Source organism: Pseudomonas sp. GM24, from assembly GCF_000282235.1.
Classification (GTDB): domain Bacteria; phylum Pseudomonadota; class Gammaproteobacteria; order Pseudomonadales; family Pseudomonadaceae; genus Aquipseudomonas.
In genome coordinates, this window is sequence record NZ_AKJR01000028.1 from 1 (window position 1) to 43,448 (window position 43,448).

A 43,448-nucleotide genomic window follows, 5' to 3' on the forward strand; every position below is an offset into this window, starting at 1 on the left:
GCCTGCTCGCGAAGCGGTATCTCAGTCACTATTGATGGCGACTGATTCACCGCATTCGCCAGCAGGCTGGCTCCCACATTTTTTGTCCCGGTTTTAAGGGTTTAGCCCGCCGAGCGACTGATCCGAATACGCTTGCGTGCACTGCGTGTCAGGCGGATCGACAGCATCAACGCCGCGCAGCTCAGGCCAACGATCAGACCCTGCCACAAGCCGCTCGGGCCGCGTGGCTCACCGAGCCAGTCGGTCAGGCCGAGGGCATAGCCCACCGGCAAACCAATCCCCCAATAGGCGAACAGGGTCAGGATCATCGTCACCCGCGTGTCCTGATAACCGCGCAGTGCGCCGGCAGCGGTCACCTGGATGGCGTCGGAAAACTGGAACAGCGCCGAGTACACAATCAGCATCGCCGCGATGTGAATCACGGTCGGGTCAGCGGTATAGATCGCCGCAATCGGCTCGCGCAACAAAAGCATCATGCTCGCCGACAGGCAGGCGTAGGCCAGCGCGGTGCCCATACCGACGCCAGCAGCAAAGCGCGCCTCACGCGGTTCTTCGCGACCCAATGCCTGACCGACGCGCACGGTCACCGCCATGCCCAACGAGTAGGGAATCATGAACACCAGCGAACTGACGTTCAGCGCAATCTGGTGCCCGGCCACTACCGTGGCGCCGAGGCTGCCGATCAACAACGCGATCACGGCAAAGATACTCGACTCGGCAAACACGGCGATGCCGATCGGCAGACCAATTGCCAGTAACCGCTTGATCACTGCCCATTGCGGCCAGTCGAAACGGCTGAAGATTTCGCTCGAACGATAGGCCGGCGCCCAGCGCTCATAACCAGCCAGCCCCAGCGCCATCACCCACATCACAATCGCCGTGGCCCATCCGCAACCAACGCCGCCCATCGCCGGCACGCCGAAGTGGCCATAGATGAAGATGTAGTTCAGCGGAATGTTCAGCGCCAGACCGCACAGGCCCAGTACCATCGCCGGACGCGTACGACCAATGCCGTCACTGGTGCAGCGCAACACGTGATAGAACGCCACTGCTGGCAGACCGCTGGCGATGCCGTGCAGGTATTGCATGCACGGGCCGATCAGCTCGGGATCGACCTTCATCAGGTGCAGCACCGGTTCGGCGGCCACCAGCATCGCCGTCGCAATCAGTCCGACCACCAGTGCCAGCCACAACGCCTGACGTACAAGCGGGCCGATTTCGCTGTGGGTACCGGCACCGAAGCGCTGGGCAACTTTCGGCGTGGTTGCCAGCAGGGTGCCGGTCATCAGCAGAAACACCGGCACCCAGATCGAGTTGCCCAGCGCAACGGCCGCCAGATCCTTTGGCCCGACGCGGCCAGCCATCACCGCATCGACGAAGCCCATGGCCGTGGTCGCCAGTTGCGCGATGATGATCGGCAACGCCAGGGCGAGCAGGTTCTTGAACTCCAGGCGAATCCGCGCCGGGCGGGTCAGGGAAACAGCGACAGGTTGATCAGTTACAGAATTCACGGGCAAAACGTCCACAGGTGTTGATGCGCAAGGCGCCGCATTCTACGCCGCTGACGCCTTGGTCAGGAAAAATCCTCTGTTGCGGATTTGTAAGCGCAAAGCTCGCTGGCTCAGCGACCGATCTGCACCTAAACTGCCGATCCGCCAAAGGAGCCCGCCATGCTGATTGTTGCCGACGAAAATATCCCGCTGCTCGATGCCTTTTTTGCCGGTTTCGGCGAGATCCGCCGGGTGCCGGGCCGTTCCATCGACCGAGCGACGGTCGAGCAGGCTGACGTATTGCTTGTGCGCTCGGTGACCAACGTCAACCGTGCTTTGCTGGAAGGTAGCAAGGTGCGCTTTGTCGGCACCTGCACCATCGGCACTGATCATCTGGATCTCGACTACTTCAATGAGGCCGGCATCACATGGTCGAGTGCGCCTGGCTGCAATGCCCGCGGCGTGGTTGATTACGTGCTGGGCAGTCTGATGACACTCGCCGAAATCGAAGGCGTCGATCTGACTCAGCGCACCTACGGGGTCGTCGGCGCGGGTGAGGTCGGTGGACGGCTGATCAAGGTCCTGAAGGGCCTGGGCTGGAACGTCAAAGTCTGCGACCCGCCACGGCAGGCTGCCGAAGGCGGCGATTACGTCAACCTCGAGCAGATCATCGAGCAGTGCGATGTGATCAGTTTGCACACGCCGCTGACGCGCAGCGGCGACGGCGCGACCTGGCATCTGTTTGATCAGCAACGTTTGCAGCAACTCAAGCCCGGCGCATGGCTGATCAACGCGGCCCGTGGTCCTGTGGTGGATAACCTTGCTCTGCGCGAAGTGTTGCTGGAGCGTGAAGACCTGCAAGCCGTTCTCGATGTCTGGGAAGCAGAACCTGAAGTGGATGTTGCGCTGGCCGAACTCTGCGTCTTGGCCACCCCGCACATTGCCGGTTATAGCCTTGATGGCAAACAGCGCGGAACGGCGCAGATCTATCAGGCTTACTGCACATTCCTCGGTCAAGCGGCGAGCATTCAACTCAGTGATCTGTTGCCGGCACCGTGGTTGTCGGAAGTTTCCCTGCACGGTGACAGCGATCCGGCCTGGGCACTGGCGATGTTGTGCCGTGGGGTGTACGACCCGCGCCGCGATGACGCGGATTTTCGCCGCAGCCTCGTAGGCAATGTCGGCGAGCAGCGTGCGGCGTTCGACGTGTTGCGCAAGCAATATCCGGTGCGGCGCGAGATTGAAGGACTGAAGGTGCGCATTGAAGGGGATTCACCGGCGTTGGCGAAGATCGTGTCGGCGCTGGGTGCGGTACCTGTCTAGAAAGCGAGATGGGCGATTCGCGAGCTTGCTCGCGAATGCCGCGCCACAAATACCTGATCTGCAGACAGAAAAAACCCGGCCAAAGGGGCCGGGTCAGGAAGACGGTGGCTATATCACTCTTGTTCGGCAGGCTTGATCAATCGCTTCTCCAGCTCGCTGCACGCTTGCTGGATCATTTCTTCAGTGATCGGTACTTCACGCCCATCCTTATCCAGTATCGAGCAACCCAGAGATTGGCCGGGCTTGGTGCGGATCACTTGAATCTTGTCATCGCTGCTGTGTTGCAAGGACATGGCCTGTCTCCTCATCAGGTTGTGTACCCAGATTAAAACCGCCACGTGACCAGGCTGTGACAGCGCCTTCGATCCGTCATGAGCGGCCATTCCAGTCCAACAGAAATGACCGTTCGTCTCAACCGCGACGTTAGACCGATAGCAACTATGGCCTAGTCTTTGGGGGCATATTTAACCTGACTCATTGTGATTTACAGAGTTCCACCCCAAAGAAGGTTTACGCTAGCCCTTTCATCAACACGGATGCGTACCTGAATGACCCCGAAGCTTTCGTCAAGGCACCGGCGCGCCCTGCGTCTGACCACTCGATTTCTGGCTCCTTACCGCTGGCAAGTCATCGGCGCGCTGCTGGCGTTGATCGTCACCGCCGCCGTTACGTTATCGATGGGGCAGGGGATCAAACTGTTGGTCGACCGCGGCTTCATGACTCAGTCGCCGCATCAGCTCAATCAGAGCATCGGCATCTTCATGTTAATGGTGCTGGGCCTGGCGGTCGGCACGTTCGCACGGTTTTACTGGGTATCGTGGATCGGCGAGCGCTGCGTCGCCGACATTCGCCGTGAGGTGTTCAACCATCTGGTCTATCTGCATCCGGGCTTCTATGAGAACAATCGCAGTTCGGAGATTCAGTCGCGGCTGACTGCCGACACGACACTCCTGCAATCGGTGATCGGCTCGTCGCTGTCGATGTTCCTGCGCAACCTGCTGATGGTCATTGGTGGTGTCATCCTGCTGTTCGTGACCAATGCGAAACTCACCAGCATTGTGGTGATTGCGCTGCCGTTCGTGGTCGCGCCGATCCTGATTTTCGGCCGACGCGTACGCAATCTGTCGCGATTGAGCCAGGACCGCGTCGCCGATATCGGCAGCTATGTGTCGGAAACCCTCGGCCAGATCAAAACCGTGCAGGCCTACAACCATCAGGTGCAGGATGAGCGGCGTTTTGCGACAACGGTCGAGGACGCCTTCGACACGGCACGCAAACGTATCTTCCAGCGCTCATGGATGATCACCATGGTGATCGTGCTGGTTTTGGGCGCGGTGGCAGTGATGTTATGGGTCGGCGGCATGGACGTGATCGCCGGACGTATCACTGGAGGCGAACTGGCGGCGTTTGTTTTCTACAGCCTGATCGTCGGCAGTGCGATCGGCACCTTGAGTGAGGTGATCGGCGAGCTGCAACGTGCGGCAGGTGCCGCCGAGCGGATCGCTGAATTGCTGGGTTCGGAAAATATCATCCAGCCGCCAACCGCCGGGCTTGTGACCCTGCCGGAGCGCGTGCGGGGTGAACTGCAATTACAGGAAGTACGTTTTTCCTATCCATCGCGTCCTGAAAGCTATGCCGTCAACGGCTTGAACCTGACCATTCGGGCCGGCGAGACGCTGGCGCTGGTGGGGCCATCGGGCGCCGGCAAGTCCACGGTGTACGATTTGCTATTGCGCTTTTATGACCCCGTGGAAGGGCGGATTCTTATCGATGGTGTGCCGCTGACCAGCCTCGACCCGCTGGACCTGCGCCGTCACTTCGCTTTGGTATCACAATCGCCGGCGCTGTTTTTCGGCAGCGTTGAAGAAAATATTCGTTACGGCAATCCGCGGGCGACGCTGGAGCAAGTCAAGGAAGCGGCAAAAATTGCCCACGCTCATGACTTCATCGAAAAAATGCCCAACGGTTATCAGACCCATCTCGGCGATGGCGGTCTCGGTCTTTCCGGTGGGCAGCGTCAGCGTCTGGCGATCGCCCGGGCGTTGCTGGTCGACGCACCGATCCTGCTGCTGGACGAAGCCACCAGCGCCCTCGACGCGCAGAGTGAGCATCTGATTCAGGAAGCTTTGCCGAGCCTGATGCAGAACCGCACCACGCTGGTGATCGCGCATCGACTGGCCACGGTGAAAAACGCTGACCGGATTGCGGTGATGGATCAGGGCAAGCTGGTGGCCATTGGTACTCATCAGGAGCTGATTGCCAGCAATCCGCTGTATGCACGGTTGGCGGCGTTGCAGTTCAATGATGGCAAGAGCGCTTCAACGAATCCTGTCACCGATCCTGCCATTCACTAAGGCCGTGCCCATAAAAAATGCCCGTATCGCGAGATACGGGCATTTTTCGTTATCCGGCAGTAAGCGCTGGATTACTGATCATCAAAATACCGCTCATGCCAATCCACCAGCGGCTGTGGCGAGTTGAGCTTTTGGCCGTAGATCACCGAATAAGACAGCACGTTCTGCACGTACTGACGGGTCTCGTCGAACGGAATGCTTTCTACCCAGACATCGAAGCTCAGGTGATCGGCGCCGCGCAGCCATTGGCGTACGCGACCCGGTCCGGCGTTGTAGGCGGCGGAGGCGAGGACGCGGTTGCCGTTGAACTGGCTGTGCACCTGGCTCAGGTAAGCGGCGCCGAGCTGGATGTTCTTGTCCGGGTCCAGCACTTGCTGCGGCGAGGCCAGCGGAATGCTGAATTTGCGTGCGGTTTCCTTGGCGGTGCCGGGCATCAGTTGCATCAGGCCACTGGCACCGACGCCGGAACGGGCGTCGTCCATGAAGGCACTCTCCTGGCGGGTAATGGCAAACACCCAGCTCGAATGCAGGCCACGTACCTTGGCTTCACGCACAAGCGTTTCGCGGTGAGCCATCGGGAAGCGAATATCCAGATCGTCCCAGTACTGCGCCTGACTGATGGTGCGGATCGCCGGGAAATACCATTTCAAGTCGTAAGCGAGTTTCGCCTGAGCAACCATTTCATCGCGATTGAAGTGGCGGCTGACGTGATACCACTCGCGGCGACCGTCGACGATCTGTCCGCGGGCGTGGAATTCCAGCGCGCGGCGTACGCCTGGAGTGTTGCGCACCTTGTTGATCAGCGCCTGACTGAGGACCAATGGCTTGTTGTTCAGCGAGTAGGGCGATTGCGAACGGTCGGCGGCGAGGAAACCGTAGAAATCCCGTTCGCGCGCAAGGTTTTTGTACAGGGTCTGCGCTTCCGGGTTCTGCGGCTGGGCCAGTTCCAGGCTGCGCGCCTGCCAGTAGCGCCAGCGGTTGGTGGTGGCCAGGTCCTGCGGCAGACGGCGAGTCAGCTGATACGCATCGTCCCAGCGCGCCAGACGCAACAGCAGGCGCAAACGCCATTCCGAGACGGTGTTGTCGCGCAGTTCCGGATCGTATTTGGTCATCACGTCCAGCGCGCGGCTGTCGAAACGCCTCGCCAGAGTCAGGCCGATTTCCCGGGCGATCGCGACTTTTTCATCGCGGGAGAAATGCATGCTGCTGGCGTAGCCGTCGAGCAGCGCCATGGCCTTGTCCGGATCCTGACGCGCGAGGCGGCGCAGGCCGAGGCTGACCACATCGGACATCGGCTCGTCGGCCGGGGTGAAGCGTGAAGGCTGATTGAGCAGTTCCGGCTTTTGCGCCACATCCACCAGTAAACGGCCGCGCGGGGCGAGGGTGGTCAGGCCGTTGACCAGGCTGTTGGCCAGGGGATAGTTACGCGTCTGAGCGGCGAGTTTGGTGCGCTCCCAGCGTTTCTGCTCAGTGAGCTGACCATCGGCGGCCCAAATCCCGAACAGCGCGTCACACGCGGCGGGTTGCGATTTGCCCGTCAGCCACAGCTTGTCGGCGTTGGCATAGCCTTCGGCTTTCTTGTCGTGAGTGATCTGGTACTGCGCGTTGAGGCAGTCCAGTTCAGTGAAGTTGAGTTTCGGGTCGTAGTATTTGACGAAGGTTGCCCAGTCGCCACGGTCGGCGAGCCAGCGCAACCAGCGCAGTTTCATCCAGTTGGCCTGGGGCAGGTCACCGTGTTCGGCGAGGAATTTCTCGATTTCCGCATTGCTCGCGGACTTCAGGCGCGCGGTCAGTTCGTCGTAAGCCAGATACGGTTCCAGCGGATAATCGGCGAGCGCCTGGCTGTAGCGGAAATACGGGCCGGTATCACCCTTGGCCAAGGCGCGCTTGGCTTCATCGTAATACTGGCGTTGGGTGGACAGGTCCACCGCCTGGGCGGATTGAGCGGCAGCGGCGGTAAGTAGCAAACAGGACAAAACACTGAAAAGGCGACTGCGCATGAGACATCCGGGCAGAGAAATCATGACAAGTGCCGACACGAATCAGCACTGAATTGTCTGTAGCTTAGCCTTTTGCCAGCAAGCGGCGAAAGCTTTGCCGGCCTCGCAGCACAAGTTCGCAACAAATGTTGTGCAGAGTGCTTCGACAGACAAATTGCCGGCCTGTTGAAGCCCTAACTCAGGTAGAATGCGCGCCCGGTTTTTGGAGAAGCTCATGACCCTGCTCAAATTCAGCGATGTGTCCCTTGCGTTCGGCGCTATGCCGTTGTTGGACAAGGTGTCCTGGCAGATCGCCCGTGGTGAGCGGGTGTGCATCATCGGCCGCAACGGCACTGGCAAGTCCAGCATGATGAAACTGGTCAAGGGCGACCAGAAGCCCGATGAAGGCTCAGTGTGGCGTGCCCCCGGTCTGAAAATCGGCGAATTGCCGCAAGAATTGCCGGTGGCCGACGATCGGACGGTGTTCGACGTGGTCGCTGAAGGCCTTGATGGCGTGGGCGCGTTGCTCGCCGAATACCATCACCTCGCGCAGAACTGCGTTACTGAAGATGACCTGAACAAGCTGATGCACGTTCAGCAAGACCTCGAAGCCCGTGATGGTTGGCGCTTGCAGACTCTGGTCGAGAGTACTTTGAGCCGCCTGCAACTGCCGGCGGACAAGACCCTCGCCCAGTTGTCCGGCGGCTGGCGTCGTCGCGTGCTGCTGGCACAGGCGCTGGTGTCCGAGCCGGATCTGCTGCTGCTCGACGAACCGACCAACCACCTGGACATCGGTGCAATTGCCTGGCTCGAAGAAGCGCTGAAAGATTTCCAGGGCGCCGTGCTGTTCATCACGCACGACCGTTCCTTCCTGCAAAACCTTGCTACACGCATCCTCGAACTGGATCGCGGTGGCCTGATCGACTGGAACGGCGACTACGCCAGCTTCCTCGTGCACAAAGAAGCCGCACTGGCCGCTGAAGAAACCGCCAACGCGCTGTTCGACAAGAAACTGGCCCAGGAAGAAGTCTGGATCCGCCAGGGTATCAAGGCGCGCCGCACCCGTAACGAAGGCCGCGTCCGCGCCCTGAAAGCGTTGCGCGTCGAGCGTAGCGAGCGTCGTGAGCGCACCGGCAAGGCCAACATTCAGTTGGACACGGCCGACAAGTCCGGCAAGCAGGTGATGGTTCTCGAGAACGTGAGTTTCGCTCACCCGGGCGGCCCGTTCCTGATCAAGGATTTCTCGATGGTGCTGACGCGCGGCGACCGTATCGGTCTGCTCGGCGCCAACGGTACCGGCAAGACCACCCTGCTGAAACTGATGCTCAGCGGTCTGCAACCGACCAGTGGCAAAGTGGAAGAGGGCACGCGGATCGACGTAGCGTACTTCGACCAGCTGCGCCATCAGCTGGATCTGGAAAAAACCGTGATCGACAACGTCGCCGAAGGTCGCGACTTTATCGATATCGATGGCCAGAGCCGTCACGTGCTGAGCTACCTCGGCGACTTCCTGTTCAGCCCGCAGCGTGCCCGCACGCCGGTCAAGGCGCTGTCAGGTGGTGAGCGTGCGCGTCTGTTGCTGGCCAAACTGTTCAGCAAGCCGGCGAACCTGCTGGTCCTCGACGAACCGACCAACGACCTCGACGTGGAAACCCTCGAGCTGCTCGAAGAAGTGCTGCTGACTTTCAACGGCACCGTGCTGATGGTCAGCCACGACCGGGCATTCCTCGACAACGTGGTCACCAGCACGCTGGTCTTCGAAGGTGAAGGCAAGGTGCGTGAGTACGTCGGCGGCTATCAGGACTGGATCCGTCAGGGTGGTTCGCCGCGCCTGTTGGGCGTGACTGAAAGCAAGTCGGGCAAGGCTGACTTGAATTCGGCGGTGGTCACTGCCGAGCCTGCTGTAGTTGCAGCACCTGTCGCTGCTGCCCCGGCTGCCAAGAAAAAGCTGAGCTACAAGCTGCAACGCGAGCTGGAAGCGTTGCCCGCTGATATCGACGCCAAGGAACAGCAGATTGCTGCCGTGGAAGCCGAAATGGCTGAAGCTGGCTTCTATCAGCGCCCTGCGGCTGAAACAGCCAAGGTGATTGCTTCGCTGGAGCAGTTGCAGGCTGAGCTGGATGCGTTGATGGAACGTTGGGCCGAGCTGGATGCCTGATTGTTCCTGATGTGAAAAAGCCCGGCGCTCAGTGATGAACGCCGGGCTTTTCATATGTAAACGCAGTTCCCTTGTAGGAGTGAGCCTGCTCGCGATAGCGGATTAGCATTCAACGAATTCGTCGACTGTCAGAACGCTATCGCGAGCAGGCTTGCTCCTGCATGGAATGGTATTTCAGCGTTTGACCAAGTGTACCGCCAATACATCGCATGGCGCGCCGTGCAGCACGTCATTCGCGGTCGAGCCGAGCAACAGCGCCAGACCGTGACGGCCATGGCTGCCGACCACGATCAGGTCGCATGCTTGTTCCTTGGCGAAATGATGGATTTCCTGGCGTGGCTGGCCATAAGTCAGGTGACAATTGGCGCCTTCGAGTTCGGAGTACTTGAGTTTCAGGCGCTCGAGGCGTTCCTTGGCCTGATCGAACTGCTGTTGTTGCAGTTGTGACAGATCCATCGGCACGTCGCCGCCGAACGCCATGGCCATCGGCTCGACAATATGCACCAGCGACAGCTTGGCGCCATTGCTCACCGATAGCTCTCGGGCGCGGTGAATCACAGGGTCGCACTCTTCGGTCAGATCTACGGCGACCAGGATGTGGTGGTAGGGCATGAGGTGCTCCTCGTGAGGTTTCAATATTGTTAAGTATGGCTGGTTTCAAGCGCATTGGTTCCAAAGTGACACAATGCGCTCACCAAGAATTGGGAATAGAGATATGACGGTCTGGTTGGTGGTGTCAATCCTGCTGGTGGTTTTAAGTCCGCTGGCGTGGCTGCGCCCATCGCGCGCGCAAAGCGGTCGCATCGCCCTGCGCATGGAGGCGCGACGCATCGGTCTGGCCATGCAGCTGGCCCCTCAGGAATGGCCGCACTGGCTGGCGCAAGAGCCGCCGAACCCGTGTGCGCAATATCATCGACCGCGCCGTAGCAAGCAGCCCGTCTGCTGGACTTACTGGCAGAAATCGCCGGGTGTATGGGTCAATCAATGGCAGGAAGTCTGCGAGGATCGTGCGCTGCTCAATCATTTCGAAAAGTTGCCGGGCAACGTTTTCAAAGTCGAGGCAGACAAGCAGATGATCGCTCTGTATTGGGGCGAGAAGGGTGAAGCGACGGTTTTGCAGGATATCGACGCCACTCTGAAAGCGCTGGCGTGACGCGCGGACTTTTCGCACTGCAATGGTGTGAAACGTCCGGCAGACGCGCAATAAAAAGCCCGACATGATTCATCGGGCGGGGTTGGCCAGGCAGGCCGGAAACGTTTTTTGATGCTGATGGGGCTTGGAGCGCTCAGCGCATTTCTCTGTAGTCCTCCCAGCGTAGCCCTTTAAACAAGGGCCGCCGCGAATTAGGGCGACTTTTCTAACTATTGATTCTATGAATGGCTTCACATGCAGACGCGTGTTGCGGGTCTTCGTCTGACGGAAATGACCGCAAAGTCGCATTTCAACCCGTATTTTGGGCGATTGACAATTGTTGGAAATTCCGTGAAGGTGACGTACCCAAATCAAACGGGCGTATGAATTGAGCGTTTGTCTTACAGACTGCTCCTACAGAATCCCGACTATCGCGTTGGCGGGTGTGCCGGGTGGATTGGCGTTAGCATCGACGAAAAAGCGTCCTGCCGAGCCATTCGCCTGCGTCCGACGTGTACTGTTCAGCTTCCATATCGTGGAGATCAGTTGATGATTTACGAAGGTAAAGCCATCACGGTTAAAGCTCTTGAAAGTGGCATCGTCGAATTGAAATTCGACCTCAAGGGTGAGTCCGTCAACAAGTTCAACCGTCTAACCCTGAACGAACTGCGTCAGGCCGTAGACACCATCAAGGCAGATGCTTCGATCAAGGGCGTGATCGTCAGCAGTGGCAAGGACGTGTTCATCGTCGGCGCCGACATCACCGAATTTGTCGACAACTTCAAGCTGCCGGATGCCGAGCTGGTTGCTGGCAATCTCGAAGCCAACAAGATCTTCAGCGATTTCGAAGACCTCAATGTCCCAACCGTAGTGGCCATTAATGGCATCGCACTGGGCGGCGGTCTGGAAATGTGCCTGGCGGCTGACTATCGCGTCATGTCGACCAAGGCCAAGATCGGTCTGCCGGAAGTCAAACTGGGCATCTACCCAGGCTTCGGCGGCACCGTGCGTCTGCCGCGCCTGATCGGTGTCGACAACGCCATCGAATGGATTGCCTCCGGTAAGGAAAACCGCCCTGAAGACGCCCTGAAAGTCAGCGCCGTCGACGCCGTGGTTGCTCCGGAGAAGCTGCAGGAAGCCGCTCTTGAACTGATCAAACGCGCCATCTCCGGCGAGTTCGACTTCAAGGCCAAGCGTCAGCCGAAACTTGAAAAACTCAAGCTGAACGCCATTGAACAAATGATGGCTTTCGAAACCGCCAAAGGTTTCGTTGCCGGTCAAGCTGGTCCGAACTACCCGGCACCGGTTGAAGCGATCAAGACCATCCAGAAAGCCGCGAACTTCGGTCGTGACAAGGCGCTGGAAGTCGAAGCCGCCGGTTTCGTCAAACTGGCCAAGACCTCTGCCGCGCAGAGCTTGATCGGTCTGTTCCTGAACGATCAGGAGCTGAAGAAAAAGGCCAAGGCCTATGACGAAATCGCCAAAGACGTGAAGCAGGCCGCTGTACTCGGCGCCGGCATCATGGGTGGCGGTATCGCCTATCAGTCGGCTTCCAAAGGGACGCCGATCCTGATGAAGGACATCAACGAGCACGGTATCGAGCAGGGGCTGGCCGAAGCCGCCAAACTGCTGGTTGGCCGCGTTGATAAAGGTCGCATGACCGCTGCGAAAATGGCTGAAGTGCTCAACGCCATTCGTCCGACCCTGTCCTACGGCGACTTCGGTCACGTCGATCTGGTTGTCGAAGCTGTGGTCGAGAACCCGAAGGTCAAGCAAGCCGTGTTGGCTGAAGTGGAAGGTCAGGTCAAAGAGGACACCATCCTCGCGTCCAACACCTCGACAATTTCTATCAGTTTGCTGGCCAAGGCCCTCAAGCGTCCGGAAAACTTCGTCGGCATGCACTTCTTCAACCCGGTGCACATGATGCCGCTGGTGGAAGTGATCCGTGGCGAGAAGTCCAGCGAGCTGGCTGTTGCCACCACCGTTGCCTACGCCAAGAAAATGGGCAAGAACCCGATCGTCGTCAACGACTGCCCGGGCTTCCTGGTCAACCGCGTACTGTTCCCGTACTTCGGCGGTTTCGCCAAGCTGGTCAGCGCCGGTGTGGACTTCGTCCGTATCGACAAGGTCATGGAAAAATTCGGCTGGCCGATGGGCCCGGCGTACCTGATGGACGTGGTCGGCATCGACACCGGTCACCACGGTCGTGACGTGATGGCTGAAGGCTTCCCGGATCGCATGAAGGATGACCGTCGTTCGGCCATCGACGTGCTGTACGAAGCCAAGCGCCTGGGCCAGAAGAACGGCAAGGGCTTCTACGCCTACGAGGCCGACAAGAAAGGCAAGCAGAAGAAAGTCGCCGATCCGTCGGTGCTGGAAGTGCTCAAGCCGATCGTTTACGAGCAGCGCGAAGTCACTGACGAAGACATCATCAACTGGATGATGATCCCGCTGTGTCTGGAAACCGTGCGTTGCCTGGAAGACGGCATCGTTGAAACCGCCGCCGAAGCCGACATGGGTCTGGTTTACGGTATCGGTTTCCCTCCATTCCGTGGCGGTGCGCTGCGCTACATCGATTCGATCGGTGTTGCCGAGTTCGTTGCCCTGGCTGACCAGTACGCTGATTTGGGCGCGCTGTACCACCCGACCGCGAAGCTGCGTGAAATGGCCAAAACCGGCCAGAGCTTCTTCGGTTAAGCGCCCCCAACTAGAGTGAGAGTGAACTTATGAGCTTGAATCCTAGAGACGTCGTGATTGTCGACTTCGGTCGTACTCCGATGGGCCGCTCCAAGGGCGGCATGCACCGCAACACCCGTGCTGAAGACATGTCGGCGCACCTGATCAGCAAACTGCTGGAACGCAACGCCAAGGTTGATCCTGCTGAAGTCGAGGACGTGATCTGGGGCTGCGTCAACCAGACCCTGGAGCAGGGCTGGAACATCGCGCGCATGGCGTCGCTGATGACCCAGATCCCGCACACCTCGGCCGGCCAGACCGTCAGCCGTCTGTGTGGCTCGTCGATGAGCGCACTGCACACCGCTGCGCAAGCGATCATGACCGGTAACGGTGACGTGTTCGTGGTTGGCGGCGTCGAGCATATGGGCCACGTGAGCATGATGCACGGTGTCGATCCGAACCCGCACATGTCGCTGTACGCGGCGAAAGCCTCGGGCATGATGGGCCTGACCGCGGAAATGCTCGGCAAAATGCACGGCATCACTCGCGAACAGCAAGACGCTTTCGGCGTGCGTTCCCACCAGTTGGCCCACAAGGCAACCGTGGAAGGCAAGTTCAAAGACGAAATCATTCCGATGCAAGGCTACGACGAGAACGGTTTCCTGAAACTGTTCGACTATGACGAAACCATTCGTCCGGAAACCACCCTGGAAAGTCTGGCGGCTCTCAAGCCAGCCTTCAATCCAAAGGGCGGCACCGTGACTGCCGGTACTTCGTCGCAGATCACTGATGGTGCTTCGTGCATGATCGTGATGTCGGCGCAGCGTGCACAGGACCTGGGTATCCAGCCAATGGCGGTTATCCGTTCGATGGCAGTGGCGGGTGTGGATCCGGCGATCATGGGCTATGGTCCAGTTCCGGCGACACAAAAAGCCCTGAAGCGTGCGGGCCTTGGGATCAACGATATCGACTTCTTCGAGCTCAACGAAGCGTTCGCCGCACAGGCCCTGCCAGTGCTGAAAGATCTGAAAGTGCTCGACAAGATGAACGAGAAGGTTAACCTGCACGGCGGCGCGATCGCCCTGGGTCACCCGTTCGGTTGCTCCGGTGCCCGTATTTCCGGCACCTTGCTGAACGTGATGAAGCAGAATAGCGGCACCTTCGGGGTGGCCACTATGTGCATTGGTCTCGGCCAAGGCATCTCCACCGTCTTCGAACGCGTTTAAGCGTCTCGTCGATGGAAGCCGGGGCCAAGTGCCCCGGTTTTTGTTTTTGTGGATTTATTTTGTTTTTATTTTTGAAAAAATTTGAGTGAGGGCCAAACCATGCCGATACAACCTGGGCTCTACCAACATTACAAAGGTCCGCAGTACCGCGTATTCAGTGTTGCGCGGCACTCCGAGACCGAAGAAGAAGTGGTCTTTTACCAAGCCCTGTATGGCGATTACGGCTTTTGGGTGCGCCCTCTGAGCATGTTTCTCGAGTCGGTCGAGGTTGACGGCGAGCAGGTGCCACGCTTTGCTTTGGTGCAAGCCGAACCGAGCCTTTTTTCCAAGGCATGAGGCGAGTGTGCACAGAACCCTGTGCTTGACCTCACCTTGTATCAACTATATATAGCGGTGCCGCGTCAGGCGCCAACCGCCTTTCACTTCTAGAATTCAGGAATTTTCTGATCCATGGGCAAATCGCTGGTCATTGTGGAATCCCCGGCTAAGGCCAAGACCATCAACAAGTATCTGGGTAACCAATACGTGGTGAAGTCGAGTATCGGCCATATCCGAGACCTGCCCACCAGCGGTTCGGCTAGCGCCAGCAAAGAGCCAGCCGCCAAGCGCGGCAAGGCTGCTGCGGGCGAAGGTCCGGTGCTCTCGCCGAAAGAGAAAGCGCGCAAGCAGCTGGTCTCGCGTATGGGTGTCGATCCCGATCATGGCTGGAAAGCCAAGTACGAGATCCTCCCGGGTAAAGAGAAGGTCATCGAAGAGCTGCGCCGGCTCGCCAAAGATGCTGACACCATCTATCTCGCAACCGACTTGGATCGCGAGGGGGAAGCCATTGCCTGGCACCTGCGCGAAGCCATCGGTGGTGACGACAGCCGCTACAAGCGTGTGGTGTTCAACGAAATCACCAAGAAGGCGATTCAGGAAGCCTTCTCGGAACCGGGCGAGCTGGACATCGATCGTGTCAACGCTCAGCAGGCCCGTCGTTTCCTCGACCGCGTTGTGGGTTACATGGTCTCGCCGCTGCTGTGGGCGAAGATCGCCCGTGGCCTGTCTGCCGGTCGCGTGCAATCGGTTGCCGTGAAGCTGGTGGTCGAGCGTGAGCGTGAAATCCGTGCATTCAACCCGGAAGAGTACTGGGAAGTGCATGCCGATCTCGGCACCACCAAAGGCTCGACCGTGCGTTTCGAAGTGGCTCGCGAGAAAGGCGAGGCCTTCAAGCCGCTCAACGAAGCCCAGGCCATGGCCGCGCTGGAGAAGCTCAAGTCTTCCAGCTACAGCATCGTCAAGCGCGAAGACAAGCCGACCAGCAGCAAGCCTTCGGCGCCATTCATCACCTCGACACTGCAACAGGCTGCGAGTAACCGCCTGGGCTTCGGCGTGAAGAAAACCATGATGATGGCCCAACGTCTCTACGAAGCCGGCTACATCACTTACATGCGTACCGACTCGACCAACCTCTCGGCTGATGCCGTGACGATGGCGCGTACTTACATCGAAGACGAGTTCGGCAAGAAGTACCTGCCGGAAACGCCAAACGTCTACAGCAGCAAGGAAGGCGCACAAGAGGCTCACGAAGCGATTCGTCCGTCCGACGCCAACACCATTCCGAGCAAGCTTGCAGGCATGGAGCGTGACGCTGAGCGTCTCTACGAGTTGATCTGGCGCCAGTTCCTCGCTTGCCAGATGCTGCCGGCGCAATATCTGTCGACCACCGTCAGCGTGGGTGCTGGCGATTTCGAGCTGCGTGCCAAGGGTCGTATCCTCAAGTTCGACGGTTACACCCGCGTTATGCCGCAAATTGCCAAGCCGGGTGATGACGACGTTCTGCCCGATATGGCGCAGGGCGACGTGATGAAGCTGATCAAGCTCGATCCGTCCCAGCACTTCACCAAGCCGCCGGCGCGTTACTCGGAAGCGAGCCTGGTTAAAGAAATGGAAAAACGTGGCATCGGTCGTCCTTCGACTTACGCTGCGATCATTTCGACCATTCAGGATCGCGGCTATGTGACCCTGCACAACCGTCGTTTCTATTCGGAAAAGATGGGCGACATCGTCACCGAGCGTCTGTCGGAAAGCTTCTCCAACCTCATGGACTACGGCTTCACTGCCGGCATGGAAGAGAACCTCGATGACGTGGCACAGGGTGAGCGCGACTGGAAAAGTGTGCTGGACGAGTTCTACGGCGACTTCAAAAAGAAGCTCGAAGTAGCCGAAAACCCGGACAGCGGCATGCGTGCCAACCAGCCGGTCATGACCGACATTCCGTGCACCACTTGCGGCCGTCCGATGCAGATTCGTACTGCGTCGACCGGCGTGTTCCTTGGTTGCTCAGGCTACAGCCTGCCGCCGAAAGAACGCTGCAAGGCCACCGTCAACCTGGTGCCGGGCGACGAAATCGCTGCGGACGACGAAGGTGAGTCGGAATCGCTGGTGCTGCGTGGCAAGCATCGTTGCCCGATCTGCAGCACGGCGATGGACGCTTACCTGCTGGACGAGAAGCGCAAGCTGCACATCTGCGGTAACAACCCGGATTGTGCTGGCTACGAAATCGAAGAGGGCAGCTATCGCATCAAGGGCTACGAAGGTCCGAGCCTGGAATGCGACAAGTGCGGCAGCGAGATGCAGCTCAAGACTGGCCGTTTCGGCAAGTTCTTCGGTTGCACCAACCCTGAGTGCAAGAACACCCGCAAACTGCTGAAAAGCGGTGATGCAGCGCCGCCGAAGATGGATCCGGTGAAGATGCCTGAGCTGAAATGCGAAAAGGTCAACGACACCTACATTCTCCGTGACGGTGCCTCTGGTCTGTTCCTGGCCGCCAGCCAGTTCCCGAAAAACCGTGAAACCCGCGCTCCGCTGGTGATCGAGATTGTGCCGCACAAGGACGAAATCGATCCGAAGTACCACTTCCTCTGCGACGCGCCGAAGAAGGATCCTGATGGTCTGCCTGCGGTCATCCGCTACAGCCGCAAGACCAAGGAGCAATACGTGCAGACTGAAGTCGACGGCAAGCCTACTGGTTGGAAAGCTTACTACGACGGTGGCAAGTGGACGGTTGAAGACAAGCGTACGAAGGCCAAAGCTGAATAAGCATTAGCCTGATACTGAAAGGCCGCATGAGAACCCTTGGGTTTTCATGCGGCCTTTTTGTTTTGTGCTTGCGGTGGGATCAACTGATCCATGACACTGTCCGGCCTGTGTGAAGCAATTATTTCGTTGTGGGGAGCGCCGTCATGGCTCACGAACTCTATACCCGTACCAATCAGAAGATCTATTTCGCTGGCCTGTCGCTCGAAGCCTTGGCTCGCGCTGAGGAGGGGCGGGCGATGAATTCACTGGCGTTGATTCAGGCCGGACGTGAATCGGCGCTGTTTCACCTGTACGGCGCCTTGCTGGGTCTTTGCCACGAGATCGCGGGTTTCTATCGTCTGCCGCAGGCCAATGCGCCGCGGGCTGAGATGCTGCTGACGCGTGAAGTGCTGGAGTCGATTGCGATTCCTGAACTCGCAGAAATGGTTGAGTTGGCGGGCAACTCTGAAACCTGGCTGGCAAAACTGCTGGCTGCGCATTCGGCGCTGTTCCAGCCGCCACGGGTGCCACACAAACCGAAAGGGGATGTGACTCAACCGTTGATTCAGGCGATTAATCTGGATGAAGAGGAAGCGCCGGAAGAGTTGAGTCGAGAGGAGCTGGAGAGCTGGCGGCAGAACTTGAAAGGTCTGGCGATACGTTTTCGCGAAGGCTTGAACGAGTGCTGAGGGCGATTGACACGGTGGCAATCTGAAACATGCTGCTGGTCAAGATCCCGAGCGAAGCCTGAATGATGTCTATATAATGCCTGCCTTTCGTGGAGAACAGACCTTTATGCCAACGTCCTTTCTAGAAATTGTCGAGTTACCAGACGGCCGAATCGAACTGCGCAGGGCTGAGGACGAGGGTTCTTTGGTGACGCTGGATTTCTCCGACGATGCCAAGGCGTTCCTGCAAGGTCAGCATGTGGAAATCGCTAAAGCGATGTTGAGCGTCGGCGTGCAAATGGCCGGTCGTATGGTCGAAGGCGAGTTTGATAAGGAAGAGGGGCCGCGGGTTCTTCATTGATCCCCGCCTTTCTACTGTTTGATGTTACCGCTTCAGATCGGCTTCTCTGTCCCTGGAGAAGCCCTGCGCTTCACACAGCGCGTGCTGCCAGCAATCAACCCAAGCGGATGTTTAGACTCTGAGCGTCGCCCGTGCGTGCAGCGCTGATCAGTTGTTGCCGCGAGTGGGTGTTTAGCGGGTTGAGCCAAGTGACCACGGTATGACTGCGACCCAGCTTCAGAGCTTCGCACGCCAGTTGTTGAGCGCTCTGAGCGCCCCTTGGTTGCAGTAGCAGAATGCGTTCGCGATTCAGCCCGGCATCTCGCAGCCATGTCTGGGTCAGGCTGGCAGGTGGTGCGATCAGCGTCAGCCAGCGCGCGTCCTGATCTTCACTGAGTTCGCGCAGGATCGGGGCGAGCAGGTTCAGGCAGTTCCCGGCAGCACCGCGCAGTGACAGCTCACTGAATACTTCGGGTTCGGCATTCCAAGGGCGTTCGACCACGTCTTTCAGGATCGGCGCCATCGGTTGCGCCAGAAACGCTTCGAATAAAGGCAGTTGTGTTTGCTGAGGGGTGTGTGGGAACTGCATAAAGCCTCCTTTAGCGGCGAATGACGCCGACACTCAAGCCTTCGATCACCAGTTCCTGATCTTTCAGGTCGACTTCGATCGGGGCGAACTCAGGGTTTTCGGCAATCAGCCAGACCTTGCTGCCTTCACGCTTGAAGCGTTTGACCGTCACTTCATCGCCGATGCGGGCGACGACGACCTGGCCATTGCGCGCTTCGCGGGTGGTGTGCACGGCGAGCAGGTCACCGTCGAAAATGCCGATGTCCTTCATGCTCATGCCGTGTACACGCAACAGATAATCAGCGCGTGGATGAAAGAAGGCCGGATTGATGTTGCAGGATTCTTCGATGTGCTGCTGGGCGAGGATTGGCGCGCCGGCAGCGACCCGGCCAATGATCGGCAGAGTGGAGTCGTCGGCCTTGGCTTCGAAGCCGGGAATGCGAATACCGCGAGAAGCGCCAGGGGTCATCTCGATGGCACCTTTGCGGGCCAGTGCCTTGAGATGTTCTTCAGCCGCGTTCGGCGATTTGAAACCCAGTTCCTGAGCGATTTCCGCGCGGGTTGGCGGGTAGCCGTTGTCTTCGAGGCAGCGTTTGATAAAGGCCAGAATCTCGGCTTGGCGTGGCGTCAGCTTTAGCATATTGATCGCTCTGTCTTTTTATACAGTGACTGGGATTATATACAGTGAATCGCCCTTGGCAATGCCCGTTTTTTCCTGCGCCGCCGGACGGTCGGCTTTCGTGCTTATTAATGCACTGGGCTTGTGTGGTTAAATAGCTGACCGACCATTCCCAAAACGAACAGGCGGGCTTGACAAGGCACAGGCTGAAACGTATGTTTCAAACAAGTGTTTGTCAGGCGGAGTAGCCATGGCCCAGTCGGAAACCGTTGAACGCATTCTTGATGCTGCCGAGCAGTTGTTCGCGGAGAAAGGTTTCGCTGAAACCTCATTGCGTTTAATCACCAGCAAGGCTGGCGTCAACCTGGCAGCAGTGAACTATCACTTCGGCTCGAAAAAAGCGCTGATTCAGGCGGTTTTCTCGCGCTTCCTCGGGCCGTTCTGCATCAGCCTGGACAAGGAACTGGAGCGCCGTCAGGCCAAGCCTGAAAACAAACCGACGCTCGAAGAACTGCTGGAAATCCTCGTCGAGCAGGCGCTCGTGGTTCAACCACGCAGCGGCAATGATCTGTCGATCTTCATGCGCCTGCTCGGTCTCGCGTTCAGCCAGAGTCAGGGCCACTTGCGCCGTTACCTGGAAGACATGTACGGCAAGGTGTTCCGTCGCTACATGCTGCTGGTCAACGAAGCCGCACCACGCATTCCGCCGATCGAACTGTTCTGGCGCGTGCATTTCATGCTCGGCGCCGCCGCGTTCAGCATGTCCGGCATCAAGGCCTTGCGCGCGATCGCTGAGACCGATTTCGGCGTCAACACCTCCATCGAGCAAGTGATGCGCCTGATGGTGCCGTTCCTCGCTGCGGGCATGCGCGCCGAAACCGGTGTCACTGACGCCGCGATGGCCACCGCGCAACTGCGTCCGCGCAGCAAATCTACGCCGGTCGCCGCCAAGGTTTAACCGCGCACGGGTGGGCGCGGCAGCTTGTATCCGCTAAGCTAGCCGCCCATGCCGACTCTCGTTCTGAACCCGAAATCCATAGAAATTGCCGACCTGCCGAGCATGGCTCACGGTAGCGATTTGTTGCGGATCGGGTTTTTCGTTTTCAAGGAATCTCTATGACTGCTGGCCTGCAAGGCTCGTTGATGGTGGACGTCGCCGGTACCTGGCTGACGGCCGAAGATCGCCAATTGTTGCGTCAGCCCGAAGTGGGCGGCCTGATCATTTTCGCGCGCAACATCGAGCATCCGCGCCAAGTGCGTGAGCTGAGTGCGTCGATTCGCGCAATTCGCCCGGATCTTTTGCTGGCAGTGGATCAGGAGGGCGGTCGCGTGCAGCGTCTGCGTCAGGGCTTCGTGCGGCTGCCGGCCATGCGCGCGATCGCCGACAACCCGAATGCTGAATACCTCGCCGAGCAATGTGGCTGGATCATGGCTACCGAAGTGCTGGCGGTCGGTCTCGACCTGAGTTTCGCCCCGGTGCTCGATCTGGATTACCAGCGCAGCGCCGTGGTCGGCACCCGTTCGTTCGAAGGCGATCCTGAGCGCGCCGCGTTACTCGCCGGCGCATTCATTCGCGGCATGAACAGCGCTGGCATGGCCGCTACTGGCAAGCACTTCCCCGGTCATGGCTGGGCTGAAGCCGATTCCCACGTGGCGATCCCGAATGACGAGCGCAGCCTCGACGAAATCCGCGCCAACGACCTCGTGCCGTTCGCCAAGCTGAGCAAACAACTGGCCGCGATCATGCCGGCGCACGTCATCTATCCGCAGGTGGATTCGCAGCCAGCCGGTTTCTCCCGGCGCTGGTTGCAGGACATTCTGCGCGGCGAATTGCAGTTCGATGGCGTGATTTTCAGCGACGATCTGTCGATGGCCGGTGCCCACGTGGTCGGCGACGCCGCCAGTCGCATCGAGGCTGCGCTGACTGCCGGCTGTGACATGGGCCTGGTGTGCAACGACCGCGCCGCTGCCGAACTGGCCCTGAGCGCCGCACAACGTATGAAGGTCAAGCCATCGGCCCGAATCGCCCGCATGCGCGGTCAGGCCTTCGCCAGCACCGACTACCGTCAGGATCCGCGCTGGCTCACCGCCATCGGCGCGCTCAAAGACGCTCAACTGATTGATTAAGGATTTTTCGCTATGACGGTTTACGCAATCATCGGTGGCACCGGCCTGACCCAACTCGAAGGCCTGACCATTCGCCAATCGCTGGCAGTGGACACGCCCTACGGCGCGCCGTCGGCCGACGTGCAGATTGGCGAATACGCCGGCAAGGAAGTGCTGTTTCTCGCCCGTCACGGTCACCCGCATCGCTTCCCGCCGCATAAGGTCAACTACCGCGCCAACCTGTGGGCGCTGAAGCAGGCCGGGGCCGAAGCGATCATCGCGGTGAACGCCGTGGGCGGGATTCATTCGGCCATGGGCACAGGACATTTCTGCGTACCACACCAGATCGTCGACTACACCAGCGGGCGCGAGCACACCTTTTTCGCCGATGATCTGGAGCATGTCACCCACATCGACTTCAGCTTTCCTTACAGCGAGCCGCTGCGTCAGCAATTGATTGCCGCGGTAGCTGCCGAGGGCTGCGAGTACAGCGATCAAGGCGTATACGCCTGCACCCAAGGCCCGCGTCTGGAAACGGTCGCCGAGATCGTGCGTCTGGAACGTGATGGCTGCGACATCGTCGGCATGACCGGCATGCCGGAAGCCGCACTGGCCCGCGAGCTGGATCTGGATTACGCCTGTCTGGCGCTGGTGGTGAATCCGGCGGCGGGCAAGACCACGGAGGTGATTACCATGGCCGAGATCGAGCAGGCGTTGCATGACGGCATGGGTAAGGTGAAATCGGCGTTGGCGCGGGTGCTGGCCGGCTAAGGACTGCCCATGAGCATTCTCATCGAACGGCTTAAGTCGTTGGCCTGGCCCCGGGCATTCACTAGCGGCGCGCTGGCCAAGGCCCGGGCTTATGCCGCTGATGATCGGGTAGAGATCATCGAGATCGATGACAGAAAGATTGAGGCGTTCTGCGTCGGTTCGGAAAATCAGGCGTATGAACAAACCATTTACCTGTCCGAAGATCGGCTGGGTTCTGTCAACTTGCGTTGCCTGTGCACCTGTCCTGTCTCAATCGACTGCAAACACTGCGCTGCGGTGCTCTATCACCTGCAGGGCAGTGATCATGAAGCGTCTGAAAGTGATGCACAGATCCCGTTGGGGCGGGCGCTGGAACATTGGCTTTCGACCATCCCCGTTCCGGCCAAGCCTGCCGAAGAAGGCGCGCAAACCGCAGGCACGCGCCTGTTTTACAAACTCAAGCCAACGCCTGTGAGCGGCAAGTGGCTGCTCGATATTTTCAAGGTTTCCCAGCTCAAGAGCGGCGAGTTACGCGAAGTCAAACCGATGTATTCGCTGGCGGAAATGCTCATGCGTCAGCCCGGCTACCTGTCCGAGCTGGATCTGCGTGTCGCCAGGCTGCTGGTTGCCATGCACTCTCACCACGCCTATTACAGCGGCTATCCGCTGGAAGGCAGCAGCGGCGCCGAACTGCTGGAAATGCTCCTGCGTACCTCGCGGCTGTTCCTCGATTTCGAGGATCTGCGACCGTTGGTGCCGGGCGCGAAGCGCATCGGCCAGTTCGCCTGGGCCGAGCAGGCCGACGGCGGTTTCCGCGCGCAGTGGAGCAGTGCCGAGGCGGCGCAGGAAACTGTGCTGGCGCTGGAGCCGCTTTATTACCTGGATCGTGAACAGCGGCAGATTGGCCCTCTGTTCAATGAGCTGGAAGAAAAACTGGCCAGCCATTTGACTCTGGCGCCGGACATTCCGGCACGTCAGGCCATGCAGTTCAGCCATCGCATGAGCGCCGCGACGAGAATCCCGCCGCCACACCAACTGACCGAACGAATCATCGACGACGTATTACCGCAGCCACAACTGACTCTCGTCAGCGGTCGGGAGCGCTCGCGCTGGGAATACGTTCTGGAGCACCGCGCTGCCCTGGTGTTTACCTACAACGGCCAGCCGACGGTGGATCGCAACCCGGAAGTGATGATCCTCAACGGTACCGAAACCCAGCGCATTCAACGCCAGCCGGCGGTGGAAAAGAAACTGCGCCAGATCCTGCAAAAGCTCGGCTTCAAGAAAGCCACGCGCAAGAGCTCGCTGGATCGTCCCGGTGAGATGTTCACGTTGCCGGATGATTCCGCCTGGCTCGGGTTTATGCACGAAGGGCTTGCCACGTTGCGCGCCTCGAACTGGGAAGTGGAGATGAGTCCCGGCTTTCATTTCAATGTGCAACCGGTTGAGCATTGGTACGCCGAGGTCGAAGAAGAGGCTGGGCATCAGTGGTTTGATTTGCAGTTGGGTATCGTCGTCAATGGCCAGCGCTATAGTCTGCTACCAATCCTTCTGCACTTGTTGCGCACCCAGCCGCGCTTGCTTGACCCGGTCAATCTGGCGCAACGCAGCGATGACGAAAAACTCCTGATCGAACTGAACCCCAGCGGTTTTGGTGACTCTTCGGGCGCCAAGGTCGCGCTGCCGCTGAGTCGGGTCAAGCCGCTGATGGCCACGCTGGGCGAGTTGTACCTGGGCGGCCATCAGGGCGATGCACTGCGTTTGAGTGTCCCGGATGCCGCGCGCTTGAGTATGCTCGATGGCGTGCCGCTGGATTGGCTGGGGGGCGAGCGGCTGCGCACCTTCGCCAAGCGCTTGCAGAATTCCAGTCACACCCAGGTCGCTGCGCCGGCCGGCCTTAACGCGCAACTGCGCCCGTATCAGCTCGAAGGCCTGAACTGGATGCAAACCCTGCGCGAGCTTGAGGTCGGCGGCATTCTGGGCGATGACATGGGGCTGGGCAAAACGCTGCAAACCCTGGCGCATCTGCTCACGGAAAAACACGCCGGTCGCCTTGATTGTCCGGCTCTGGCGGTGATGCCGACCAGCCTGATTCCCAACTGGCTCGACGAGGCCGAGCGTTTCACCCCCCAGTTGAAAGTATTGGCGCTGCACGGCTCGGGGCGGCAAAAGGATTTCGCTGATCTGGCTGAGTACGATCTGATACTGACCACTTACGCGTTGCTGCCAAGGGATTTGGAGACCTTGCAGCCGCAGCTGTGGAGCGTACTGATTCTCGACGAAGCGCAGAACATCAAAAACCCGATCAGCAAAGCCGCGCAGGCCGCACGCGACTTGCAGGCCCGCCAGCGCTTGTGCCTGAGCGGCACGCCATTGGAAAACCACTTGGGCGAGCTTTGGTCGCAGTTTCATTTCCTCATGCCCGGTTGGCTTGGCGACAGCAAGTCCTTCAATCGCGATTACCGCACGCCAATCGAGAAGCACGGCAATGTTCAGCGCATGCAGCACCTGACAGCGCGCATCAAGCCGTTTTTGCTGCGCCGCAAAAAGGATCAGGTGGCCACCGAGTTGCCGCCGAAAACCGAGATTGTCCATTGGGTTGATCTCAGCGACGGCCAACGCGACGTCTATGAAACGGTGCGCGTGGCGATGGACAAAAAAGTCCGCGACGAAATTGCCCGCAGTGGCGTGGCGCGTAGTCAGATCATCATTCTTGATGCCTTGCTCAAGCTGCGGCAGGTCTGTTGCGACTTGCGTCTGATCAAGATGCCGCTGACGGCGAAGGCACTGCGCTCCGGCAGTGGCAAGCTGGTCAGCTTGATGGAGATGCTCGAAGAACTGCTCGGCGAAGGTCGCAGGATCCTGCTGTTCTCGCAGTTCACCTCAATGCTTGCCTTGATCGAGGAAGAATTGCAGCAACGTGACATTGCCTATTCGTTGTTGACCGGCGACACCACGGATCGGCGCACGCCAGTGAAGGACTTTCAGGGCGGTAAGGTGCCGCTGTTTCTGATCAGTCTGAAGGCCGGGGGTACCGGTTTGAACCTGACCGCTGCGGACACGGTGATCCATTTCGACCCTTGGTGGAATCCGGCAGTGGAGAATCAGGCCACCGATCGTGCCTATCGAATCGGGCAAAACAATCCGGTATTCGTTTACAAGCTGATCGCTCGCGGCACAGTAGAGGAAAAAATACAGGCGCTGCAGCAGGAGAAAGCAGCGTTGGCCGGGGCGGTGCTTGAAGGCGGGACGACGGGTGGCTGGAAGCTGGAGCAGAGTGACATTGAGGCGCTGTTTGCGCCGTTGCCTGTTGCCAAGGGCTGAGCCCTAAGTAATAGAGCAATATCTGATGGCCCCATCGCTGGCAAGCCAGCTCCCACAGGGTTTTGAGCCGTACACAAAACTGTGTTCCAACTCGATACCTGTGAGAGCTGGCTTGCCAGCGATAGCTATCTAACCGGCTACGCAAATCTCAACGCTTGTCGAGCTTGTCCGGCAGCGGCGCAAACAACGCTTCGATATCATCACTCTGCAACTTCCAGTCCCCGGCCTTGCGCCCATCCAGCACGCCCGCCGCCAAGTCGGACTTTTCCTTCTGCAGGTGCTGAATCTTCTCCTCCACCGTACCCCGGGCAATCATCTTGTAAACGAACACCGGCTTTTCCTGACCAATCCGGTACGCACGATCCGTCGCCTGATTTTCGGTCGCCGGGTTCCACCACGGGTCGTAGTGAATCACCGTGTCCGCTTCCGTCAGGTTCAAGCCGACACCGCCAGCCTTCAGGCTGATCAGAAAGATCTGACGCTTGCCACTCTGGAATTCCTTCACCGGCGTCCGTCGATCGCGGGTCTGGCCGGTCAACAGCGCGTAGGAAACGTTACGTTTTTTCAGCTCGTCTTCGATCAATGACAGCATCGAGGTGAATTGCGAAAACAGCAGGATCCGCCGGCCTTCCTCGAACAGTTCTTCGAGCATTTCCATCAAACTGTCGAGCTTGCCGGAGGTGCTGCCGCGAGCGGGCAGGGTGGCGTCGTTGACCAGGCGCAGATCGCAGCAAACCTGACGCAGCTTGAGCAGCGCCTCCAGAATGATGATCTGGCTGCGCGCCACGCCTTTGCGGGTGATCTCGTCGCGGACTTTCTTGTCCATTGCCAGGCGCATGGTTTCATACACATCGCGCTGCGCTTCGTTGAGATCGACCCAATGGATGATCTCGGTTTTCGGCGGCAACTCGGTGGCCACTTGTTCCTTGGTGCGGCGCAGCAGAAACGGTTTTATCCGACCGTTGAGGTGCTGAAGTCTGACTTCACTGCCGCGCTTTTCAATCGGCACGCGGTAATCGGCGTTGAAGCTTTTCACGTCGCCAAGCCAGCCCGGCAACAGGAAGTGAAACAGTGACCACAACTCGCCCAGGTGGTTTTCCAGCGGCGTACCACTCAAGCACAAGCGCTGACGTGCATTAAGCTCGCGCGCGGCTTGAGCGGCTTTGCTGTTCGGATTTTTGATGTACTGCGCTTCATCCAGCACCAATACGTGCAGCGGCTGCTTGGCCAGCCGTTCGACGTCCTTGGGCAGCAGCGCGTAGGTGGTGAGGATCAGGTCGAAGTCACCCAGGTTGTCAAAATGCTTCTTGCGAGTGGCGCCGTACAGCGCGACTACTTTCAGTTGCGGGGTGAAGTGCGCCGCCTCATCCAGCCAGTTTGGAATCAGGCTGGTCGGCATCACCACCATGCACGGTCGATCGAGACGCCCGGCGTTTTTCTCGCTGAGAATATGCGCCAGGGTCTGTAGGGTTTTACCCAAACCCATGTCGTCCGCGAGAATCCCGCCGACTTCCAGTTGTCGCAGCGATTGCATCCAGCTCAAGCCTTCAAGCTGATACGGGCGCAGCGTCGCATTCAAGCCTTTCGGCGCTTCAACGCTGAAATCACGAATGTCGCGCAGACGTTGAGCGAACGTGCGGATCTGCTCGCCGCCTTCCCACAGTAGCGGAATGCCTTCCAGCGAGTTGAGTCGCGTAGCGTCCGCCTTGCTCAGGCGCAGGGTGGTTTCGCCCGGCTCCTGCAAATAGAACTCGCCGAGCGTCATCAGCACAGGTTTCAGCCGGCCTAGCGGCAACGCCACCTGCAGTGGCCCGTGCTCAATGTTGCGTTGTGGGACGTTGACCAGAATCAGCTCGTCATCGCGACGGCGCGCAAGGCGTTCGGGATTGAGAATCTCCGCATGCGAGCGCATCAGATTGAGCAGGATCGGCAGCAGGCTCAGGCGCTCACCGTTAACGATGATCCCCAACTCCAGATCAAACCAGTCACGCTCCGGCGCCTGCTCGACTGTGGCGTACCAGTCATCCACAGCGGTCAGGTCAAAGCCGAACTCTTCATCGATCTGCAATTCCCAGCCCTGCGTTCGCAGTTTCGGCAGATCGTTAAGGGTGAACGTCAGCCAGGCGCTGTCGTTGACCATTTCGTACAGCTCGCCCGCGCTCTCCGGTAGCGCTTTGCTCTGGCGAGTGGCGATACGAAAGCCGAGGATTCTTAACTGTTCGCGGTAGGACTGTTCGACTTCCGGGTGACGTTTTATCCGCAGCGTCTGGGTTTCCTGACGGATCAGAATGTCGCTGTTCTTCTGCCCGCTGACGTATTCGTCGAGATAGCTGAACGACAGCGCCGCGCGATGCTGAATATAACGCTGCATCTTGCCGTTGCGTGGTTCGAAAGCGCTGAATTCGACGCTGGCCAGCCACAGCCGCGGCATCGGCTGAACATTATCGACCAGCACTTGCGGCGGTGCTTTCGGGCCACGATTCTCCAGCACGGCTTGAAGTTTCTCCAACAGCTCGGCGTCTTTCGCAGCGGCGGGGTAATCAAGGGTTTCCTGCACTTTCAGCAGTACCGCTGCGCAGTGTTTGCAGTTGCTGCGAACGGGGCAGGTGCAGCCGGCATCGACCAGCAGCAAGGTGCCTTTGGCTGACTCGCGCAGGTGAATGGTCTGACGGTAAACGTTACCCCCAGAGCCTTCACAACTGGCGGTGATCGTTGCATCGCCGACCTGGGCGATGCGTACCCGGTTTTCCAGGGCGTAGCGACGGCCACGCTCCAGGCTCTGTTCCTTGAATCGGCTGACCCAGGAGGGCGCCAACGGTTTACTCAGCGGCGGGTTCATAAGGACTTCGATCAGTCCGGAATCGCTTCAGGCGATTCCCGTGGCGCAGGTGCGGTCAGGGAAGTGATCTTGATCAGCAGGGCCAGATGGCCGTTGTCGAGATAGTTGAGTTGGCCGTTCTTGGTGTGGCTGTCCTGTTTCAGGCGTTCGCTGGCAGTGACCAGGCCATTGGCGTCGATCTGATTGACCCAGAAGTCGGCCGCCACGTCGGTGAAGCGCCCGAGCTTCATCTCCAGCGTGCCCTCGATCGGGAATTGGCCGAACTGCTCCTGACCGTCGCTGACCGCAACTTTTGCCGGTGCTTCGCCAAGGGTTTGCTGCCAGGCTTTGTGCATCAGCACGCTGTAGTCGCCGCTGGCCGTGAGTTTGCTGACCACGTCGTTCAACGCCGGCGTGCGCTTGCTGTCGTCGGCCAGGCGCTGGGCACCAGCGGCCCAGTCTTCCGGCGCGGCGCGGCTGACGATGGCCGGTACGGCGTTCTGGCGCACCAGAATCATTTCGACCTGATACAGGTCATCGGCGAAAACCGAGGGTGCTACCAAGGTGAGTAGCAAAGTCAGCGAACGAAACAGGCGCATTGGGCGTCCTTCAAACAGATTTCGGGAGGAGGCGCTCAAACAGCGCCTCTACAGTATTAAAGCGCTCTTCCGGGCGTTCCATCGGCACCTGGAACTTGAACATCGTGGCGCCTTCGAATTTGTAGCGTTTTGGCTGGCTCTGGATCAGCTTGATCAGCGTCATCGGATCGACCGGCGTCTGCGCTTCGAACTCGATACGTCCACCTTGCGGGCCGCCATCGACTTTCTTGATGCCCAATTGCTCGGCCTGCAACTTCAACGCGGTGATGCGCACCAGATTCTTCGTCGGTTCCGGCAGCAGGCCGAAACGGTCGATCATCTCGACTTGCAAATCCTTCAAGCCTTCCTCGTCGGTCGCCGAAGCAATGCGCTTGTACAGAATCAGACGAGCGTGAACGTCCGGTAGATAGTCTTCCGGAATCAGCGCCGGCACCCGCAGATTGACTTCCGGGCCACCGCCGAGGGGTTGATCGAGGTTCGGTTGTTCGCCCTTGCGGATCGATTTCACCGCACGTTCAAGCATCTCCATATACAGCGTGAAACCGACGGCTTGAATCTGTCCGCTCTGGCCATCGCCAAGCAATTCGCCGGCGCCACGGATTTCCAGGTCGTTGGTGGCCAGGACGAAACCGGCACCGAGATCCTGAGTATTGGCAATCGCTTCCAGACGTTTTTCCGCGTCCGAAGTGATTTGCTGGCGCGGCGGCGTCAGCAGGTAGGCGTAAGCCTGGTGGTGACTGCGGCCGACACGACCACGCAACTGATGCAGTTGCGCCAGACCGAATTTGTCGGCGCGCTCGATGATGATGGTGTTGGCGCTCGGCACGTCGATACCGGTTTCGATGATGGTCGAGGCGATCAGCACATTGAAACGCTTGTGATAAAAGTCGCTCATCACCTGTTCGAGTTCGCGCTCGCGCATCTGTCCGTGACCGATGCCGATGCGTGCTTCCGGCACCAGTTCGGCGAGGTCGGCGGCGCACTTCTCGATGGTTTTCACATCGTTGTGCAAGTAGTAAACCTGGCCGCCACGCAACAGTTCGCGGAGCAGGGCTTCTTTGACCGTACTCTTGTTCTGCTCCATGACGAAGGTGCGCACGGACAAGCGACGTGCTGGCGGTGTGGCGATGATCGACAGGTCGCGCATGCCCGACACCGCCATGTTCAGCGTGCGCGGAATCGGTGTGGCGGTCAGCGTAAGAATGTCGACTTCGCTGCGCAGGGCCTTGAGCTGTTCTTTCTGACGCACACCGAAGCGGTGCTCTTCGTCGATGATCACCAGCCCGAGGTTTTTGATCTTGACGTCGTCGGACAGCAGTTTGTGCGTGCCGATGACGATGTCGATCTTGCCTTCGGCCAGATCGGCGATCGCCGCGTTGACTTCCTTGGCCGACTTGAAGCGACTCATCACTTCCACGGTCACCGGCCAGTCGGCGAAGCGGTCGCGGAAGCTGTTGTAGTGCTGCTGAGCGAGCAGGGTGGTCGGCACCAGAATTGCCACTTGGCGACCGCCGTGCACGGCGATGAATGCCGCACGCATTGCCACTTCGGTCTTACCGAAGCCAACGTCGCCGCAGACCAGGCGATCCATCGGTTTCGGCGCGAGCATGTCTTCACGCACGGCTTCGATGGTCGATTGTTGATCCGGGGTTTCTTCGAACGGGAAACCGGCGCTGAACGTCGCGTAATCAGCTTTCGGGTCGGCAAATGCGTAACCCTCGCGAGCGGCGCGACGGGCGTAAATATCGAGCAATTCAGCGGCGACATCACGCACCTGTTCGGCGGCTTTGCGTTTGGCCTTCTGCCATGTCTCGGAGCCGAGGCGGTGCAGCGGGGCCAACGCATCGTCGCTGCCGGTGTAGCGTGCAATCAAATGCAGGTTGGCTACCGGCACGTAAAGCTTGGCGTTCTCGGCATATTCGAGGGTGAGGAATTCTGCCGCCTGATTGTCGATTTCCAGAATCGTCAGGCCCAGATAACGGCCGACACCGTGATCGATGTGCACCACCGGCGCGCCTTCGCGCAGCTCGGTGAGGTTTTTGATCACCGCATCGTTATTGCCGTCGGCACGCTTCTCGCGGCGGCGACGCTGCATCACGCGTTGGCCGAACAGCGGACTTTCCGCGACCAATGCCAGCGCCGGATCGTCGAGCATCAGGCCTTCGTCGAGCGGGGCAATGGTGATCGCCAGACGATCCTTGCTCGCGACGAAGTCTGGCCAGCTGTCGACGGTTTTCGGTCGCAGCTTCAGGCGCTCAAGCAACTCCAGCAGCACTTCGCGACGGCCGGCGGACTCGGCGGTGAACAGCACGCGACCGGGGAATTCATCGAGAAATGCCGACAGCGCCGCCAGCGGTTGTGTGGCTTTGGCTTCGATCGCCAGATTCGGCAGTGCTTGTGCCGGGAAGCGCTCGCGACCTGCACCGCCTTCTACATCCTGTTGGCTGGCGACCACACGCGGCCAACTCTTCAGGCGGGCGAAACAATCTTCCACCGGCAGGAACAATTCCGCCGGTGGCAATAAAGGACGCGATGGATCGACGCGGCGCTCTTCATAACGATTGCGCACGTCGTTCCAGAAGTTTTCCGCCGCTTGCTCGATGCCCGGCAGGGAGAACACTTGCGTGTCCTGCGGCAGGTAGTCGAACAGCGTCGAGGTTTCGTCGAAGAACAGCGGCAGGTAATACTCGATACCGGCCGGGGTAATCCCGCTGCTCAGATCCTGAAAGATCGGGCAGCGCCGGAAGTCGACGTCGAAGCGCTCGCGAAAGCGCGCCTTGAAACGGGTGACCGCGTCTTTTTGCAGCGGAAACTCACGGGCCGGCAGCAGCTTGACCGACTCGACCTTGTCGATGGAGCGCTGGTTTTCCGGATCGAAGGTGCGCAGGGTTTCGATTTCATCGTCGAACAAGTCGATGCGATACGGCAGTTTGCTGCCCATCGGGAACAGGTCGATCAACGCACCGCGCACGGTGAACTCGCCGTGCTCATACACCGTGTCGACGTAACGATAGCCGCTGGCTTCGAGCCGCGAACGCATTTGTTCGACATCGAGTTTCTGCCCGACATCCAGCACCAGGCTGCTGCCAAGCAGGAATTTGGTCGGCGCCAAGCGGTGCAACGCTGTGGTGATCGGCACCACCAGCACGCCATGCGCCAGTTCCGGCAGCCTATAGAGGCTGGCGATGCGCTGGGAAATGATGTCCTGGTGCGGCGAGAACAGGTCGTAGGGCAGGGTTTCCCAGTCGGGGAAATGCAGCACGGGCAAATCCGGGGCGAAGAAACTCAGCTCCTGTTCCAGTCGTTCAGCACTTTGGCTGTCGGCGGTCAGTAGCAGGGTGAAGCGCTTGGCAGCGCTGGCAGCCTCGGCAATCGCCAGGCTGAGGGCAGCGCCGGGCAAATTGCCCCAATGCTGTTTACCTGCCTCGGCAGGGAGTTGCGGTAGACGCAGAACGGGCACGGAAGGTTGAGCTCCAGGCTTTGCGACAAAGTCGGTAATTGTAGCGGCGTCCGGTGTCGCCTGTCAGTTGCAGACTACGTCTATCTTCGATGTTTGCGAGAAATGTAGTGGTAACCATAAAAACCAGCGCTTTTTTAGCGATTATGTAGTGCCAAAAGTGGTTGGTGTTACGGAGGGTTACAGACATCGTCTAACAGTCGTCGAAAAATTGACAGCGCTGGAAGCCGCGTATTTACTGGGCTGGCGCGAGGTGTGATTTTTTTGAAAGGAATTTTGTTACCGATTTCGCGACAAGCGCGCATTGCTGAATGAGGTTGTGGGCGGCATAATGTAGCCCCTTTTTTCTGCCCCTACATGTGGAAGGTTACCGTGACTCAGAAGCCCGACCAGTGTCTTGGTGAATGGATCGACCGTGAAGCACTCGCAGAAGCGATGATTCCGCTAATCGGTCAGCTCTACCGCAATAACAACGTGGTGAGCTCGATCTATGGCCGCAGCCTGATCAACCAGTCTGTCATCGCGATTCTCAAAGCTCACCGCTTTGCGCGCCACCGTTCTTCCGACGACAGCGAACTCTCCGTCCACGAAACATTCCCACTGCTCAAAGCCATGAGCGAGCTCAAGCTCGGCGCGGCTTCGGTAGATCTGGGCAAGTTGGCGTTCAAATTCCGCAACGAAGGCAACGGCCGTAGCGCCGAGCAATTCGTTCGTGAAGAAATGGCTGACGTGGTTGGCCAGCAAAACGCTTCCGCACGTAAAGGCACTGACGTTGTGCTGTACGGCTTCGGTCGTATCGGCCGTCTGCTGGCGCGCATCCTGATCGAGAAAACCGGTGGTGGCGACGGTCTGCGTCTGCGTGCCATCGTCGTGCGCAAAGGCGCCGACAACGACCTGACCAAGCGCGCCAGCCTGCTGCGTCGCGATTCGGTACACGGTTCGTTCAACGGCACCATTACCATCGACGAAGAAAACAACACCATCACCGCCAACGGTAACCTGATCCAGGTGATCTACGCGAAGAACCCGACCGAGGTGGATTACACCCAGTACGGCATCAAAGACGCGCTGCTGGTGGACAACACCGGTGTATGGCGTGACGCTGATGGCCTGGGCCAGCACTTGCAGTGCCCGGGTATCGATCGCGTGGTTCTGACCGCGCCTGGCAAAGGCAAGCTGAAGAACATCGTTCACGGTATCAACCACGGTGAAATCACCGCTGATGACAAGATCGTCTCCGCCGCTTCCTGCACCACCAACGCCATCGTGCCGGTGCTGAAAGCGGTGAATGACAAGTTCGGCATCATCAACGGTCACGTTGAAACCGTTCACTCGTACACCAACGACCAGAACCTGATCGACAACTTCCACAAGGGCGATCGCCGTGGTCGTAGCGCCGCGCTGAACATGGTCATCACCGAGACCGGTGCTGCCACCGCTGCTGCCAAGGCCCTGCCTGAGCTGGCCGGCAAGCTGACCGGTAACGCGATCCGTGTTCCGACGCCGAACGTATCGATGGCCATTCTCAACCTCAACCTTGAGAAAGCCGCCACCCGTGAAGAAATGAACGAGTATCTGCGCTACATGGCGCTGCACTCCGATCTGCACAAGCAAATCGACTTCGTTAACTCGCAGGAAGTGGTTTCGACCGACTTCGTGGGCTCGCGCCACGCCGGTGTGGTCGACGCTGAAGCGACCATCGTTCAGGACAATCGCGTTGTTCTGTACGTCTGGTACGACAACGAGTTCGGTTACAGCTGCCAGGTTATCCGCGTGATGGAAGACATGGCTGGTGTAAACCCGCCAGCGTTCCCGCGCTAAGCGATAGCTGCACATGAAAACGCCCCGACCTAGGTCGGGGCGTTTTTTTATGCCTGCTAAATCTCGATTGACTGTTGCGGCCTCATCGCTGGCAAGCCAGCTCCCACAGGGTCTTGGGGTGTGAATGCAATCGTGTAACCGCCAAATAAACTTGTGGGAGCTGGCTTGCCAGCGATGGCGTCCTATCGGGCGCCGCCGGGTATGGCTGCCTGCGCCGTGCGCAGTTCATGCTTATTGCCCCGGAACAACACCAGCGTCGCAATCAACCCCAGCACCGCCGCACCACTGAGCCAGATCCCCGGCGCAGCCTTGTTATCCAGCACATGAATCAGATACGTACACGCCGCCGGGGTAAACCCGCCGAACGTCGCTGTCGCCAGGCTGTAGGCCAGCGAGAAGCCGGTCGTACGTACTTCCACCGGCATGATCTCGGTCAGCGCCACCACCATCGCGCCGTTGTACGAGCCATACAGGAACGACAGCCACAACTCGACGATCAGCAAATGGCTGAAACTCGGGTTCGCCACCAGCCACGACAGGGCAGGGTAGGCTGTCAGAATCGCCAGAATCGTCGCCGCGAGCAGTAGGGGTTTACGTCCGATCTTGTCGGACACTGAACCCATCACCGGCAACCAGAAAAAATTAGACAGGCCAATGCACACGGTAACCAGCAACGCGTCGAAGTCCGACAGGTGCAGTTCAGCCTTGCCGAATGTCGGGGTGTACGCGGTGATCAGGTAGAAAGAAACAGTGGTCATCACCACCAGTGCCATGCCTGCGATGACGATGCCAAAGTTCTTACCGATCGAGCGGACGATTTCCCGCAGGGTAGGGCGATGTTTTCTGGCCTGGAACTCTGGGGTTTCCTCCAGTGAGCGACGGATCACGAAAATGACCGGCACAATCATGCAGCCGATCAGGAATGGCACGCGCCAGCCCCAGTCACCCATCTGTTCCGGGCTCAGCCAATGGTTGAGACCCACACCGAGCAATCCGGCGAAGACCACTGCCGCTTGCTGACTCGCCGACTGCCAACTGACGAAGAAGCCCTTGCGGCCCGGTGTGGCGATCTCTGCCAGATACACCGACACACCACCTAGCTCCACGCCGGCCGAGAAGCCTTGCAGCAAACGACCGAACAGTACGATTAATGGCGCAGCGACGCCAAGGGTCGCATAGCCCGGAACGCAGGCAATCAGCACGGTGCCGGCAGCCATCAACGCCAACGTGATGATCAAGCCTTGGCGACGGCCATGACGGTCGATGTAAGCGCCGAGGAAAATCGCCCCCAGCGGACGCATCAGAAAACCGGCACCAAACGTGGCCAGTGAAAGCATCAGCGAAGCGAAGGCACTGTCGGTGGGGAAGAAGGTTTTGGCGATGGCCGTGGCGTAAAAGCCGTAGACCATGAAGTCGAACATTTCGAGAAAGTTGCCGCTGACAACGCGAAAGATCGCTTTGCCTTTGCCCGTGGTGGAGGACATGTTCAGGTACTCGCTATTGGATTTTGTATAAAGATGTTGCAGATCCTTTAATTCATAATGGCCGCCGCGGTTTTACGGAGAGATGAATAATTGTTCACTGGACGCTTGTTTTGGCTTGTGATGCTGGCTGGCGTATTGGCTGGCTGCGGTAATGGCGAGTCCATGGAAAGCTTCGGCGGGCCTACCATGGGCAGTACGTATTCAATCAAGTACGTACGCCACGCCGGCATGCCTGAATCAACTCAGGTTCGCAGTGAAGTGGAGGGCATCCTCGGCGAAGTCGATCGACAGTTGTCCACCTATCGCAATGATTCGGATATCGAGCGCTTCAACGCTTTGCCCGCCAACAGCTGTCAGAAAATGCCTGGGTCGGTACTCGAATTGGTCCGAACTGGCGAACAACTGTCAGCGCAAAGCGAGGGCTCCTACGACCTGACCGTCGAACCGCTGATGAACCTCTGGGGGTTCGGCCCACAAGGCCGCGAGGAGAAAGTCCCTGACGCCGCTGCGCTGGCCGAAGTGATGCAGCGGGTCGGCCATCAGCACCTGCACGTCAATGGCGATCAATTGTGCAAAGACGCCGCCGTCGAGGTCGACTTCAATAGCATCGCCGCCGGTTATGCCGTCGACACCATCGCGGCCAGACTCGACGCCCTGGGTATCCACGATTACCTCGCTGAAGCCACGGGTGAGTTGAAAGCCAAAGGCAGAAAGCTTGATGGCTCACCGTGGCGCATTGCTCTCGAAGAGCCCCGTGACGATCAACAGGTCGCCGAGCGCATCATCAATGTCGACGGCTACAGCGTTTCCACCTCCGGCGACTACCGCAACTATTTCCTGCAGGACGGTCGGCGCTATTCCCACACTTTTGATGCGCACACCGGTGCACCTGTCCTACACGATCTGGCGTCAGTCACGGTGATTCATCCTTCAGCGTTGATGGCCGATGGACTATCGACGCTGTTGTTGATTCTCGGCCCTGAAAGGGCCTGGGACTATGCCGAAAAGCATGACATTGGTGCATTCTTTGTGATTCGTGCCGATACAGGTTTTGTCGTCCGCACCAACAAGGCTTTCGAACGCCTCAGTGGCGAAAAAACTGACTGAGAACAATACGAAAGCTGGCGTTGTAGTGCAGGCAAAAGTAGCCTACGACGCGACCAAGGGTTAATGTGCGCGGCGTTGACGCTTCTATAGACTGTGTCCGGGTTCTTGATTGACCCCCAATTGTTCCTTCGCGCCGCCGTTCGGCGTGATTTAGCCGCCGGTGCTGCTGGCACCGCGGCCTGTTCTGAGGAGTACGCATGGCTGTCTACAACTACGACGTGGTGGTGCTGGGTTCCGGCCCGGCGGGAGAAGGCGCGGCAATGAACGCCGCCAAAGCAGGGCGCAAGGTCGCGATGGTCGACAGCCGTCGCCAGGTCGGCGGCAACTGCACCCACCTCGGCACCATCCCGTCCAAGGCACTGCGTCACTCGGTGCGGCAGATCATGCAGTTCAACACTAATCCTATGTTCCGGGCGATCGGCGAGCCACGCTGGTTCTCCTTCCCGGACGTGTTGAAAAGCGCCGAAAAGGTTATTTCCAAACAAGTCGCTTCGCGTACCGGCTACTACGCCCGTAACCGCGTCGACGTGTTCTTCGGCACCGGCAGTTTCGCCGACGAGCAAACCATCGAAGTGGTCTGCGCCAACGGTGTGGTCGAAAAACTGGTGGCCAAGCACATCATCATCGCCACTGGCTCGCGTCCTTATCGTCCGGCGGACATCGATTTCCACCACCCGCGTATCTACGATAGCGACACCATCCTCAGCCTCAATCACACCCCGCGCAAACTGATCGTTTACGGCGCCGGCGTGATCGGTTGCGAATACGCATCGATCTTCAGCGGTCTGGGTGTACTGGTCGAGCTGGTCGACAACCGTGGTCAGTTGCTGAGCTTCCTCGACTCGGAAATCTCCCAGGCGTTGAGCTACCACTTCAGCAACAACAACATCACCGTGCGCCACAACGAAGATTACGATCGCGTTGAAGGCGTCGACAACGGGGTGATCCTGCACCTGAAGTCCGGCAAGAAGATCAAGGCCGACGCCTTGCTCTGGTGCAACGGCCGTACCGGCAACACCGACACGCTGGGTCTGGAAAACATCGGCGTCAAGGTCAACAGCCGTGGCCAGATCGAAGTCGACGAGGCATACCGCACCTGCGTGCCGAACATCTACGGTGCCGGTGACGTGATCGGCTGGCCGAGCCTGGCCAGTGCCGCCCACGACCAGGGTCGTTCGGCTGCTGGCAGCATTGTTGATAACGGTAGCTGGCGCTTTGTGAATGACGTGCCGACCGGCATCTACACCATTCCGGAGATCAGCTCGATCGGCAAGAACGAGCAGGAACTGACCCAGGCCAAAGTGCCGTACGAAGTCGGCAAGGCGTTCTTCAAGAGCATGGCGCGTGCGCAGATCGCCGGCGAGCCGCAAGGCATGCTGAAAATCCTGTTCCACCGTGAAACCCTGGAAGTGCTGGGCGTTCACTGCTTCGGTTATCAGGCGTCGGAGATCGTCCACATCGGTCAGGCGATCATGAACCAGCCGGGCGAACTGAACACCCTGAAGTACTTCGTCAACACGACGTTCAACTACCCGACCATGGCTGAAGCCTATCGGGTAGCAGCGTACGACGGCCTCAACCGGCTTTTTTGACGGGCTCCGGCCGGTGGCCTGAGCCGGCCGGGGAGACCGATTTCAGCAATTCTCGAGGGTGGCAGTGGCCAAACCGGGAAAGTCTGTAATCAGGCTGTCAACGCCGAAGTCGGCGAGTCTGCGCATCAGCGCAGGCTCGTTGACGGTCCACACCGACACATGCAGCCCCTGACGCTGCGCCTTCTGCAGGCGTTCCGGCGTACACAGCGTCCAGTTCAGCGCAAGAATCTCACAGCCATAGCTGGCCGCGACCTTCAGCGGGTCGAGCCAGGCGTATTCGGCCACCAGTCCGCGCGACACGTCCGGCACCAGATCCAGCGCCGCTTTCAGCACTTCCCGCGAACTCGAGGTGATCGTCACCTTGTCGAGCAGGCCATGCCGTTGGGCCATTTCACGAATCGCCAGCACGGTGGTTGCTGCGCGAGTACGCGAAGCGCTTTTGACTTCCAGTTGCCAGTGCTCGAAATCGCATTTTTCGAACAGCTCTTCCAATGTCGGAATCGGGCAGGGTTTGATCCAGCCCGGGCCGCCCTTGCGCGCGTCGTAAGTCACCAGCTCGGCCGCGGTGTGCTCGACGACCTTGCCACGCCGTTCCGTGGTGCGCTTGAGGGTCGGGTCATGAATGACCATCAACTCGCCGTCCTTGGACAGGTGCAGATCCAGTTCGCAGCGGCGCACGCCGTGCTTGAGACATTCCTGAAAGCTGCTCAGGGTGTTTTCCGGTGCTTCGCCCTTGGCGCCGCGGTGGCCGTAGATGAGGGTCACGGTTCTTCCTTAAATTTAAATGCCTGATTCGTTCTGTTCGCGGGCCAGACGTCGTTCCTGGGCCTGCTTCTGCAAGATGTAGCGGGCGAGCAACTGGCGCTGGGCGTCGGTCAAGTGTTCGAACTCGGTGCCTATGTCATAACCTTCGCCCTTGCGATCGCAATGGGTGACGCGGGCGCGCAGCAGCAGGCCCAGCGCTTGCGGCATCAGCACCAGTTTCACCGACAGGTGTGCGCCGGTGGCAATTGGCGTCGGGTGCTGGAAGTCGATCCCGCCCTCGGAAATGATCACCGGTTGCGGCTCGCCGATATGGCCGAGCACGGTCAGGGCGACCACTTGGCTGAGCAGGTCTATGCGTTTGTTCTGCGATTTCAGGAACGCGGCGATGGCCCGGTCGCGCTCGCTGATCTGGCGCAACAGGTGCTGCGACTCGAATTCGCTCAGGTGCAGTTCACTGAGCAGGTTGAACAGCGGGGAAGCATCCTGCAACACTTCCTGGCCTGCGGCTTCGGGAGCGGACAGGGGCCGAATTTCCAGTGCGATCGTGTCCTCGATACGGTAGTATTCGCGGCGATCTTCTTCATCTAATGTCGACATGGCGAACCCATGGTAGCGGCGGTGGTCTGAGTGTAAAGCTGGTTATCGACCCCCGCCACAAGGACGTTCCTTTTCCCTCCGAACAAGCCCCGACATGTTCAGACCTCTCTTCGTATTTATCGGCACGCGTTATACCCGTGCAAAGCGTCGCAATCATTTTGTGTCATTCATTTCCCTGACTTCGATGATCGGGCTCGCCCTTGGCGTGGTCGTGATGATCGTCGTGCTCTCGGTGATGAATGGCTTCGATCATGAGATGCGCACCCGCGTGCTGGGCATGGTGCCCCACGCGACCATTGAATCCACTGAGCCGATCAACGATTGGCAAAGTCTGGCCAACAAGGTCAAGCAGAACCCGCAGGTGACGGCGGTTGCGCCGTTCACCCAGATGCAGGGCCTGCTGACCAATAACGGTCAGGTGTCCAAGGTGTTGCTCAACGCCATCGACCCTGCGCTCGAGCGCAACGTGTCGATCATCGACAACTTCATGAAGCAGGGCAAACTCGACGATTTGACGCCGGGCAGCTTCGGCATCGTCATCGGCGACAAGGCCGCGACCAAGCTCGGCGTGGGCATCGGTGACAAGGTCACCTTCGTCGCGCCGGAGGTCAGCGTGACTCCGGCCGGGATGTTCCCGCGGATGAAGCGCTTCACCGTGGTCGGCATTTTTCATGTCGGCGCCGGCGAACTCGATGGCTATCTGGGCGTCACCAACCTGCAGGATCTGGCGAAGATGCACCGCTGGAAGCCTGATCAGGTGCAGGGCATCCGCCTGAAGTTCGACGACCTGTTCCAGGCACCACGCGTGGCATGGAACATCGCCCAGCAACTCGGCGAAGATCATTACTACGCCCGCGACTGGACGCGCACCCACGGCAATCTGTATCAGGCGATCCGCATGGAAAAAGCCATGATCGGTCTGCTGTTGCTGCTGATTGTCGCCGTAGCGGCGTTCAACATCATTTCCACGCTGGTGATGGTGGTCAACGACAAGAAGGGCGACATCGCCATTCTGCGCACCTTGGGCGCGACGCCGGGCACGATCATGCGCACGTTCATGGTGCAAGGCACGGTGATCGGTGTGGTCGGCACGGCGATTGGTGCGGTGGTCGGGATTTTCGCGGCGCTTAATGTCAGCGCCGCGATCTCGGCACTGGAAGGCCTGATCGGCCACAAATTCCTTAATGCTGACGTGTATTTCATTGATTATCTTCCGTCGCAGGTGCAGAGCCAGGATGTGGTCATGGTCTGCGCGGCGGCGTTGGTTCTGAGTTTCCTCGCCACCCTGTATCCCGCCTGGCGTGCCGCGCGCACCCAGCCGGCGGAGGCGCTACGTTATGAGTGAGTCGGGCATGAGTGAACAAGCAATCTTGAGCTGCCGTAACCTGGGCAAATCCTACGAGGAAGGCCCGGAATCGGTAGAGGTATTGGCCGGCCTGCAACTGGAGTTGCACCCGGGCGAGCGTGTGGCGATCGTCGGCACCTCGGGTTCGGGCAAAAGTACCTTGCTCAACCTGCTCGGTGGTCTGGACACGCCGACCAAGGGCAGCGTCTGGCTCGACGGCGAAGAGTTGTCGGCACTGAGCGAGAAGAAGCGTGGCCTGTTGCGTAACCGTGCGCTCGGTTTCGTTTACCAGTTCCACCACTTGCTGCCAGAATTCACCGCACTGGAAAACGTCTGCATGCCGCTGCTGATCGGCAAGACGCCGATCCCGGAAGCCCGTCAGCGTGCCACAGCATTGCTGGAGCGCGTTGGCCTCGGTCATCGTCTGGAGCACAAGCCGGCGGAACTGTCCGGTGGCGAGCGTCAACGTGTGGCCATCGCTCGCGCCCTGGTGAACAAGCCAGGCCTGGTGATGCTCGATGAGCCAACCGGCAACCTCGACTCCCACACCGCCCAGGGCATTCAGGATTTGATGCTGGAACTCAGCACCTCGATGCGCACGGCGTTCCTGGTGGTGACTCACGACATGAACCTGGCTCGCCAGATGGACCGCGTCTTGCACCTGCAAGAAGGCTGCCTCACGCCTATCTGATTGGCTGAAACCCGACGTCTGTAAAGGCGTCGGGTCTTTTATTTTTATACGGTGCCCCAGCGAATGTTCAGACCGTTATCGATCTTTATCGGCACGCGCTATACCCGCGCCAAGCGCCGCAATCGCTTTGTTTCGTTCATTTCGATGACTTCGATGATCGGCCTCGCCCTCGGCGTGCTGGCGATGATCGTGGTGTTGTCGGTGATGAACGGCTTCCAGCGCGAAATGAGCTCGCGCATCCTCGGCATGGTGCCGCACGCGACCATCGTCGGCGTCAAGCCGATAGATGATTGGCAGCCGGTCGCCGCCGCCGCGATGAAGAATCCTGAGGTGACTGCCGCCGTGCCGTTCACTGAGATGGAAGGCATGCTGTCTTACAAGGGGGTGATGCAGCCGATCCAGATCAGCGGCGTTGATCCGGCGCAGGAAGGCAAGGTCTCGATCGTTGCCCAGCACATCGTGCAGGGCCGTCTCGATGCGTTGAAGCCGGGAGAGTTCGGCGTGGTGATTGGCGAAATCACTGCGCGGCGTTTCCGCCTCAATGTCGGCGACAAGATCACCCTGATCGTCCCGGAAGTCAGTACTGCGCCGGGCGGCATCACCCCGCGCATGCAGCGTCTGAACGTGGTCGGTGTGTTCAAGGTCGGCGCTGAGCTGGATGGCTCCATGGGCCTGATCCACGTCGCCGATGCCGCGACCATGCAGCATTGGGAGCCGAATCAGGTTCAGAGTGTGCGTCTGGCGGTCAAAGACCTGTACGCCGCACCGAAAGTCTCCTCGGATATCGCTGCCGGTTTGGGCGCGGACTTCAAGGCTGACGACTGGACCCACACCCAGGGCAGCCTGTTCAGCGCGATGAAAATGGAAAAAACCATGATCGGCCTGCTGTTGCTGATGATCGTCGCGGTGGCGGCGTTCAACATCATCGCGACCCTGATCATGGTGGTGAACGACAAGGGCGCGGACATCGCGATTTTGCGCACCATCGGCGCCACGCCACGGCAGATCATGGCGATTTTCATGGTGCAGGGCACGGTGATCGGCATTGTCGGTACGATCATTGGCGGCGTGTTGGGCGTGATCGCCGCGCTGAATGTCAGTCAGATCGTGGGCTGGATCGAGCGAGTCAGCGGGCAGCACATCTTCAGTTCGGATGTGTATTTCGTCAGCAATTTGCCGTCGGAATTGCAGGGTGGGGATGTGCTGTTGATTTGCTCGGCGGGCTTTATTCTGAGCTTCCTGGCGACGGTGTATCCGGCGTGGCGGGCGGCGAAGATCGAGCCGGCTCACGCCCTGAGATATTCGTAAGCGACTCCATGCTCGTTCCCACGCTCTGCGTGGGAACGCCTCAACGGACGCTCCGCGTTCGGCTCTGGAAGGGACGCGGAGCGTCCCGGGC

The 43,448-nt window shown here is 59.2% G+C and carries 32 protein-coding genes; 20 read left to right on the top strand and 12 right to left on the bottom strand.

Features of this window, described 5'->3' with window-relative positions; genetic code table 11:
- Positions 1-101: 101 nt before the first annotated feature.
- Positions 102-1,511 (bottom strand): MATE family efflux transporter, encoded by a 1,410-nt coding sequence (locus PMI23_RS04910; protein ID WP_007910428.1) that lies wholly within the window; start codon positions 1,509-1,511, stop codon positions 102-104.
- Positions 1,512-1,670: 159 nt separating this feature from the next.
- On the opposite strand from PMI23_RS04910, the gene pdxB reads away from it, so the two are divergent.
- Positions 1,671-2,813 carry a 4-phosphoerythronate dehydrogenase PdxB gene (pdxB, locus tag PMI23_RS04915; RefSeq protein ID WP_007910431.1) on the top strand — a complete coding sequence of 381 codons (1,143 nt, stop codon included), beginning with the start codon at positions 1,671-1,673 and terminating at the stop codon, positions 2,811-2,813.
- Positions 2,814-2,926: 113 nt separating this feature from the next.
- Here the strand turns inward: pdxB and PMI23_RS04920 are convergent, their stop codons facing one another.
- Positions 2,927-3,106 carry a PA1571 family protein gene (locus tag PMI23_RS04920; protein ID WP_007910433.1) on the bottom strand — a complete coding sequence of 60 codons (180 nt, stop codon included), beginning with the start codon at positions 3,104-3,106 and terminating at the stop codon, positions 2,927-2,929.
- A gap of 255 nt (positions 3,107-3,361) precedes the next feature.
- Between PMI23_RS04920 and PMI23_RS04925 the strand changes: the two genes are divergently transcribed.
- Positions 3,362-5,167 carry an ABC transporter transmembrane domain-containing protein gene (locus PMI23_RS04925; protein ID WP_007910435.1) on the top strand — a complete coding sequence of 602 codons (1,806 nt, stop codon included), beginning with the start codon at positions 3,362-3,364 and terminating at the stop codon, positions 5,165-5,167.
- A gap of 71 nt (positions 5,168-5,238) precedes the next feature.
- Here the strand turns inward: PMI23_RS04925 and PMI23_RS04930 are convergent, their stop codons facing one another.
- Positions 5,239-7,167 (bottom strand): transglycosylase SLT domain-containing protein, encoded by a 1,929-nt coding sequence (locus PMI23_RS04930; protein ID WP_007910437.1) that lies wholly within the window; start codon positions 7,165-7,167, stop codon positions 5,239-5,241.
- Positions 7,168-7,381: 214 nt separating this feature from the next.
- Here PMI23_RS04930 and PMI23_RS04935 point away from each other — a divergent pair, with 214 nt between their 5' ends.
- The gene (locus PMI23_RS04935) at positions 7,382-9,304 is read left to right on the top strand and encodes an ATP-binding cassette domain-containing protein (protein ID WP_007910438.1); all 1,923 of its coding nucleotides are present in this window, start codon (positions 7,382-7,384) and stop codon (positions 9,302-9,304) included.
- Positions 9,305-9,478: 174 nt separating this feature from the next.
- Here PMI23_RS04935 and PMI23_RS04940 read toward each other — a convergent pair whose 3' ends face one another.
- Positions 9,479-9,916 carry a universal stress protein gene (locus PMI23_RS04940; protein ID WP_007910454.1) on the bottom strand — a complete coding sequence of 146 codons (438 nt, stop codon included), beginning with the start codon at positions 9,914-9,916 and terminating at the stop codon, positions 9,479-9,481.
- Positions 9,917-10,019: 103 nt separating this feature from the next.
- On the opposite strand from PMI23_RS04940, the gene PMI23_RS04945 reads away from it, so the two are divergent.
- The 7 genes from PMI23_RS04945 (at position 10,020) to PMI23_RS04975 (ending at position 18,427) form a co-directional block, all read left to right on the top strand.
- On the top strand, positions 10,020-10,457 hold the full coding sequence (locus PMI23_RS04945; protein WP_007910461.1) for a hypothetical protein: 438 nt from the start codon (positions 10,020-10,022) through the stop codon (positions 10,455-10,457).
- A gap of 528 nt (positions 10,458-10,985) precedes the next feature.
- Entirely contained in the window at positions 10,986-13,133 is a 2,148-nt protein-coding gene (fadB, locus tag PMI23_RS04950; protein ID WP_007910463.1) for a fatty acid oxidation complex subunit alpha FadB, read from the top strand.
- Positions 13,134-13,162: 29 nt separating this feature from the next.
- Entirely contained in the window at positions 13,163-14,338 is a 1,176-nt protein-coding gene (gene fadA, locus PMI23_RS04955) for an acetyl-CoA C-acyltransferase FadA (protein WP_007910465.1), read from the top strand.
- Between the two features lie 99 nt (positions 14,339-14,437).
- Entirely contained in the window at positions 14,438-14,674 is a 237-nt protein-coding gene (locus PMI23_RS04960) for a DUF1653 domain-containing protein (RefSeq protein ID WP_007910467.1), read from the top strand.
- Between the two features lie 114 nt (positions 14,675-14,788).
- A complete protein-coding gene (gene topA, locus PMI23_RS04965; RefSeq protein ID WP_007949671.1) occupies positions 14,789-17,419 on the top strand; it encodes a type I DNA topoisomerase in 2,631 nt (876 codons plus the stop codon).
- A 143-nt stretch (positions 17,420-17,562) separates the two neighbouring features.
- Complete coding sequence (locus PMI23_RS04970; protein ID WP_007910470.1) at positions 17,563-18,087, top strand: DUF6586 family protein; 525 nt, start codon at positions 17,563-17,565, stop codon at positions 18,085-18,087.
- 106 nt (positions 18,088-18,193) lie between these two features.
- Positions 18,194-18,427 carry a hypothetical protein gene (locus PMI23_RS04975; RefSeq protein WP_007910471.1) on the top strand — a complete coding sequence of 78 codons (234 nt, stop codon included), beginning with the start codon at positions 18,194-18,196 and terminating at the stop codon, positions 18,425-18,427.
- Between the two features lie 94 nt (positions 18,428-18,521).
- On the opposite strand, the gene sulA is transcribed toward PMI23_RS04975, so the two are convergent.
- Both sulA and lexA read right to left on the bottom strand, forming a co-directional pair.
- A complete protein-coding gene (gene sulA, locus PMI23_RS04980) occupies positions 18,522-18,995 on the bottom strand; it encodes an SOS-induced cell division inhibitor SulA (RefSeq protein WP_007910472.1) in 474 nt (157 codons plus the stop codon).
- Positions 18,996-19,005: 10 nt separating this feature from the next.
- A complete protein-coding gene (gene lexA / locus PMI23_RS04985) occupies positions 19,006-19,614 on the bottom strand; it encodes a transcriptional repressor LexA (protein WP_003226590.1) in 609 nt (202 codons plus the stop codon).
- Positions 19,615-19,843: 229 nt separating this feature from the next.
- Between lexA and PMI23_RS04990 the strand changes: the two genes are divergently transcribed.
- From PMI23_RS04990 to PMI23_RS05005, 4 genes are all read left to right on the top strand, one after another.
- Positions 19,844-20,551: a TetR/AcrR family transcriptional regulator gene (locus tag PMI23_RS04990; protein ID WP_007910473.1), complete on the top strand. Its 708-nt coding sequence runs from the start codon at positions 19,844-19,846 to the stop codon at positions 20,549-20,551.
- A gap of 158 nt (positions 20,552-20,709) precedes the next feature.
- Positions 20,710-21,720, top strand: a complete 1,011-nt coding sequence (gene nagZ / locus PMI23_RS04995) for a beta-N-acetylhexosaminidase (RefSeq protein WP_007910482.1) — start codon at positions 20,710-20,712, stop codon at positions 21,718-21,720.
- 12 nt (positions 21,721-21,732) lie between these two features.
- A complete protein-coding gene (locus PMI23_RS05000; RefSeq protein ID WP_007910483.1) occupies positions 21,733-22,470 on the top strand; it encodes an S-methyl-5'-thioinosine phosphorylase in 738 nt (245 codons plus the stop codon).
- A 9-nt stretch (positions 22,471-22,479) separates the two neighbouring features.
- Positions 22,480-25,773, top strand: coding sequence for a DEAD/DEAH box helicase (locus PMI23_RS05005; RefSeq protein WP_007910484.1), 3,294 nt, complete (start codon positions 22,480-22,482; stop codon positions 25,771-25,773).
- Positions 25,774-25,921: 148 nt separating this feature from the next.
- Here PMI23_RS05005 and PMI23_RS05010 read toward each other — a convergent pair whose 3' ends face one another.
- From PMI23_RS05010 to mfd, 3 genes are read right to left on the bottom strand one after another with little or no spacing between them, the layout of a single operon-like run.
- Positions 25,922-28,612, bottom strand: a complete 2,691-nt coding sequence (locus tag PMI23_RS05010; RefSeq protein WP_007910485.1) for a DEAD/DEAH box helicase — start codon at positions 28,610-28,612, stop codon at positions 25,922-25,924.
- Between the two features lie 11 nt (positions 28,613-28,623).
- Positions 28,624-29,190: a CsiV family protein gene (locus tag PMI23_RS05015; RefSeq protein ID WP_007910486.1), complete on the bottom strand. Its 567-nt coding sequence runs from the start codon at positions 29,188-29,190 to the stop codon at positions 28,624-28,626.
- A gap of 10 nt (positions 29,191-29,200) precedes the next feature.
- On the bottom strand, positions 29,201-32,650 hold the full coding sequence (mfd, locus tag PMI23_RS05020) for a transcription-repair coupling factor (RefSeq protein ID WP_007910487.1): 3,450 nt from the start codon (positions 32,648-32,650) through the stop codon (positions 29,201-29,203).
- 354 nt (positions 32,651-33,004) lie between these two features.
- Between mfd and PMI23_RS05025 the strand changes: the two genes are divergently transcribed.
- A complete protein-coding gene (locus PMI23_RS05025) occupies positions 33,005-34,468 on the top strand; it encodes a glyceraldehyde-3-phosphate dehydrogenase (protein ID WP_007910488.1) in 1,464 nt (487 codons plus the stop codon).
- A gap of 182 nt (positions 34,469-34,650) precedes the next feature.
- Here the strand turns inward: PMI23_RS05025 and PMI23_RS05030 are convergent, their stop codons facing one another.
- The gene (locus PMI23_RS05030) at positions 34,651-35,952 is read right to left on the bottom strand and encodes an MFS transporter (RefSeq protein ID WP_007910494.1); all 1,302 of its coding nucleotides are present in this window, start codon (positions 35,950-35,952) and stop codon (positions 34,651-34,653) included.
- Between the two features lie 120 nt (positions 35,953-36,072).
- On the opposite strand from PMI23_RS05030, the gene PMI23_RS05035 reads away from it, so the two are divergent.
- Both PMI23_RS05035 and sthA read left to right on the top strand, forming a co-directional pair.
- Positions 36,073-37,059, top strand: a complete 987-nt coding sequence (locus PMI23_RS05035; protein ID WP_176472377.1) for an FAD:protein FMN transferase — start codon at positions 36,073-36,075, stop codon at positions 37,057-37,059.
- 197 nt (positions 37,060-37,256) lie between these two features.
- Positions 37,257-38,651, top strand: coding sequence for a Si-specific NAD(P)(+) transhydrogenase (sthA, locus tag PMI23_RS05040; protein WP_007910498.1), 1,395 nt, complete (start codon positions 37,257-37,259; stop codon positions 38,649-38,651).
- 42 nt (positions 38,652-38,693) lie between these two features.
- On the opposite strand, the gene PMI23_RS05045 is transcribed toward sthA, so the two are convergent.
- The gene (locus PMI23_RS05045) at positions 38,694-39,416 is read right to left on the bottom strand and encodes a glycerophosphodiester phosphodiesterase (protein WP_007910500.1); all 723 of its coding nucleotides are present in this window, start codon (positions 39,414-39,416) and stop codon (positions 38,694-38,696) included.
- Between the two features lie 15 nt (positions 39,417-39,431).
- The gene (locus tag PMI23_RS05050) at positions 39,432-40,013 is read right to left on the bottom strand and encodes a PilZ domain-containing protein (protein WP_007910502.1); all 582 of its coding nucleotides are present in this window, start codon (positions 40,011-40,013) and stop codon (positions 39,432-39,434) included.
- A 94-nt stretch (positions 40,014-40,107) separates the two neighbouring features.
- On the opposite strand from PMI23_RS05050, the gene PMI23_RS05055 reads away from it, so the two are divergent.
- The 3 genes from PMI23_RS05055 to PMI23_RS05065 all read left to right on the top strand — a co-directional run bounded on the left by PMI23_RS05055 (position 40,108) and on the right by PMI23_RS05065 (position 43,357).
- The gene (locus tag PMI23_RS05055; protein ID WP_007910504.1) at positions 40,108-41,358 is read left to right on the top strand and encodes a lipoprotein-releasing ABC transporter permease subunit; all 1,251 of its coding nucleotides are present in this window, start codon (positions 40,108-40,110) and stop codon (positions 41,356-41,358) included.
- Positions 41,351-42,049, top strand: coding sequence for a lipoprotein-releasing ABC transporter ATP-binding protein LolD (lolD, locus tag PMI23_RS05060; protein ID WP_007910506.1), 699 nt, complete (start codon positions 41,351-41,353; stop codon positions 42,047-42,049). The genes PMI23_RS05055 and lolD overlap by 8 nt, the downstream gene beginning before the upstream one ends.
- 63 nt (positions 42,050-42,112) lie before the next feature.
- Positions 42,113-43,357 (top strand): lipoprotein-releasing ABC transporter permease subunit, encoded by a 1,245-nt coding sequence (locus PMI23_RS05065; protein WP_007910510.1) that lies wholly within the window; start codon positions 42,113-42,115, stop codon positions 43,355-43,357.
- Positions 43,358-43,448: the final 91 nt, after the last annotated feature.

What these genes read in the sequence shown, in the direction of transcription:
- PMI23_RS04920 (WP_007910433.1), bottom strand. Translation starts at nt 3,106, where the DNA reads ATGTCCTTGCAACACAGCAGCGATGACAAGATTCAAGTGATCCGCACC.
- fadB (WP_007910463.1), top strand. Translation starts at nt 10,986, where the DNA reads ATGATTTACGAAGGTAAAGCCATCACGGTTAAAGCTCTTGAAAGTGGC.
- PMI23_RS05035 (WP_176472377.1), top strand. Translation starts at nt 36,073, where the DNA reads ATGCTGGCTGGCGTATTGGCTGGCTGCGGTAATGGCGAGTCCATGGAA.
- lolD (WP_007910506.1), top strand. Translation starts at nt 41,351, where the DNA reads ATGAGTGAGTCGGGCATGAGTGAACAAGCAATCTTGAGCTGCCGTAAC.
- PMI23_RS05025 (WP_007910488.1), top strand. Translation starts at nt 33,005, where the DNA reads ATGTGGAAGGTTACCGTGACTCAGAAGCCCGACCAGTGTCTTGGTGAA.
- PMI23_RS04925 (WP_007910435.1), top strand. Translation starts at nt 3,362, where the DNA reads ATGACCCCGAAGCTTTCGTCAAGGCACCGGCGCGCCCTGCGTCTGACC.
- PMI23_RS05055 (WP_007910504.1), top strand. Translation starts at nt 40,108, where the DNA reads ATGTTCAGACCTCTCTTCGTATTTATCGGCACGCGTTATACCCGTGCA.
- sulA (WP_007910472.1), bottom strand. Translation starts at nt 18,995, where the DNA reads ATGCAGTTCCCACACACCCCTCAGCAAACACAACTGCCTTTATTCGAA.
- PMI23_RS05010 (WP_007910485.1), bottom strand. Translation starts at nt 28,612, where the DNA reads ATGAACCCGCCGCTGAGTAAACCGTTGGCGCCCTCCTGGGTCAGCCGA.
- PMI23_RS05005 (WP_007910484.1), top strand. Translation starts at nt 22,480, where the DNA reads ATGAGCATTCTCATCGAACGGCTTAAGTCGTTGGCCTGGCCCCGGGCA.
- PMI23_RS04960 (WP_007910467.1), top strand. Translation starts at nt 14,438, where the DNA reads ATGCCGATACAACCTGGGCTCTACCAACATTACAAAGGTCCGCAGTAC.
- PMI23_RS04940 (WP_007910454.1), bottom strand. Translation starts at nt 9,916, where the DNA reads ATGCCCTACCACCACATCCTGGTCGCCGTAGATCTGACCGAAGAGTGC.
- PMI23_RS04945 (WP_007910461.1), top strand. Translation starts at nt 10,020, where the DNA reads ATGACGGTCTGGTTGGTGGTGTCAATCCTGCTGGTGGTTTTAAGTCCG.
- topA (WP_007949671.1), top strand. Translation starts at nt 14,789, where the DNA reads ATGGGCAAATCGCTGGTCATTGTGGAATCCCCGGCTAAGGCCAAGACC.
- PMI23_RS04990 (WP_007910473.1), top strand. Translation starts at nt 19,844, where the DNA reads ATGGCCCAGTCGGAAACCGTTGAACGCATTCTTGATGCTGCCGAGCAG.
- sthA (WP_007910498.1), top strand. Translation starts at nt 37,257, where the DNA reads ATGGCTGTCTACAACTACGACGTGGTGGTGCTGGGTTCCGGCCCGGCG.
- PMI23_RS05050 (WP_007910502.1), bottom strand. Translation starts at nt 40,013, where the DNA reads ATGTCGACATTAGATGAAGAAGATCGCCGCGAATACTACCGTATCGAG.
- PMI23_RS05030 (WP_007910494.1), bottom strand. Translation starts at nt 35,952, where the DNA reads ATGTCCTCCACCACGGGCAAAGGCAAAGCGATCTTTCGCGTTGTCAGC.
- PMI23_RS05065 (WP_007910510.1), top strand. Translation starts at nt 42,113, where the DNA reads ATGTTCAGACCGTTATCGATCTTTATCGGCACGCGCTATACCCGCGCC.
- PMI23_RS04975 (WP_007910471.1), top strand. Translation starts at nt 18,194, where the DNA reads ATGCCAACGTCCTTTCTAGAAATTGTCGAGTTACCAGACGGCCGAATC.
- PMI23_RS04930 (WP_007910437.1), bottom strand. Translation starts at nt 7,167, where the DNA reads ATGCGCAGTCGCCTTTTCAGTGTTTTGTCCTGTTTGCTACTTACCGCC.
- fadA (WP_007910465.1), top strand. Translation starts at nt 13,163, where the DNA reads ATGAGCTTGAATCCTAGAGACGTCGTGATTGTCGACTTCGGTCGTACT.
- PMI23_RS05015 (WP_007910486.1), bottom strand. Translation starts at nt 29,190, where the DNA reads ATGCGCCTGTTTCGTTCGCTGACTTTGCTACTCACCTTGGTAGCACCC.
- PMI23_RS05000 (WP_007910483.1), top strand. Translation starts at nt 21,733, where the DNA reads ATGACGGTTTACGCAATCATCGGTGGCACCGGCCTGACCCAACTCGAA.
- PMI23_RS04970 (WP_007910470.1), top strand. Translation starts at nt 17,563, where the DNA reads ATGGCTCACGAACTCTATACCCGTACCAATCAGAAGATCTATTTCGCT.
- nagZ (WP_007910482.1), top strand. Translation starts at nt 20,710, where the DNA reads ATGACTGCTGGCCTGCAAGGCTCGTTGATGGTGGACGTCGCCGGTACC.
- lexA (WP_003226590.1), bottom strand. Translation starts at nt 19,614, where the DNA reads ATGCTAAAGCTGACGCCACGCCAAGCCGAGATTCTGGCCTTTATCAAA.
- pdxB (WP_007910431.1), top strand. Translation starts at nt 1,671, where the DNA reads ATGCTGATTGTTGCCGACGAAAATATCCCGCTGCTCGATGCCTTTTTT.
- PMI23_RS04935 (WP_007910438.1), top strand. Translation starts at nt 7,382, where the DNA reads ATGACCCTGCTCAAATTCAGCGATGTGTCCCTTGCGTTCGGCGCTATG.